Here is a 57,671-nt window from a genome sequence, read left to right as displayed (position 1 = left end):
TGATGAACCCACTTCCGCTAAAACCTGAAAATAGTCAGTATACAGATGGACAATGGCAAGCTATCTATGAAGCAGGGCACAACATATTGGTATCTGCTTCGGCTGGTTCAGGAAAAACAACGGTTCTTGTCCAACGTGTGATCGAAAAAATAAAAGCTGGTACAAATGTTGATGAAATGCTGATTGTGACCTATACAGAAGCTGCTGCTAAGGAAATGAAAGCTCGAATCCAAGTTGCGATCCAAGAAGCGGTCACTTCGGAAAGCGATCTAGCATTAAAACGACACCTTACTAGACAAGTAACGTTAATCAACCAAGCGTCTATCAGCACGCTGCACGCTTTTTGTCTTCAAGTCATTCGCCGCTATTATTATTTGATTGATTTAGACCCGATTTTTCGTTTATTGACGGATGAAACAGAGATTCTTTTATTGAAAGAAAATGTTTGGGAAGAAGTACGAGAAGTGTTGTATGGCGAAGAAGACAGCTTATTTAAAGCTCTGACAGCCTCTTATTCAAATGATCGAAGCGATGCAGGCTTAACAGATTTGATTTTCTCGTTATATGAATTTTCAAGAGCCAATCCTAGACCAGCTGTCTGGTTGGAACAGTTGTCTTATTTGTATCGTGTTGAAGACAACAACTTAACAAATGGCGTTTTGTTCAAAGAACTGTTAAGACCACAAATAGTATCCGTATTAGATAGTCTGGTCGAACTTTCTCAAGTTGCAGCTCAACTAGGAGAAGGCAGCGAGGAACTAAAGAATCAAACAGAATTAGTTCGTAGCGAATGGCTGGCTTTACAAGAGATCCAAACACATATCAAAGAAAATAATTATCAAGCAGCATACGATGGCTGCAAAGTATTTGAATTTGCGCGTTGGAAGTCGGTCAAAAAAGGTACTGAGGAAGCGCTAAAAGAAACAGCCGAAGAAATGAAACATTTAAGAGATGAGTACAAGAAGCGATTCAAAGAATTAGCCAACGATTATTTTTCTGCTTCACCGCAAGAACAAATCGATCTTATGTTGAATGCAGCACCGCTGGTAGATGAAATGGCACGGGTCACGCAACTGTTCACAGATGCCTACCGTCAACGTAAAGATGAACGTAATGTATTAGATTTTAATGATTTAGAACATTTGACACTGCAGATCTTAGCTCAGATCCAAAACGAAGAGTGGGTCCCAACTGAAGCGGCTATGCACTACCGCGCTAAATTTAACGAAGTCATGGTTGATGAATACCAAGATATCAATCAACTCCAAGAAAATATTTTACGCTGGCTAGCGCATGACCAAACCGATCAGGGGAATTTGTTTATGGTAGGAGATGTCAAACAATCGATTTATTCGTTTCGGTTAGCTGATCCGGGATTATTTTTAAAAAAATATGAACAATATGGACACCATCAATCGGGTGAGCGCATTATATTAGCTGAGAATTTCCGTTCTAGAGGAGAAGTCTTGCAGTTTACTAATTTGATTTTTGAACAACTGATGGACAAAGTTGTCGGACAAATGGATTATGATCAAGCAGCTCAATTAGTCCAAGGATTTACGGGTTTTCCAGACTTGCAAAAGCATCAGCCGGAACTGTTGATTTATGAAAAAGGCACAAACGATAGTGAGGATGAGGAAGAAGAGACCGAATCGATCAATTGGGATATGCGCATTGAAGATAAGACTGAAGGCGAATTATTGATGGTCGGGCAAAAAATAAAAGAACTTATTCAAACTCAATTTCCGATCTATGACAAACGTTCCAAAATGACTCGGCCCATCAGTTACAAAGACATTGTCTTATTGACACCGACAAAAAAGAATAACTTGGTTTTAATGGAAATGTTTAAACGATTGGCTATTCCTCTTCAGGTAAATGATACGCAAAATTATTTTCAAACGACTGAGATCACGATCATGATGTCATTATTAAAAATTATCGATAATCCTTATCAAGATATTCCTTTAGCTGCAGTCTTGCGCTCACCGCTTGTGGGTTTAGATGAAAACGAATTAGCCGCTATTAGGATCAGCCAAAAAACGGGCGATTACTACGAGGCCCTAAGAACATTTTATCAGACCTACCCAGGCGTAGAGAAAAGCAGTCGCTTTACTTCAAATTTATACGATAAAGTCACTGTTTTCATGATTCGGTTAAACAAATGGCGAGAAATCGCTCGTCGTGACCACTTAGTTGCGCTTATTTGGACAATTTATGATGATACAGGCTTTTTAGACTATGTTGGAGGTATGAGTTCAGGAAAACAACGCAAAGCTAATCTGCATGCTTTATATGAGCGTGCAGCTAGTTACGAAAAAACAAGTTTTAAAGGGTTGTTCCAATTTGTCCGCTTTATTGAAAAAATGCAAGAAAAAGATAAAGATTTAGCAGAACCTACAGCTATATCGGAAGATGAAGATGCTGTTCGGGTCATGACGATCCATGCTAGCAAAGGCTTAGAGTTTCCAGTTGTCTTTGTCCTCGATTTAACGAAGAAATTTAATTTGCAGGATATCAAGAAAAGTTATGTTTTTAATGAAACATATGGTGTAGGGACAGACTATAAAGATTTAGATCGGCGTATTCGTTACCCATCTTTGCCAGAAACAGCCTTAAAAGTAGAAAAGAAAACAAAATTATTATCGGAGGAAATGCGGAAGTTATATGTTGCATTGACCCGAGCAGAAGAAAAGTTGTTTTTAGTGGGGTCTTATAAGGATGAAGAGGCCGCTTGGAAAGAGTGGGGTGTAGTCAGTTCTCATTCGCCAACAGTTTTACCAGCTGATATCCGGTTCACAGCTGGTAGTTTAATGAAATGGATCGGATTATCTTTGATCCGCCACCCTTCAAGCGAAAATGATGTCACTTCTTTCATCGCTCGAAATGGCGAGATCACAAACCATCCAGCTCGATTTGCGATCCATTTTTATGATGAAAGTGCGATCCAAGAACGAATGGTTTCAAAAGACACTGATTTAGATGAAAACTGGCTAGAAAAGTTAGATCAGTTGCAAGAAAAGACAACAGCAGATGGAACAACAAAAGAAACAGTTGAAAAAGCTTTAGCATTGATGAATTATACCTATGAACATGAAGGGGCTTCTCATACAACGAGTTATCAATCCGTTTCCGAAATCAAACGCTTATTTGAGGAACCCGAAAGCGATCAAATGGTGAAAATTGATATCAATCAACCAAGAAATCGAAACCGTTACGTTGAAGAAACGTTGGACCGACCTTTATTTATGGCAGAATTGACCGTTCCTTCGAGTGCCGAGATAGGAACGGCAACTCACTCAGTCATGCAAGCCGTTGATTTAAAAACAACGCCTACTAAAGAATCGATTGAAGTTTTGATCGCGACACTGATCAAAGATGGGGTTCTAAAAGAAGAAGTTGCTTCAAAAATCAAAGTAGGACAGTTGGTTCAGTTTTTTAATACACCATTAGGAAAAATGATTTTAGCGGATGCAAAAGATGTTCATCGTGAAGAACCTTTCTCACTTTTATTGGAAGCTGAAAAAATCTTTACCGATATGAATGGCGATGCTGAGGATAAAATTTTGATTCACGGAATTATTGACGGCTACATCGAATTGGAAGATCATATTGTTTTATTTGATTACAAAACAGATAGAGTGGATCATTATGGATCACAAGCAGGCCAAAATATGCTAGAGAAGTACAAAGGTCAAATGAATCTATACCGATCTGCATTGGAATCTATTTTAGATAAAAAAGTAACTGAAACCTATCTTTGCTTGCTGGATACAGGTGAGATCGTATCTGTTCCATAAAAAAAGGGGAGACTGGGGCATAACTAGTTGAGAATAAGAAAAAAGATCTGCTTATCAGTAAACTGATGAGCAGATTTTTTTTGTTCTATAATTTATTGATTGTTTAATAAATAGTGGTGGTATTTCAAAAAGAAATTTCTTCTGGAATAACGGTTTTGCTTGTGGAGAGCCATGGGAACGCCTGAAGCCTAAAGAGAAAGTTGTCATGGTTGTTGCTGCTTTAGCAGCTTACAAACATGATACACTTGGGCATTATTTGCCCACAGTGCTTCATTTTAGGCTACAAGCCAATCCTATTCCGGCAGAAATTTCAGGTAACTGATCCCACGTGAAATTTTTGATAAAAAGATTTTAAAGGTAAGGCAGTCAATGGCAGTCTCGTTTGCTACTGATGAGACTGCTTTTTAAAAGTACCTTTAGAATCACTAGTTGGACAGGAAAAGAGACTAGGACATAAGTCCAAGTCTCTCCCTTTTTATTCCATATTGTAATTTACACCTTCTGTATAGGTGTTTGTAGCATCCCAAAGCAAGAATTCATTTACTCCAGCATCATGCAAAGCTCTTACTTGGTCTTCGACTTGCGCCGCACCATAGTTTTGGTAATTTCCTGCCCCTAAGTAAGAAGCGGTAAAATCTTGCAACCAAGGTCTGGATTTAGGAGGCGTTTCTAAACCTGAAAGTAAGTCATTTTCTACTTTTATATATTCAGAAACTAATTTATAAGGTTCTAAATCAGGCTTTTGAATTCCGAAGTAAGTGTTCCAATGACTCGGATAGATCATTGAAGAAATGACATCCACATTTTCAGAGATCTTAGCAAAGTTTTGTCCGATACCAGGCGCTTCTGGAACAGTAGCGGCATAGCCAAAAATATCTACTGAAATTTCAACACCATATGGGTCTAACTCTTCACGAGCGTATTTAACGAAACCAGTAACAGCTTCAACTCGTTGTTGGACATCATCTAAGTCGCTTGTTTCATGAGCGCCACGAGAGTATGTCAATGAATCACTCTTGTTTTCAAAGCCTTCAGGAAAGCGGACGTAATCAAATTGGATTTCTTTAAAGCCCATTTTAGCTGCTTGTTTAGCAACTTCGATATTGTAATCCCATACTTCTTTAGAAAAAGGGTTAACAAAAGCATGATTACCGTTATCTTTCCAAACAGTACCATCTACTTTTTTAAACGAAAGGTCAGGTCTAGCTTCAGCTAATACAGTGTCCCTAAATACCACGATACGTGCAATAGGGTAAATCTTATTTTCTTCTAAATGCTTCATCATACTCGTTGGGTCTGTTACAAGTGCTTCAGTGTTTTGTTGAATAATTTTATTTTCCGATTTAAGATCCATCGTCATTTTCCCAAAATCATCTTTTACATCGATCACCATAGCATTTAAACCACTAGAATGAGCAAAGTTCGTTAATTCTTTCATTTTATCTGTTCCACTAGCCGAGTTAGCTGTAACGTAAATACCTTTTACGCCATTTTCGGGATAGTCGATATCAATTCCGCTGTCATAAATAAATTTAGCAGGGAACTTGGCAGGTTTGCTTAGAATGGGTTCTGTGTTGATCTCTAGTAAAGTAGGTTCAGGGTTCTCTTCAGCAGAGACACTTAGTGGAGAAAATACGACCCCCGTTGTTGCTAATAAACCAAACCAGAATGATGCTTTATTTCTCATAATCATTTATTCCTCTCTCTCAGGTAATTCAATAAAGTTAGGATCAACTAAAGTATAGCCTTTTTCAATTAAGCCCTCAGCAATTGAAACAACCGCATCATTTGTCCATGAACGATCGTGCATCAATAAATTAGCGCCGTTATTTAAATAATCTGTATTCAGCATGATATCGGTTAAAGCTTCGCTATTTTGGTAATTAGCCTCCCAATCATACCCATATGTCCAATTCATCGAAACCATGCCTTCTTCAGCCATTATCGCAGCAGAAATTTCAGTTGTCACACCATGAGGAGCACGGAAGAAGTGCGGTTTTTCACCGATTACTTCATATATGGCTTCATTGGTTGCGATAATCTCTTCTCGCTGTTCCTCAGGACTGATGGTACTTAAATTTGGATGCGTTTGGGTATGATTACCGATGGCGAATCCCATATCGTAAAGTTGTTTCAACTTATCTTTGCCTTCGTCTGATGCTATGTACATACCGTTTACAAAGAAAATGGCGGGTGCGTTGATCATTTTTAACTGTTCAGCTATCTCTACGGCATGTTGATCAGGAGCGTCATCGAATGTTAACAGCGCAACTTTTGGATCAATAGTTTCATCGATCGGTTCAACAACTGAAGTAGCGGCGTTTATTCGATAGCGGTAAGCTTCTTTTTCAGCAGGCAGTTCTTCTGTAGAGTCTATTAAACTTTGAGCGGTACTGCTTGCTTCACTTGCTATTTTTTCATTTGGTTGATCAGATTGATTTTCACTTGCGTCAGAAACAAATGAGCTGCTTGCATCTTGATCAGCTGCGTCAGACGTCTGGCAACCGCTTAAGACAAAGGCACTCATAAGGGAAACTCCTAGCAAAATCAGTTTCATTTTTAAGACTCCTTTACAATTCGTTTAGTTTGAGGCTTCATTTAATTGGTCAAGTGATTTCATTGTAGTTTTATGTGAAGCTTGTACCTCGACTAGCTGCTGGTCTAACTGTAAAAGCCATTCTTTTGTTTTTGCGTCTTGTTCATTGATCGTTTCCATACCCGTTGTAAGTGTTTCGTAGGTGGCTTCTTTTTTACTTAGATCCGTAAAGTAGGTTGCTTGTTCTGCCAATACGGTCTCATAATGAGTGACATAATCATCTAAACTAGCCGTTAAGTGTTCGATACTTGTGGTCAATTTATCCAATTCTTCTTGTGGCAAATCATCACTCATTTTTTCATCTAAGAGTATTTGTTCCTCTTTCATAGCTGCAGTTGTTTCCTTTAATTCAGAAAGAGAAGCGGAACGCGCATCGACATTTTCAAAAACACTGGAGGTACCATCTCCAAATGTACTTAATGACTCGTCTTTTGAAAGAGTCGCTTCAAAAGTCTGTTGTAAATTTTTTTCTTGCTCAGTAATGGCATTTAAGTCATCCACGATTTGTTCTGTTTTCGTTTCAACTGATGTAGTTGATTCGATAGCTTCTGCAACATCATTCGTGCTGCAAGCAGTCAAGAACAACGAGACGGCAAATAAATTTGTAGCTAAATATCTTTTTTTCATCTTTTACAAAACTCCCTTTATTAGTTTAACCAAAATCGGCCCAAAGAAAAGAACGTCTAGGATACCGCATCACGTTCTATATTAAATGAGCAACTTCCTCCAGTATAACAAACGCTTCTTAATTTCTAAAGTGATATGACCAGTTATTTAATATCGGATAGTAAGCAATCAAAAATAAAAAACTATCTCTTAACTAGAGAATCATGTAAAATGGATTAGTAAGTGTAAAACAGAATGAAGTAAAGAGAGGGCTAATATGTTCGTATATTATATCTTAGCAGCCATCATAGTGGCCGCTGATCAGTTCACTAAACTTTTAACCGTGCAGAATATTGACTTATATGAAATAGTAGAAGTTATTCCAAACGTTTTATCTTGGATGTACATTCAAAACACCGGTGCAGCTTGGAGCATTTTAGAAGGACAGATGTGGTTTTTTTATCTTGTAACGATTGTAGTAGTAAGTGTAGTCATCTATTACTTGCAAAAATATGGCAAACAAAGTCGTTTGTTTTCAACCGCGTTAGCACTTATTCTAGCTGGTTCATTAGGGAATTTTATTGATCGCATTCGGTTTGAATACGTTATTGATATGGTTCGTTTAGAATTTATTGATTTTCCGATTTTTAATATAGCTGATATGTCTTTAAGTATTGGGGTTTTCCTAATGATTATTTTTGTTTTCATAGACGAAAGAAATGAAAAAAAGAAACACTAAACCATTCCTAGATTGCAAAGAGAAGGTTTAAAAAAAAGGAGATCGAGCATGTTACAAGAACATAATTTTATTATCAAAGAAGAAACAGGTCGCTTAGACAAAGTGTTGACTGAATTGCTGCCAAAGATCACCCGTTCACATATCCAACAATGGATCAAAGAAGGAAATGTATTGATAAATGGCGAACAATTAAAACCCAATTACAAAGTACAAGCAGGAGATGCTATTTCCGTTATTGAACCAGAGCTTGTCTCTTTAGAAGTGCTTGCAGAAAACATTCCTATCGAGATCGTTTATCAAGATGAAGATGTCGTAGTGGTGAATAAAGCACAAGGAATGGTCGTTCATCCTTCTGCTGGTCATCAAACAGGAACTTTAGTGCATGCGTTGATGTATCACATCAATGATTTGTCTGGCATCAATGGGACCATTCGTCCAGGGATCGTTCATCGAATCGATAAAGATACTTCAGGTTTGTTGATGGTTGCTAAAAATGATGTAGCGCATGAAAAATTAGCCGCTCAATTAAAAGATAAAACCTCTGTGAGAGAGTATATAGCACTCGTTCATGGTGTGATCCCTCATGAAAAAGGGACGATCGATGCTCCGCTTGGGCGCTCAAAAATAGACCGCAAAAAACAAGATATCATCGATGGTGGAAGAGAAGCTGTGACACATTTTACCGTTCTTGAACGGTTTAAAGATTTCACTTTGGTTTCATTGAAACTAGAAACTGGCAGAACGCACCAAATCAGAGTCCATATGAAATACATTGGTTATCCTCTTGCTGGAGATCCAATTTATGGCCCTAGAAAAACCTTAGAAGGCAAAGGACAATTTTTACATGCCCAAGTACTAGGATTCAAACATCCAACTACTGATGAATTTTTAACTTTTGAAGCGCCATTGCCACAGTTGTTTGAAGATACCTTAACAAAACTAAGAGATGAATAACTTTTTTGATTGACTTTTTAAAAGACGCTCTGTATAGTCAAAAGTGACAGAAATATAAAATATCCTTTAATCCTAGTCCTGTGAGACTAAGAAGGAGCATAGTAAGAAAAGGTGACTGTGCCTTCTCTTATATTACTCAACAGTAATATGCCCTCTTCGACCATTAAAGGTTAAGAGGGCATTTTCTATTGGCGGGTCCTATTAAAGCGATATTAAAAAATGGAGGGGAAAACATGTCGATCAAATCAGAAGTAGAAGTAGTTGATCAAGCTGCTGTGAAACGAGCTTTAACGCGTATCACCTATGAGATCATTGAAAGAAACAAAGGAATAGAGGACCTGATTTTAGTTGGCATCAAAACACGCGGCATTTATCTTGCACGAAGAATTGCTGAGCGGATGAAACAATTAGAAGGTGTGGATATTCCAGTCGGTGAATTAGATATCTCACTTTACCGAGATGATGTCCATTCAATTGATTCTGCTAATGAACCTCGCATAAATGGATCGAATATTCCTGTACCCATTGAAGGCAAACAAGTGATTTTAATTGATGATGTCTTGTATACCGGCAGAACGATTCGCGCAGCGCTAGATGCTTTAATGGATCTAGGTCGCCCAAGTAAAATTTCTGTAGCAGTACTTGTTGATAGAGGACACAGAGAATTGCCGATTCGTGCGGATTTCGTAGGTAAAAATATTCCGACATCCTTGGGAGAACAAATCAAAGTCGGGGTCGAAGAACTTGACGGAGAAGATCATGTTCTGATTCAAAAACTAACTAACTAACTAACTAACTAAATAACTAACTAAATAAAAATCAAGTGAAACTTTAAATTAGCCCTGTGAGACTAATAAGGTCATTGCGATAATACCACCCGGATCCTTTGCTGGAAATGCAAAGCCAGCTGCGGGGGGATTATTCTAGAACCTAAAGTTTTCAATAAACTTTAGGTTCTTTTTTTATACTGTTTGACTACTCTCACAAATAAAAACGGACCAGGAGGAAGAAGACAATGGAAAAAATTTATGCATCGATGGCTTTAGACCATTTTATTTCTGTAGAAGCTTTAACAAATGAAGAGGTCCTTACTTTAATCAAACGGGCATCACAATTAAAAAAAGGGATCCTTCCAACGCAGATAAAGGATCCTCTTTATGCCGTGAATTTGTTCTTTGAAAACAGTACGCGTACGCATAAAAGTTTTGAAATGGCTGAAAAAAAATTAGGCATTGAAATCATTGACTTTGAACCTTCCACAAGCAGTATCAAAAAAGGTGAGAGCCTTTATGACACCGTTTTGACTATGTCAGCGCTAGGAACGGACATTGCTGTCATCCGAGACAGTAAAGAAGCTTTTTATACAGAATTGATCACTAGTTCTTCCATTAAATGTGCCATCATCAACGGAGGCGATGGAACAGGTCAGCACCCAAGTCAATGTTTACTAGATTTAATGACGATCTATGAAGAATATGGCCATTTTGACGGTTTGAAAATAGCAATCGTCGGTGACTTGAAGCATTCAAGAGTCGCTAAGTCAAATATGACTATGCTGAAGCGGCTTGGAGCAGAGGTGTTCTTTTCTGGTCCTGATCAATGGATAGACGGATCATTTAGCGAGTATGGCAACTATTTAGCCATCGATGATTTGGTTTCTGAAGTAGATGTTGTGATGCTGTTGCGTGTGCAACACGAACGTCATGAAACGCACGAAACGGTCAGTATTGAAACTTACTTGGATAATTATGGTCTTAACGAAACACGTGAAAAGAAAATGAAGCCGGCAGCAATCATTATGCATCCTGCACCAGTCAATCGTGATGTGGAATTGGAAAGCTCGCTCGTCGAGTGTAGTCGATCAAGAATCGTGACTCAAATGTCGAATGGCGTGTATGCAAGGATGGCTATTTTAGAAGCGATCATAGCTGGACGAAATAAAACGGGCAAACAAGCTGATGATACTTTCACCTCAGGAGATGAATAGATGACGATCTGGATAAAAAATGCTATTATGTTGAATCAAAAAGAAGCATACAGGCCAATTGAACTTTTGATCAAACAAGAAACGATTCAAGCCATTGGAGAAGATCTCACCGAGCTAAGTTCAGCTACAGATGAAATTATTGATGCTCAAGGAGCATTAGTTACACCAGGTTTAATCGATGTCCATGTCCACTTAAGAGAACCGGGTTTTTCTTATAAGGAAACCATCAGGACAGGAACGATGGCAGCTGCGCGCGGCGGGTTCACAACTATTTGTGCCATGCCGAATGTACGACCAGAACCGGATACAGCTGAAAAAATGGCCGCCCTACAAGCGAAAATAGCACAAGATGCGGTAGTGAAAGTCAAACAGTATGCACCGATCACGATGGGCTTGCACAGTACTACACTAACAAATCAAACCGCATTATTAACAGCAGGAGCCTTTGCCTTTACGAATGACGGAGTAGGCGTTCAAACAGCTGGTACGATGTACTTAGCCATGAAAGAAGCCGCTAAAAAACAAACTGTTATCGTGGCACATACAGAAGATGATTCGCTATTATTTGGCGGTGTCATGCACGAAGGAACGCGTAACAAGGAATTGGGACTGCCAGGGATCCTCAGTGCAACCGAAGCGAGTCAAATCGCACGAGACGTTTTGCTGAGTGAGGCAACCGGAGCTCATTATCATGTTTGCCATGTTTCAACAAAAGAAAGCGTATGGGTCATTCGTGAGGCAAAACGTGCGGGTATAAACGTAACCGCTGAAGTGACTCCTCATCATTTATTATTAACAGAAAACGATATTCCGGCTGATTCCAGCATCTATAAAATGAATCCGCCATTGCGAGGCGCGGATGATCGGCAAGCGTTGATCGATGGGTTAGTGGACGGTACGATCGATCTGATCGCAACGGACCATGCTCCACATAGTAAAGCAGAAAAAACAGGTGGAATGGTAGGCTCGCCATTTGGGATCGTGGGCAGTGAAACAGCTTTTTCCCTGTTGTACACTCATTTAGTTGGGCCAGGGCTTGCAACACTTGCCCAACTTATCGACTGGATGTCGTATAAACCGGCAAAAGTATTTGGTTTAGAAGGTGGAACGATCGAGGTTGGTCAAAAAGCTGATTTAGCCTTCTTTGATCTAACGACTCCAAAAAAAATCCTAGCCGAAGAATTTCTTTCCTTAGCAACGAATACACCGTTTATCGGATGGGAAGTCAAAGGGACAACAACCATGACACTGGTCGATGGAATAGTCGTCTATAAGGAGGGATCGATAAGATGAAACGATTATTATTGCTTGAAGACGGAAGCATCTTCAAAGGAAGAGGTTTTGGCTCGACAAATGACGCTCTTGGAGAAGTCGTTTTCTCAACAGGGATGACAGGTTACCAAGAATCGATTACCGACCAGTCATACAATGGCCAAATGTTGGTTTTCACTTATCCTTTGGTCGGGAATACCGGGATCAACCGAGAGGATTACGAATCGATCGATCCAACAATGAAAGCCGTGATCGTAAAAGAATTTGCTCGCGTCCCCTCTCATTGGAGAAGTCAAATGAGTTTAGATGAATTCTTGAAAATCAAAAAAATACCTGGGATAGCCGGTGTCGATACAAGAAAACTCACACGACTCATTCGAGAACAGGGCACGATGCGCGGATTGATCATTGATGCTGAAGATGATATCAAGCATGCTTTCGATCAATTAAAAGCGACTGTTTTCCCGCCAAATCAAGTTGCTCAAGTGTCAACGACTCGTCCATACGTTAGTCCGGGTGAAGGGAAAAACGTGGTCGTTATTGATTTCGGATTAAAACAGAGTATCTTAAAAGAATTAAATAAAAGAGATTGTCACGTGACTGTCCTGCCATACAATACGACCGCCGAAACGATCCTAAGCTTAAATCCAGATGGGGTGCTGTTGACTAATGGTCCAGGAGATCCAACATCACTACCAAATGTCCTTACGGTAATTCAAACTATCCAAGAGAAATTGCCAATATTCGGAATCTGTTTAGGTCATCAATTGATTGCTTTAGCAAATGGAGCCAGCACGTTCAAAATGAAATTTGGGCACCGAGGATTTAACCATCCGGTAAAGGAAATCGCAACCGGGAGAATTGATTTCACTTCGCAGAATCATGGATACGCAGTTGACGCCAATTCGATCGATAAAGAAAAATTGTTTGTGACTCATATCGAATTGAATGACGGAACAGTAGAAGGCGTCAAGCACCGTCATCATCCCGTGTTCAGTGTTCAATATCATCCGGACGCTGCACCGGGACCACACGATGCCGCTCACCTGTTTGATCAGTTTATGGAATCAATGGATGCTTGGAAGGAGACAAAAAAGAATGCCTAAACGGACAGATCTAACAAAAATCATGGTCATCGGTTCAGGGCCGATCGTCATTGGCCAAGCAGCTGAATTCGATTACGCGGGTACTCAAGCGTGTCTGGCCTTAAGAGAAGAAGGTTACGAAGTCGTATTGGTCAACTCCAATCCCGCTACGATCATGACGGATAAAGAAATTGCGGATAAAGTTTACATCGAACCGATCACCTTAGAGTTTGTCTCTCGTATCTTACGAAAGGAACGTCCAGATGCTATCGTTCCGACCCTAGGCGGACAAACGGGACTCAACATGGCTATGGAATTAGCCAATTCTGGGATCCTTGAGGAATTAAGTATTGAATTGCTTGGAACCAAATTAAGCGCGATCGACCAAGCAGAAGACAGAGATTTATTCCGTAAATTGATGCATGAGTTAAACGAACCTGTACCAGAAAGTGATATTGTCCATACGGTTGCAGCCGCTTTGTTATTTGCTGAAAAAGTCGGCTTTCCAGTCATCGTCCGCCCAGCCTTTACACTAGGCGGAACAGGTGGGGGGATTTGTGATAACGAGGAAGAGTTGAAAGAGACCGTTACGAATGGATTAAAATTATCGCCTGTTAGTCAGTGTTTAGTCGAAATCAGTATAGCCGGGTATAAAGAAATCGAGTACGAAGTGATGCGAGACAAAAAGGATAATGCAATCGTTGTCTGTAACATGGAAAATTTCGATCCAGTTGGGATCCATACCGGAGATTCAATCGTTTTTGCTCCCACACAAACCTTAACGGACAGAGAGCATCAAATGCTGCGTGATGCATCCTTAAAAATTATTCGCGCTTTAGAGATTGAAGGAGGATGCAATGTTCAATTAGCTCTTGACCCAGCTAGTTCAAATTATTACATCATTGAAGTGAACCCGCGTGTCAGTCGCTCTTCAGCTTTAGCAAGTAAAGCAACGGGTTACCCAATCGCTAAATTAGCCGCAAAAATTGCAGTCGGCTTAACGCTTGATGAGATGAAGAACCCAGTGACCGGGACAACGTACGCTGAGTTTGAACCAGCGCTCGATTATGTCGTTGCGAAAATCCCCCGTTGGCCATTTGATAAATTTGAACACGGCGACCGCCAACTTGGGACACAGATGAAAGCTACGGGTGAAGTTATGGCGATTGGTCGGACACTAGAAGAAGCCTTATTAAAAGCGGTACGTTCGCTAGAGATAGGGGCATCTCATGTCTTATTAGAGGAAGCTTCCCAAGCCGAAGACGAAGCACTAATTGGAAAAATGATCAATGCCGAAGATGATCGCTTATTCTACTTAGTAGAAGGTATAAGGCGTGGCTATCCGATCGAAGACTTGGCAAACTTAACAAAAATCGATTTGTTTTTCTTAGATAAGTTACTGCATATCGTGGAATTAGAAGAGGAACTGAAACAAAGTGTTAAAGATATTGATGCCTTAACTACCGCAAAAGAATACGGCTTCTCAGATAAAGCGATCGCTCAGTTATGGGATACCTCTGAACGAGCCGTATCAGAATTGCGTTATAAGAATGATATTGTTCCAGTCTACAAGACAGTCGATACGTGTGCAGCAGAGTTTGAGTCCAACACGCCTTATTTTTATAGTACGTATGAAGAAGAGAATGAGAGCATTGTTTCAGCTAAGCAATCGGTTTTAGTTTTAGGATCCGGTCCCATACGAATCGGACAAGGGGTAGAATTTGATTACGCCACGGTCCACTCGGTTAAAGCCATTCAACAAGCAGGCTATGAAGCGATCATCATGAACAGCAATCCAGAAACCGTTTCAACTGACTTTTCTATTTCAGATAAACTGTATTTTGAACCTTTGACTTTAGAAGACGTGATGCATGTCATTCGGCTGGAGCAGCCAGTTGGGGTGATCGTTCAATTTGGAGGGCAAACAGCCATCAACTTGGCAGAACCGTTAACGGAAATGGGTGTGACCCTATTAGGAACCAGTGTAGAAGATTTGGATCGAGCTGAAAACCGGGATCTATTCGAACAAGCTTTGAATGAACTTAAAGTTCCTCAACCCTTAGGAGCGACAGCGACAACTGAACAAGAAGCAGTCGCTATTGCAGATCGAATCAGCTATCCCGTTTTAGTTCGTCCAAGTTATGTTTTAGGCGGGCGCGGGATGCAGATCGTAGACACACAACCGGATTTAGAAAATTATATGCGAAATGCGGTCAAAGCTTCACCTGAACACCCGGTCTTGATCGACCGGTATTTAGTCGGAAAAGAAGTTGAATTGGATGCAATCTGTGATGGTGAATCAGTCCTTATTCCGGGCATTATGGAGCACATTGAACGCTCGGGTGTCCATTCAGGAGATTCGATGGCCGTTTATCCGCCTCAATCCTTATCCAAAGAAATCCAAAATACGATCGTCGACTACACTACTCGCTTAGCTCTTGGCCTGAATTGTTTGGGCATGATGAATGTTCAGTTTGTGATCCATGACAACACCGTCTATGTTATCGAGGTTAACCCTCGTGCCAGTCGTACAGTTCCCTTTTTAAGTAAAGTGACCGGGATCCCAATGGCTCAAGTAGCAACTAAAGTGATTTTAGGCCAATCTTTAAAAGAACAAGGATATACCAACGGCTTGTATAAAGAGTCTGAACTCATTCATGTGAAAGCTCCTGTATTCTCCTTTACTAAATTGAACAAGGTAGACGCTTTATTAGGCCCTGAAATGAAATCAACAGGAGAAGTCATGGGAAGCGATACAACACTGGAGAAAGCTCTTTACAAAGCTTTTGAAGGAAGTTACATGCATTTGCAAGATCACGGAACGGTATTGTTTACGATCTCTGATGAAGACAAAGAAGAATCGCTAGCTTTAGCCAAACGCTTTTATAACATTGGCTACACGATCGTTACGACTGAGGGGACCGGACAGTACTTTGCAAAGAATCAGCTGCAGGTAAAAATAGCAGCGAAAATCCATCAAGAAGTTGATGAAACGGTATTGGATCTTATTCAAGGGAATGGTATTCAACTAGTTATCAATACGCTGACGACCGGAATGGGCGTAATAAATGATGGCAAAGTGATACGAAAAGCAGCTATTGAGCAAGGCATACCTTTACTGACGTCACTTGATACGGTCGCAGCTATTCTGAACGTGCTTGAATCGCGTAACCTCATGATAAGTCCGTTATAGCATGCGAAAAAGGTGCAAGAATCGATTTGATTAAAAGAAAACTAAATGGAGGTCAACAAATGAATCGTTTAGCAGTAAAACTACCAGGACTAGCTTTAAAAAATCCCATTATGCCTGCCAGTGGAACATTTGGCTTTGGTGAACTTCATCTGGACAAGTATGACTACGATCTATTAGGGGCCATTATCATTAAATCAACGACTATTGATGCACGAGCAGGAAATGCGAATCCACGCTACCATCATTTAGAAACGGGAGTTTTGAATGCGGTAGGCTTGAAAAATCCAGGTGTTGACGTGATCGTAGCCGAAAAGCTGCCTGCATTAGCTCGATTCAATACACCAGTGATCGCGAGCGTAGCCGGAACAACAATTGAGGATTACTGTGAAGTCACAAAAAAATTGTGCCGATCTTCAGTAGTCCGTGCACTTGAAATCAATGTTTCTTGTCCAAATGTGAAAGAAGGTGGGTTAACTTTTGGTTCCAGCCCTGAATCGGTTTATGAAATCACTAAAGCAGTAAAAGCGGTCGCGACGGTTCCAATTTATATTAAGTTGACCCCAAATGTAACCAACATAGTAGAAATAGCTCAGGCTGCTGAAAAAGGCGGAGCAGATGGGATCAGTATGATCAATACTGTAGTAGGAATGAGTATTGATTTAGCGACCAAAAAACCGATCTTAGCGAATAAGACAGGCGGACTTTCTGGTGCGGCAATCAAACCAATTGCTATCCGAATGGTTTATCAAGTCTCACGGGCAGTTTCAATTCCCATCATTGGAATGGGCGGACTTTCAACTGTTGACGATGTGCTCGAAATGCTGATGGCTGGAGCCAGTGCAGTCGCGGTCGGTACCGCGAATTATGCTAATCCACTGATTTGCAAAGAACTGATCGAAGCGTTACCTAAGCGAATGGATGAACTGGGCATCGAATCCATTGAGTCGTTGATAGAAGAAGTAAAGGCAGGTCAAAAAGATGACAAATAGACCCATTATTGCGTTAGATTTCGCAACGTTGCCTCAAGTAAAGCAGTTTTTAGCTCAGTTTAATGATGAATCGCTATTTGTTAAAGTAGGTATGGAATTGTTTTATCAAAATGGGCCAGAGATCGTAACAACACTTAAACAATTAGGTCATGATGTTTTTTTAGATTTAAAACTGCATGATATTCCAAATACGGTCCAACGTTCACTGAAAGGAATAGCTGCACTTGAGGTCGACATGATCACTGTTCATGCTGCGGGTGGACGAGAAATGATGGAAGCCGCGATGGAAGGCATCATTTCAGGGACATCGATTGGCAGAAAACGGCCTAAAGTGATCGCGGTCACGCAATTGACTTCGACCACACAAGAAACCATGCAACACGAACAGCTGATTCCAGTTTCTTTACTGGAGAGCGTGATCCATTATGCAAAACTAACGCAGTCAGCAGGTTTAGACGGTGTCGTTTGTTCTGCTTTAGAAGCACGTCAAATAAAAGAAAATACAGCAAAAGATTTTTTATGTGTTACTCCGGGAATACGTCTAGAAGGAATGGCTGTTGGAGATCAAAAACGAATCGCTACACCTTTTACAGCTAGAAAAGAAGGAGCTTCATACATTGTTGTCGGTCGGCCTATCATACAAGCTGAGGACCCTGTTGCTGCTTATTATGCTATCAAAGAGCAGTGGAATGGAGTGGATAAGAAAAATGAGCAATGAAAAAAGAATTGCTGAAAAATTATTAGCGATAGAAGCTGTAAGTTTAAACCCAACAGACCCGTTTACATGGGCCAGCGGAATGAAAAGTCCGATTTATTGTGATAATCGGATCACCATGAGTTACCCCGCAGTTCGCCGAGACATTGCAAAAAGCTTAGCAGAATTGATCAAAAAGCATTACCCAGAAGTAGAAGTCATTGCGGGCACAGCGACGGCCGGTATTCCTCATGCTGCATGGGTAGCGGAATTGCTGGACTTACCGATGGTTTACATCCGAAGTAAAGCGAAAGATCACGGCAAAGGAAATCAAATCGAAGGGCGGATAACGCATGATCAGAAAATGGTCGTGATCGAGGATTTGATTTCCACCGGTGGAAGTGTCATCGAAGCAGTGCAAGCAGCCTCCAATGAAGGTGCTCAAGTCTTAGGGGTCGCAGCAATCTTTACTTATGAGTTGCCACAAGGAATAGCAAATTTCTCGAAAAACAAGATCCAATTAAATACATTGACGAATTATTCTGCTTTGATTGAAGGAGCATTAGAAAAAGGGCTGATTGATGCATCCGAAATCACTCTTTTAAAAGAGTGGAAAAAAGATCCAATCAATTGGCTAAATAAATAAAAAGGCTGAATAATTTTTGGCGTGGATAAATAAATGAAAGAAATGACTCATCAAAAATTTATGAAGGAATAGGGTTGCTTGTAGCCGTGTATTGGATTCAATGAGAATTACAAAACGTTGGCGCTTTAGCGCGATTATGGTTTGTTTGAAGCTTGAAATGAAGCACTGTGGGCATAATGCCCAAGTATATCATGTTTGTAAGCTACTAAAGTAGCAACAACTATGACAACCACAGGCTTATAGACGGTGCCACGGCTCCACAAGCAAACCTGTATATTCCAGAATAAATTTTATTTTGAGTATCCACACCAGTTGACGAAGAGCCCATAAAAAAAGTAACGCACACCTCTTTTTAAAAGGTATGCGTTACTTTTAGTTCTTACTCTTTCAAGCGGTTGACCAAATCTTTATCCGGTGTTACGAATAAGGTGCGTTGTCCCTCATAGATGACGAAACCTGGTTTTGCACCATTTGGTTTTTTTATTTTTTTCACTTCAACATAATCTACTGGAACGGATGCAGATAACTGCGATTTTGAGAAGTAAGCAGCAATATTAGCAGCTTCTAAAAGCGTTTCTTCACTAGGATCAGCAGATTGAATGATAACATGTGACCCTGGAATATTCTTTGTGTGCAGCCAAATATCTGATTTCCGTGCTGTCTTAAGGGTCAATTGATCATTTTGCAGATTATTTTTCCCAACTAAAATCGTTGTCCCATCGGAAGAGCGGTACTGATCTGGCTTACTTAATTTAGCTTGTTTTTGTTTTTTCTTAGTCTTCTTTTTCTTCATGTACCCTTGTTGGATCAATTCTTCCTTAATATCCGCAATATCTTTTGGAGTAGCTAATTCCACTTGGGTCGAAACGGATTCTAGGTAATCGATTTCTTCTTGAGTTAAGCGCATTTGTTCGTTTACAAACGCGATTGCATTTTTTAATTTTTGATATTTCGAAAAATATTTTTGTGCATTTTGAGAAGGTGTTTTTCTTGGATCAAGAGGAATAGTCATTGGTTTTTCTTCATCATAAAAATTTGTTAAGGAAACTTCTTTTTGTCCTTTAGTCATTTTATAAAGATAAGCCGTCAACAATTCGCCTCGTACTCGGTAATCATCGGCTAGTTCGGTTTCATTTAACGTATTTTGCAATTTTTTCATCTTCTTCTTATTGCGTTGAAGTTCAGTTTGAATCAAATGGATCAGATCTGAGCCTTGTTGCTTAACGCGGTCTCTGTCTGCTTTACTTTCATAGTACTTATCTAATAATTCACTCAAAGTAGTGTAACCCACATGTTCTCCTTCAATACTTAAATAAGGAAGGGGAGTGAAAAATTCTTTTTTAGGACCAATTGTCAGCGTCGGTGAGATATTTCCTTTACGAATATTAGTCATAAACGAATCAAATAAAATCGGTAAATTTTGAATATTATTTTCACTGCGGTGCAATAGTTCTTTAGCCGTATCAGCACCGATCCCTTGATAGACATGCTGCAATCTTTTTTCATACGGTAAATCTTGATCTTCAAAAGAAGTCATCAATTCCGTGAGTTCAGAACTGCTTGTTTCAAAAGGATTCAATTTATCTTGGTGAGGTGGAGATTGATAGGTAGCACCGGGCATGATAAACCGATACGAGTTTTGGCTAGTCGGTACATGTTTGATCGTGTCTAAAATACGTTGTGTATCTTGTTCGATAAGTAAAATATTACTGTGACGGCCCATCAACTCTACGATCATGATAACATTTTGGACATCCCCGATTTCATCTCGGCTTTTAAATCTAAAATGGATGACACGATCATTTCCGACTTGTTGGATATCTTCTAAGATAGCTCCTTCAAGATGTTTTCGCATGATCATACAAAAATTTGGCGGCGAACTTGGATTTTCATATGGAATTTCGGTCAATTGAATACGTGCATAACTTGGATGAGCAGATAATAGCAGTTTATGATTTTTGCCATTTGCCCGCATAACAATAATTATTTCATTCGGGTAAGGCTGATGGATTTTTGATACTCGTCCATTTTTTAGTGCGTTGCTTAATTCATTTACCATCGCATGGGTAAAAATACCATCAAATGACATATATTCCCCTTCTTTCATGATCAATTATTTTAATCGATCCTATCTGACTAATCGAATTAGTAGTCCTATTAGTGCTGTATTTTTAATTATACCACTTTTTGTAAGAAAATTGTCATTAGAAAATCAGAGTGAAATAGTTGCAGCTTTATTGCTAAAAAAGTTATAATAAATTCTTGGAAACTTTAGGAGGGGAATTAAATGGAATGGAATTACCAAGGGGATAGAGGACCGGAAAATTGGAACACGATCTGTTCAGCTTTTCATCAAGCAGAATCAGAAAGCTTGCAATCACCGATCGCATTAGATGATGATCAAATAACGGCAACGATCTCACAGCAATCGCTGATATTTGACTACAATAAAACCTTGTTTGAATCATCTTTTTTTAATCACACCGTACATTTATCGCCAAAAACAAATGAGAAACTGAATACCGTTATATTTGATCACAAAAGATATTTTTTAGAAGATATGCATTTTCATTTACCGAGCGAGCATGAGATCAATCATGAATCCTTTCCTTTAGAATTTCATCTTGTCCATCGTTCTGTAAAAAATGAGCTTCTTGTCGTAGGCGTTACAGTACTGCCTTCTGAACGGCCAATGAATACGGTATTTGCTGCCGTAGATGAAAGAGCTCTGCATCCGCGTGTAGCAGGAAGAGGACTGACTGTTCCGATTGAATTAACAAGGCTTTTGCCGGAAAATAAACAATTCTATCATTACACAGGCTCATTGACTACACCTCCGACTTCAGGACCAGTCGAGTGGATCGTATTCAGCCAGCAAACATTTATGCGTCAAGGTTTGCTTCAAGCCTTTAAAAAGACTATCGGCAAAACAAATAGACCTTTGCAACCTATAATGAATAGACCTATTTACTTATCAAACAACTAAATTATAATTAAATTCTCATTTAAAGCTTGACACACAAACGAACAACTAGTAAGATCACTGTAATAGAAAAATAACAAAGGAGTTCTTATGATGCTAATTAACTTTTCTTATAATGTACAATTGAATAGCAGTTGGCAAAGCCAAGATAGATAGGTTGATCCATGAGAACGCTCATAGATGCAACCTTCAGTATACTGAATGTCTGTATCTATGTTGGTTTATTTGAAGACAAAATAGACTTCTGATCCACATAGAGAGAATATTTAATTCTATTTCTATGTGGATTTTGTTTTGCAAAAAACAGCTCCCACGTATCTTTTGTGGCAGCTGTTTTTTTATTGATCTAATTTAAGAGGTGAGGGAAATGGAAAAGAAGCGATGGCGATTTTGTTGAAAAAATCTAACAAAAATCAAGAATTACTGGGGGATAAAAAGAAATGAAAAAAATGATTGGGTTCATTATTGGTTTGACGGCAATTTTAATGGTTGCTTTTTTTACTTCTTCAAATGAAATAGAAACGATGAAAAAAGCTAAACCAATGGTTGGTATTTTACAACTCACTAGTCATCCAGCATTAGATCTTATTTATCAAGGAACGGTAGATGCATTAAATGACGCCGGATATATTGACGGAGAAACAATGACGTTAGATTTTCAAAATGCTCAAGGAGATCAAAGTAATCTAAACTCGATGAGTACTCGCTTCGTCAGCAGAGGGGCAGCTGTTATGGTTGGTATTGCTACTCCTTCCGCACAAGCACTAGCTAATAGCTCGCAAGAAATACCGATTGTGTTAGGCGCAGTCACTGACCCTGAAGGATCAGGATTAGTTGAAAACAATGAAGCCCCTGGGGGAAACATAACTGGTGTGAGTGATTTAACACCGATAAAAGAACAATTTTCATTGATCAAAGAGATTCTTCCAGAAGCTCAAACAATTGGTATTTTGTATTCATCTAGTGAAGATAATTCAATTGTTCAAGCGGATCAAGCTATTGAGATCGCGAAAGAAATGGGACTAGATATTGAAGTGATGACTATTTCATCTACAAATGATGTTTCACAAGTTGGAGCTACATTAGCTTCACAAGTAGATGCTATCTGGGTACCTACGGATAATACAGTAGCCAGCGCGATGACGACACTGGTTTCTGCTGCTGATTCAAACGGAATACCTATTTTTCCAGCTGTAGATACGATGGTTGAAGAAGGTGGATTAGCTACTGTTGGATTAGATCAATATGAATTAGGTCGGTTAACAGGAGAAATGGTTGCGGCTATTTTAAATGGCGAGTCAGATCCAGCAACGACACCTATTCGTTATTTAGATGAAGGGGAAATCATTATAAATCAAGAGAAAGCCAAACAACTTGGTATTACTATCCCGACACAACTATTAGAACAAGCGAAACAAGCAGAATAAACAAATCAATTAGCAAGAGTGGAGGAAGTCAAATGGATTTAATTGTTACCGCTACAGCACAAGGGTTATTGTGGGGAATGATGGCTTTAGGCATTTTTATTACTTATCGTATTTTAGATTTACCGGATATGACTGCAGAAGGTTCTTTTCCTTTAGGAGCTGCTGTATGTGCTCAACTCATTATTTCAGGGGTTCATCCTTTAACTGCAACAGCTATTGCTTTTGTAATAGGAGCTTTGGCTGGAGCAGTTACTGGATTCTTGATCACAAAAGCACATATTCCAGGTTTATTAGCTGGAATATTGACCATGACCGGACTGTATTCAATAAATTTAAGGGTCATGAGTCGAGCTAATTTAAGTTTACTCGGAGAAGCAAAGTTAACAGATTTTTTCACTCAATTTAACTTGCCAAGCCAATTCGATACCATTTTTATGGGAATCGTGCTTGTGTCTAGTCTGATTGTGTTACTTGTTTTATTCTTTAAAACCGAACTTGGTCAAGCTGTTATCGCTACTGGAGATAATGAAAAAATGGCACGTTCATTAGGAATCTCTACAAATCAAACAAAAATACTAGGTCTGATGCTTTCAAATGGTTTGATTTCTGCTGCGGGCGCTTTGATTGCTCAAGACAATGGTTATGCTGATATCAGTATGGGTATAGGTACGATCGTTATCGGCTTAGCATCAGTTATTATTGGAGAAGTTATTTTTGGAAACCTATCTTTTGTTAATCGACTTATATGTGTTATCTTAGGAGCCATCATATACCGGTTGATCATCATGTTTGTATTATTAATGGGATTACAACCGAATGACTTGAAACTTATCTCAGCTGTCATTTTAGCGGTATTTCTTGCATTACCTAGTATCCGTACTCGATTTAATTTGAATTTCTTCCAAAAAAAGGAGTTGTTGTAATATGAGTTCTACACCCGTTCTGATTTTAAAAGGAATCACTAAACAATTTAATAAAGGGACCGCCAATCAAAATACGGTCTTAAACCAGTTAAGCTTAGAAGTAGAAAAAGGGGACTTCCTTACTATTATTGGAGGTAATGGAGCTGGTAAGTCGACTTTACTGAATAGTATTGCAGGAAATTTCATGATCGATCAAGGAACTATCATGCTTGAAAATAGAGATTTGACTACCTTGAAAGAAGAAAAACGAGCCGGATTTATCGGACGCGTTTTTCAAGATCCAGTAATGGGAACAGCGCCTCGAATGACTGTAGGTGAAAACTTGGCTATTGCTTATCGCAGGGGGAAAAAACGTTCTCTACGAAAAGGGACGACCGATAAAGAACGTGAATATTTCAAAAATAGTTTACTTGAATTAGGCTTAGGATTAGAAAATCGCTTAGACAGTGAAATGGGATTGTTATCTGGTGGACAACGACAATCTATCGCTCTTTTAATGGCTACTATGAATAAACCAGAACTCTTATTGTTAGATGAGCATACCGCAGCCCTAGATCCTAAAACAGCTAAAATTGTTTTAGAAATCACTCAAAAACGAATCGAACAAGAAGAATTGACTGCTTTAATGATTACTCATAATATGAATGATGCATTAAAATACGGCAATCGATTGATCATGCTAGATGCCGGACAAGTTATTGTAGATATATCTGGCGAGGAGAAAAAGAACTTAACAGTTGCAGATGTATTGGTTCTTTTTCAAACAGCTACGGATGAAGAAAATGGAGCTGGCCAATTACCAGATGAACTTTTATTAAGTCGCTAAATAAGAAGTTTTACAAATCCAAAACCTAGGAGAAATCCTTGGTTTTTTTTGTTTAATAGACATTCCAGGGTAATAGTTGTATAATACATGTATATTGATTGCAATATACAACTATACTGATATAGGAGGGTTTCGATGGATAATCAAGTGGAAATGTCAATACACTCATTGATTCAGCGGTTTAGTGAATTTAATCATCATTTTTTGAAATTAGAAAAACAAATACTTGCTAAATATGGGATCACTAAATCAGGTTTTTCTATCATGTCATTTATTAACGATAAAAAAATAACGCTTAATGAATTGGCAAATGAGTCCGATTTAGATAAATCTACTTTAAGCAGACAAGTTAAACAATTGGAAAAAAAAGGCTTTATAACGAAGGAACCTGGAACGGATAAACGGTATATGTATCTTTCTCTAACTCCTGAATCACGACAGCTCATACTCGCTTTTTCATTTGAATTTGAAAAATCCTTTAGCTTGATTTTTAAAAGCTGGCCAGCAGATGAAAAACAACTTTTACTTGTACTAATGGGAAGAGTGAACAGGAGTATCCAATCCTTTCAATTGGTGAAGTAGCAAAATTTTACAATTAACTAAAAAGACCTTACAATCATAGTGAATTAAGTAAACAAAGGAGTTGATTAAATGGATCCCAAAACGCTTAATGATTTATCAAAAGAAGATTTAATAGAGCTCATCATTAGTCAGAGTGAAGAGTTAAAAGAACAAGACATTCAGTTAGAAGCTGAAGTAGAAGAAAATCGATTTATAAAAAGTCTTGGTTTTGTAGATGGTTATAAAAATTATCAGAATTACTTTATTCGTTTCTTTGAAGATGAGAGTGATGGAACAGCTAAAAAAGGCAGTATTTTTTTAGGGATTTTAGAGGATTTTATCACAGATTACGGCAGCGAACCGGTTCATGAGCTAATAGAAGAGTTTACTGAAGAGCACATTTAAGGTGCGCGATATTTGCGCTTCCTATGTAGAATTGATAAACTACATTTAGGAATAAACTGAAATTTTTAAGGAGGAATAGCTATGTCATTAGAAAATAAGAAAATTATTGCTTTAGTCAGTGATGATTTTGAAGATTTAGAACTATGGTATCCTGTTTTGCGCTTAAGAGAAGCTGGAGCGACTGTACATCTAGTAGCCGAAAAGAAAGACACTGTTTATCACGGGAAATACGGTGTACCTGTAACTTCTGATTACAGTTTTGAAGAAATAATTAAAGAAGATTATGATGGTATTGTAGTTCCTGGAGGTTGGTCACCTGACAAATTAAGACGCTTCCCTAAGGTTATTGAATTTGTTCAATATTTTGATCAACAGAAGAAGCCGATCGGACAAATCTGTCATGCCGGATGGGTATTGATTTCAGCAGGTATCCTTAACGGTGTAAACGTTACGAGTACTCCCGGGATAAAAGATGATATGACGAATGCAGGTGCAATTTGGCACGATGTTCCGGCTATAACAGACGGGCACATTATTTCTAGCCGCAGACCTCCTGATCTTCCTGAATATATGAAACAATACATTGCTTCATTTGAATAAATGAGTTGCTCATAACAGATTAAAAAGACTAGGAATTGTTCCTAGTCTTTTTTTTGCAGAAAAGCTTCATAAACATAGAGGATATTATGGACAAAATAAGCAATAAAAACAATATTGTTTTTATTAAAAAAGATTTAATAATTAAAAAACCTTGTTAGTACAATGTTTTGATTTTTTTTTTATCAGTAGAATTTTTCAAATCACTCTAGAATCTCACGTTTCATTGCTTCTATTTTTTTAAAAATCTATACTTGCATTTGTGTGAAAGAAGACGATTTTGCGAAGTCTTATGGTTTAGCAGATAGTAATCATTTCTTTTATCGTTTTCTATCTTAATGACCATAAAAAAAGCTTATAACGAGAGGATGGTGCCCTTAATTGATTGAACTAAAAAGTGTTTCCAAAAAATTCAATGGACAACACGGTGTATTAAAGGCTGTAGATGATATTAGTTTATCTATTGAAAAAAATGAATTGTTTGGGGTGATTGGGGAAAGCGGTGCAGGAAAATCAACCTTGTTACGCTTTATCAACGCTTTAGAAAAACCGGATGACGGGCAAGTACTAGTTGATGGTGTAGATGTTCAACAATTGACAAAAAAGGAATTGCGACTACATCAAAAAAAGATCAGCATGATTTTCCAACAATTTAATTTGATTAGCAACAAGACAGTTGAAGAAAATATCCATTTGCCTTTAGAAATGTATGATTACAAACATTTTCTGCCAATGGAAACTGTATTGGACTTTGTAGGTTTAAAAGATAAGCGGCACAGTTATCCTGCTGAATTATCTGGTGGGCAAAAGCAGCGTGTTGGTATTGCTCGTGCACTGATTACACGTCCAACTATTTTATTGTGTGATGAACCAACTTCAGCTTTAGATCAAAGCACTACAAAAGAAATCGTAGATGTTTTGAAAAAAGCTCATCAACAATTTGGGATGACCGTAGTGATCGTGACTCATGAGTTAGAAGTCATTAAAGAATTATGTACTCGTGCTGCAGTGATAGAAGAGGGGAAACTGATCGATACTATTCAAGTGAACCGTAAAAAGGAACAGAAAGAATTTCAATCGTATCACCAGCGAGCCTTGGAGGTGTTAGGAGATGTCTAATGCTCTAGAAATCTATCTTGAGAGCATCATTGATTATGCTCCAAGTTTGATTGAAAGTCTCTATGAGACGGGGATAATGATGGGTTTTGCAATGGTTGCAGCTATCCTACTTGGTCTGCCATTAGGAACCTTGCTTTTTTTAACAGCCAGAGGAAGGCCGATGGAAAATAAATTTCTGTACCGAACAGCAAATATCTTTGTTAACATCATTCGTTCTTTTCCTTTCTTGTTATTGGTGATAGCTATGCAGCCTGTTATTCGGTACTTTTATGGAAGAGCAACAGGTGATCCAATTGCTGCATCATTTCCAATGATGCTTATTGCAATTGTCTTGTATGCACGTTTTGTTGAGCAGTCGTTGCTTGACGTACCCAAAGGTGTGATAGAAACGGCTCATTCAATGGGAGCAACTATGCCTCAACTAGTATGGAAATTTTTATACGTCGAAGCGAGAAGTTCATTACTGATTGGATTTACAACGGCATTTGTCAGTTTCATTTCCTATTCAACAATTATGGGAGTGATCGGTGGTGGAGGGATTGGCGATTTTGCGATTCGCTATGGTTATCAGCGTTATGAAACAGCTATTATGTATACGGCAATTGTTATTATTATTATTTTTGTAGTCCTTATGCAGTGGTTAGGACTACAAATCGCTCGGAAACTAGATAAACGATAATAAATTTTATATTCTAAAGGAGAGAGTTAGTTATGTTGAAAAAAGGATTGGTTTTAAGTAGTTTAGCATTGCTGCTAGCAGCATGTGGTACAGGAAATTCAGATTCAGACAGTTCAGGTGAAGTCGCTACAAGTGAAGGATCAACCGAGCAAGAAGAAATTGTGATCAAAGTTGCTTCACATTTGCCGCCGATGACAGATATCGTTGAGATTGCTGGAGATGTTATTGAAGAACCGTATAAAGTAGAGTTGGTAGAAGTATCGGATAATATCCAATACAATGAGGCATTGTTGAATGATGAAGTAGATGCCAATTTTGCTCAGCATGAACCCTTCATGGAAAAATTCAACGAAGAACGTGATGGTAATTTAGTGGCACTTCAAACTATTTATAACCCGGTTGTTGGGTTTTATTCACCCGTTTATGACTCAATCGATGAAATTGAAGATGGTTCAGAAGTAGCTCTTCCAAGTGACTCTACTAATGAAGCGCGTGCTTTAGCAATACTAGAGCATTATGAATTACTTACGTTAGACCCTGAAGTGAACAAATATGAAGTAACTGTAGAAAATGTAACAGAAAATCCACATGATTTTACTTTTACGCACATCGACCTATTGAATTTGACAAGTGCTTATGAAGACGGAGTAGAATTAGTTTTTAACTATCCTACCTACATTGAAAGTATCGGATTGACAACAGAAGATGCATTGCTATTAGAAGACGAAGAAGATCTTACTTTTGCTTTGCAATTGATTGCACGCGAAGATAACCAAAAATCAGCTGAGATCCAGGCCCTACTTAAAGCTTTTACTTCACAAGAAGTACATGACTATCTAAATGAACTGTCAGAAAAGGGCCACTTAGAGCCAGCTTTTGACCCTGGTGAGTAAATTTTAGGATAGCGTACCTGACAATGTTGAAGTAATAAAATAAATAGAAAATTCTTAAGGTTGAACTTCAAAATTTTGAGTGAAATCTAATTTTTGAAGTTCGAAGCCTTGAGTCTTTTTCTTTTTTTATGTCTAAACAAGTTGGAGTATGGAGCGACTATTTTATTGGAATGATAAAAAACAGATATGATTCCAAAAATTGATAGGATATTCAATACTTAAAGGTACTAAAAAGCAAAGAAATTTATAATGATATTCTCAACAAAATAATGTAAAATAACAGTGAATACAAGAGAAGTGCATTTTTTTATAGAAAGAAGGGGTTACGGTGTACCAAAAAAATAGGAGTGCTTATAGAACCGCTATTTTAGGTATTCTTACGGCTATCATTATTATTCAAAATTTCGTTCCATTACTGGGATATATTCCAATCCCTCCTTTAAATCCTACGATCATTCATATTACAGTTATTGTAGTATCTATTACACTTGGAACAAAAGATGGTATGATCATTGGCTCTGTTTGGGGAATAACTCGAATGATAAAGGCCTTTACGATGCCTGCTTCGCCTTTTGATTATTTTTTATGGAGGAATCCAATTATTGCAATCATTCCTCGAATTCTGGTAGGTTTTGTGGCTGGATATGCGTATAACGTGTGTAAAAAAAGATTCTCTAAAGATTCAACAGCCATGATCGTCTCCTCGGTCTTAGCGTCATTAACAAATACAGTTATGGTTTTAAGCTTGATTTATGTAATATATGGTGAAGCTTATGCCTCACTTATAGAAGTTGATTATTCGAATCTTTTAGGAGTATTGGCAACCGTTGTTTTGACAAATGGAGTCGGTGAAGCAATAGCCGCTGCCATTATCGCGCCTATTATCGCACGCTCGTTGAAGAAATTCAGTACCAATAAATAAAAAAAAATTCTACATCAAATGGTGTGGCTGCTTCAAAAAATTTCTTCTGGAATGGACGGGTTTGCTTGTGGAGAGCTAAGGAAACGTCTGAAGCCTAAACCCAAAAGTTGTCATGTTTGTTGCTGCTTTAGCAGCTTGCAAACATGATACACTTGGGCCTTATTTGACCACAGTGCTTCATTTTAGGATACAAGCAGCCTTATTCCTCCAGAATTTGGGTAAGTAATGCAACTAGATTGAATTTATCAACACTAAAAATTATAGATCCTATAAAAATAAGACCCTTTAGAATAAACTCTTCTAAAGGGTCTTATTTTTATAGCAGTTCTTTTCTTAGTTGTTCAGGTGATTTATCTGACAAGTAGGACATAGGAACATCTAGTACGCTGAAAGCACCGGTTTTTCCTTCTTTTTTAAACTTAACTGCGGCTCTTACATAGGCAACTAAAACAGATGAGGTGAATTCAGGATTGCTTTCTAAATCAAGTTGGAATTCAGCTTTTTGTTTGCTTCCAGTTCCAGATTCACCGGTGCGGATAACAAATCCACCGTGAGGCATCTGCTGATGGTCTTTTTCAAATTGTTCTTCGTCAATAAAATGAACAACTGTCTCGTAAGGTTCAAAGTAATTTGGCATCGTTTTGATCGTTTGTTCAATTTTTGATTGATCTGCTCCTTCATCAGAAACAACGTAACAAATACGCATATGTTTCTCACGTGTAGAGAGGGAAGGGTTCAGTCCTTTACGAACTTTTTCTAAAGCTTGATCTAATGGGACGGTATATTGAACCCCTTTTTTGACACCAGTTATGTGATGAATCGCATCAGAATGACCTTGGCTTAAACCTTTACCCCAGAAAGTATAAGTCCGTCCAACGGGTAGAACGGCTTCAAATAATGCACGGTTGATTGAAAATAAACCTGGATCCCAACCGACAGAAATAATACTGACATTTTGCCCTTCTTTAGCAGAATTATCCATATCTTCAAAATAGGCAGGTATTTTTGCATGATTATCATAACTATCAATAGTTGAAAAATATTTTGCTAATTCTGGCCCTTGCTGTGGTAAGTCAGTAGCTGATCCACCACATAAAATCAATACATCGATATCATTTTTATAATTTAAAATATCATCGATTTTTATTGCAGGAAGTACGGAATGTACCTCTGCTGGATTCCGTCTCGTAAAGACAGCGATTCCTTCCATATCAGGAAATTGATTGATTGCTAGTTCAACCCCTCTGCCAATATTACCGTAGCCGACTAAGCCTATACGAATTTTTTGATTCATTTTTTTATCCCCAATCTGTATTTGAAATTATATCGTTCGCTTTTAGTATAATAGATAATGAAAAATAAACCAATAAGGTGAGTGAAAAAACGAACATTCGTTCTTTTTTACATCTGTTTATGGTACAATTTATAAAGTAGAAAAGTTTAAGACGGTGGCTAACTCTTTTAAAATAGGGTGATGCCGATGTTTTTTGTTTGGGCTTTCCCTAGAAAGGAAACTCCATGGGTGTTTATGAAACTCTGATGTTTGCATTAGCTTTTGCAACTCTTGTTTTAAAAATCTCATCAGACAAAAAAAGTAACCGTCTAAGCTTTAGCGAGTAGGACGATTACTTTTTGTATTATGTTCTATAGTAGCTGCCGTCTTTAACGGTTCTATCCTAAAGAGGGGTATGTTGACGCATATCTCTCTTTTCATTCGTATTCTAGCATTTATAGCGATCTTTTTCAAATAAAAACAATCTTTAAGGATTGTTTTTTGAGCGTAAATAACAGTTAGAAATAAAGTAACTTAAAAACGAAATAGAATGGTAATACTAGCTTAACGTATTTAATCCATTTCAATGGTATACTAAATCAGTAGTTTTTTGAAATACTGAAAACAGCGTAAAAATCACTTAAAAAGATTGGAGAATCAACATGAAGAATTCTAAGAATAATAAAAAGAGTACTCGTTCAAATAAATACGATAAAGAAAGAAAAACGGTAAAAATATTGACGTTTGCAGTAGTGATTGCAGCTTTGATCGTAATCATATTATTGATAATGTCTCTTTTCAGTGGAGGAGATAAGCCACAAGAAAGTACAACTGATAATTCTAGCATGATCATAAAAAATAGTGATGATTCAACCCAAAGTGATGGACAAAGCTCTAAGGATAGTTCTGAATCAGTAGAGAGCGAATCAGTAGAATCTGAAAGTAAAGAAAGTGAAAGTAAAGAAAGCGAAGAATCTGAAAGCGAGAAAGCTGAGTCTGTTGAGAAAAAAGAAGTTGAACCGACTGATGAAAATGTAGAAGAAGTTTATACTGAGGATTGGGAACCAGTAGAAACGGAGCAAGAGGGAGAACATAAAACTAATTTCAGCGATGGTTCTCAAGACCGTATCGAAATCAAAAAAGCTGCTGCAGTTGCAACAGGTTTGAGTGAAGCAAATATGATCGAATGGTGGGTTGAAAATAGTGGGGAAGGTCAGGTAGTAGCAACTGTCTCAGATAAGGACCAAACTAAAACGTATCGAGTCTATCTAAACTGGGTAGACGGTCAAGGATGGCAGCCAACGAAAGTAGAACAATTAGAAGAAAATGATAAACAATAAGAAATCAAAAAAAGAACCTAACTGTGAATCCATTTGCAGTTAGGTTTTTTGATCGATAACGATTGGTAGACGCGTATTCATTTCTTCAAGATAAAGATAATGGTAAAATAAGATATAAAGATATAGATATAGAAGACTACGTTAAACAGTTGGAAAATAAAAGGAGGGTCGCTATGAAAAATTTGGATAAGAATTTTAATATGGTTCAAGATATTTTAAACAAAACTGAAGAAGAACTAAAAAAAATGAACCCTGTCAATGTGCTGGTAATCGGTAAAACTGGCGTGGGAAAGAGTACGCTGATCAATAACGTCTTTAGAGAAAATCTAGCTTTAACAGGCATCGGCAGGCCCATAACAAAACATCTAAGACGGATTTCTAAAGATGGAGTCCCAATGGTTTTATATGATACTAGAGGATTGGAATTGAGTCTAGAAGTACAAAATGAAATTAAAAATGAAATTTTTGATACTATTAAAGAAAACAAGAAATTAGGCGTTAAGGAAGAGATCCATATTGCTTATTACTGTATCAATGCCAATTCTTCTCGTATAGAGCTTACAGAACTTGAACTGATCAGTGAATTGAGTGAGAAAGTTCCTGTTGTTATTGTTTTAACTCAGTCTATTGGTGAGCCTGCGACCATATTTAAAGAGTACATTGAAAATTTGAATTTGCCAATTTATGGTGTTGTATCTATTATGGCTGAAGATTTCAAAGTAACGGAAGATTATTCAGTTTTATCATTTGGCTTAAAAGAATTGCTTGAATTAAGTTTTGAGATCATACCGGAAGAGGCAAAAAAAGCTTTTAATAATGCCCAACAAGTGGATATAGCTCGAAAAGCTAATTCTGCACGCAGTTGGGCATTAAGATATATTGGGACATCCTTTGGGGTGGGCTTTTTGCCGATACCTTTTTCTGACGCATCCGTTCTGGTACCTATGCAAGTAACTTTATTGGCTCATATTACGGCTATTTTTGGTATCTCGATGGATAAAGCTACTATTGCAAGTCTCGTAGCAGCAATAGGTGGGACCGGGGGAGCAACTTTTGCAGGAAGGTACATCGTTTCTAATGTTATAAAATTGATACCTGGTGCGGGCACACTCGTTGGAGGATTCATCAGCGGCTCAACAGCTGCAATCATCACAACTGCTCTTTCTATGAGCTATATCGAGGTATTGGCAATTATAGCTGCAGGAGAAAAAGATGGAAAATACCCGGATCTTAAAAATATTGAAGTCTTAATGAGAGAAAAATTTCAAGAACGGTTAAAAAAGGGTTCTAAAATCGATAAAAAAATTGATATAACAACTGACTTACCAAAAGAAAAATTAGAATTAGACGATTCAAAAAAAGATTATTTTTTAGGTAAATTTAAAAGGTTGATCAAGCGAAAAAATTCTAAAAATGGTTCATAAATACAGTTTGTTCTAAATTAAAAAAATAGCAAAAAATACTTTAAAACCAAAATAATTATTTTGGTTTTTTCATTAATTATAATAATTCTGCAGTACATTTTAGTTAACCATAATTTATTTATGTTAACTACATAGAACGATTTAGCGCTAATGAATATTGTTCCCTTTAAAGATTCAGTCTTAGATGAATTTTATATAAAGATTCACTTTAAGGTGAATCTTATGGTACAATCAAAGAAAGAGGTGATCAGATGACCAGACAAACTGTAGGGACTCCATATGCAGCCATTATAGGGGATATTAAAGACTCTCGTAAAATTGCGGATCGAAAAGAAGTGCAAGAACAATTTTATTCTATTTTGAAAATAATAAATGAGAAATATGCAGAAGATATTGCTTCTAATTTCATTATTACTTTAGGAGACAGCTTCCAAGGATTACTAAAAAATAAACAAGTGATTTTAAGCATTATTTTTGAAATCGAATTGGCCATGGCTCCCATTGAATTACGATTTGGCATTGGCTTAGGCAGTATCAGTACACCGATCCAACGAGATAATTCTATGGAGATAGATGGCACAGCCTACCACCGCGCAAGGCAAATGATTGAAACTATTGAAGGAAATGAAAATAAATATACCACAAGCGAGACCAATATGATGATTTGTTCCGGAGAAGGCTACCAACGAACAGATCAGCTATTGAATACTATTCTGTCACTAGCCACAGCATTGAAATCAAAGTGGTCTGCTAGACAAAAAGAAGTTATGTATGCTTATTTCACGCATGGAGAAAATCAATATAAGACAGCTAAAAAATTAGGGATTGGCCAATCTAGCGTTAACAAAGCTCTGAATACAGCGAAATATTATACCTATAAAACAGCTTTGATAGACACTAGCCACTTTCTAATTCAGAATATTGAGGAGGATGAATAGTTGAATCAAGTCTTATGGATAGTATTATTTATCGGACATATATTGGGAGACTTTTATTTCCAATCGTCTGCGTTAGCGAGAGAAAAGGAAGTATCTGGTAAGAAATTAGTGCTCCATTGTTTTATTCATTTGATCACTATGGTAGGCGTGATTATTCCTATTTTTAGTTGGTCTTTATTAAAAGTGGTCATAGGGATTTCAGTGCTGCATTTCATGATAGATGGTCTAAAATTTTTGCTTACGAATCGCTTTTTCATTCGTAATGAGAAAGATACGGCTATCTTTCTAGTAGACCAAGGGTTACACATCCTTGTATTACTTGCGGCAGTTGTCTATATCACAGTATCTTATATAGAGATTGAATATATGCCAGGATTAGAAACCTTGTCAAGCAGTTTAGGTTTGGATATGAAAAATAGTTTGTCATGGATACTGATTCTATTGGTGATGATCCGGCCATGCAGTGTAACGATAAAAAAAGTATTGAATCACTATCGCCCAACCAATGAAAATCAAGTAGATGAGGGTATCCCAAGTGCTGGGGCGTTGATTGGTGTTTTTGAACGTTTCTTTATTTTGCTGATGCTGTATGCTAATCAATTTACTGCTATTGGATTTGTTCTGACAGCGAAGTCCATTGCTCGGTACAATAAAATTTCAGAAAATCCTCAGTTTGCAGAATACTATTTACTGGGAACCTTATTGAGCACTTTGTTGATTATCGTCAGTTACTTCTTTATTTTCTGATGATGCAGCTTTAAAGGAATCAATTGTTGAGATTCGCTTATTGTTGAATCATTGGTCTTTTGAATTGGTAGTTAAATAATCAAAGTAACATTTGTTCCCTTATGTATTATAAACTATAAGGACAAGGTATAGAATAAAGTCATTACGCATAAGAAAAAGGAGAATTATATGGTATTTAAGCAAATTGAGACACAAGAATTACCGGATATTCAATCCGTGGGAACCGTTTATGAACACGTTGAGACAGGAGCCAAGGTTCTTTATCTAGCAAATGACGATTCCAATAAGGCGTTTACGATTGGGTTTAAGACACCTCCGTATAACGATAACGGAATTGCTCATATCATAGAGCATTCAGTTTTAAATGGATCTGAAAAATACCCTTCAAAAGAACCCTTTGTTGAATTAGTCAAAGGGTCATTGAATACGTTCGTCAATGCAATGACTTTTTCAGATAAGACAATTTATCCAGTTGCTTCTACTAATAAAAAAGACTTTATGCATTTAATGAGTGTTTATTTAGATGCTGTGTTTAAGCCGAACTTTTACGGTAATGCACAAATATTAGCGCAAGAAGGTTGGCATCATCATTTAGAGTCATCAGAAGATGATCTGATTTATAAAGGCGTTGTTTACAATGAAATGAAAGGGGCGACAGCCTCTCCTGAAAGACAAGTTCAACAGCATTTGACTCATCAGTTGTACCCCAACAGTATTTACCGTCACGAATCTGGTGGAAATCCAAAAGCCATCCCTAGTTTAACGCAAGAAGAATTTGTTGCTTTCCATCAAACTTATTACCACCCAAGTAATTCTCTGACTGTCTTATATGGAAACATTGATAAAAAAGAAACTTTTGCTGCATTAGAGGACTATTTCAGTGGCGCAGGCAAACAGAGTGAAAAAGTCGACTTATCTTTTGAACCAGCTGTTCCTGATGATGCTGTATTTGAAGATACTTACTCAATAACTGCAGGAGATAACCCTGAAGGAAAAGATTATTTGGCTTTAGGGTGGCATGTATCTGAACCGAACGATGTACTGGATATGTATGGACTAGAAGTTTTGGAAGAGATTTTATTTGGCAATAATCAATCACCGCTTAAAAAAGCTTTATTGGATGCGGATATAGCTGGGGACATAATAGGTGGCGTTGCTGATTTTGGCTATCCAACGGGATTTATGATCACTGCTAAATATTCTGATGCTTCTAAGATGACTCGATTTAAAGAAGTTGTTCAAGAGACTTTAAAACAGTTAATGACTGAAGGGATCGACGAAGGGCTGATTGATTCAGCGTTGAATAAAATTACTTTTCAAACGAAAGAAGCGGCTATTTCGGAAGACAACCCACGTGGAGTCATTTATGCCATCAATGCTTATCAATCTTGGTTGTATGACAAGAGTCCTTATGTGAACTTGCAATTTTCGGGCTATTTGAAAGAACTAGGAGAATTGGCAGGTAGGGGGTATTTTGAGCAACTGATCAAAGAAAAACTATTAAACAATCCTTTGCGTACTGCAGTGATTTTAAAAGCTGAATCGGGTAAAAGCGATCAATTTGAAGCGAAATCTCATCAGCAATTGCAAGAATATAAAGCTAATCTATCAAAAGAAGAAATCGACAAAATGATAACTCAAACACAAGAGTTGATCAAGCGTCAAGAAGCGCCGGATAAACCGGAAGATCTAGCGAAGATTCCAACACTGACGAAAGAAGATTTAAGCACACAGGTAGAAGAGTATCCACTAACCGAAATTCCTTTTAATGAAGGAACTTATTTTTATCAGGCTGAACAATTCACTTCCGGCATTGACTACCTTAGTTTGTATATTGGTTTGAAAGATGTTACAGCTGAAGAATATCAGTGGTTGGGTTTATTGAGTCATCTTTTTGGTAAGCTAGCCACTGAGAAATATGATGTCGCAACTTTGCAGCGTCAAAAAGATCTGTACACAGGCGGTATTTACGGAAAGATTGATATTTATGAAGATAAAGCAGGACAGCTGCAGCCTTATTTTGTTTTACGCGGAAAATCTTTGGAATCTTCTTTTGAGGAACTGGTCTCATTAATGCAAGAAATCCTGTGTCACACCCAATTTGAAAATAAAGATGAGATTTTGAAAATCACTCAACAGCTGATTTCTAATTTCGAACGACGCATTAATTCCAGTTCCCATGTTCTAGCTGCAAACCGGGCCTTGAGTCAAGTGAAATCTTCAGCCAAATTAAATGAACTGATCAGTGGAATGGATCAATTCCTTTTTTTGAAAGACATTCGTGCTGATTTACAATCCGATAAGTCAAAAGAGGCAACAGAGCGTATCAAGCAGACAGTAAAGGGTTTGCTAAATAAAAATCGCTTGAACATTTTATACGTCGGTGAGAAAGATCGAGGAGTACTGGTCAAAGAAAAATTACAAGCAGCATTTTCTGAGTTGCCTAGTGTTGAATTAGGTGAACCAGCCGTCATTAATCCGGGTGCGAAGCAGCATGAAGCTTATGTCACTGCTCAAGACGTGAACTATGTAGCTGTTGCTTCAAATGCCAGTGATAAATTTGACTACACTGGCGCAGCGAAAGTATTGGCAACAACTATTCGTTACAGTTACTTGTGGAATGAGATCCGTGTCAAAGGTGGTGCTTATGGTTCGCTTTATAACCATCAACGAACTGGTGAATTTGCCTTGAGTTCTTATCGTGACCCCAATATCCGTAAAACACTAGAAACCTATAAAGGTTTGCCTAACTATGTAGCACAAATGGAGTTGTCTGACAGCGAATTATTAAAATACATTATTGGCACGATCAGTCCCATGGAACAGCCAAAATCAGCTTTCAGCAAAGGTTTAACCGCATTCAAGCGTCTAAAAACAGGCGTGACTCGTGAAGAGTTGGTTCATTTGAAGGAAGAGATTCTAGCGGTTGATTCAAATGCTTTACAGATGCTTAATAAGATCCTAGACAGTGTATTGGAAGAGAGCACGGTGGTCGTAATAGGGAATAAGGGCCAAATCGAAACCGAAAAAGACTTGTTTGATAAAGTATACGAACTGTATTAATAAAAGAGGTCATGAAGTCACGGCTTTAGTGCAATAAGCCTCAAAAGCGCATGAGAGTTGCTAGAAGATAACATTAACAAGCATAAAAGTTAGATAAAAGTAGGGGGAGAGAGGAGAAATAACCTTCTCTCCTCTCTTTTTATGTCGAATAGTAGGAGAGAGCATCGCAGGTGTAAAATAGTTCTCGAGAGGATATTATCTTTTTACTAGCAAAAATAAAGGAATCAAGCGATTTAATCGCTACAGAAGAATCCATTCAGCTTTATATGTATGAAGTATTTACGGAATTATTAGGAGATATATTTATATATCGCTGATTGTAAAATTAATGGATAAAAAAGCTCTATTAGAAGTGATTGAATATATTTTTGTTAAGTGAGCAACGATTAAAACCTTGTTAAGCAGCTAACAAAAATAAATAATATAACTCCTCAGCAGTTATATTATTTATACGGTTTAGAAAAAATATTTAATAAAATTAGTCATACCGAATACCAAAAGAGCTAAACACTATTAAATTAATTAAATGACTAGTCCCAAAATTCTGGCGGAATAGGGTTGCTTGTAGCCGTGCATGGGATTCAATGCGAATAACAAAACGTTAACGCTTCAGCGATTATGGACTGTTGAGGCTTGAAAACATTAAGACTGTGGTTTTCAGGCTTCAGGTGGTCCTCATGGCTTCAAAAGCAAACCCGTACATTCCAAAAGAAATTTTTATCTTTAAGCAGCTTTAACAGTTGATTTAGAGTCAAAATAGAAAATATATTAAATTGAAAATTGATTAAATTATTTGATAAAATTGATACATTTTGTAAAAATAAATTTTTCGGATAAAAATTAAGAAAATTAGTAGAAATAAATCTATAAGCATGTTGGCTTAGAAAACAAATTATATTAAAATGTAGTTTAACAGTATGTTGATAACTATATATATTACAAGCTGTGGCTTAAAAATATCAGTAATATTTATGCAAAGAACATTACAAAAAAATAAATATTAATCAAGTTATTGAGTTTGAATTGAGATCATAATTCAATTAGTAATAATAGTTAAATTAACAACTAAAGAGAAGGAGTAGTATGTGTTACAGATCTATGCCTTTTTCATCTTTTTCCTAGTTTACATAATATATATTATACAAAGTAGATGTAAAGTAGTGTTTTAGCGTTTTTGTTCATTTCGTGTCGATTTTGGACACTTTTAAGCTCATGTAGCATTTCTTTGTGGTTCATTGTCTGTTAATTGCTTTTAAATGATTTTTAGTTCTTATCTAATTCATTCAAATAGATTGTTAACGTTGTTTTTTTATTTCAGTACAAAAAAACCTAATTCGTGACTAGATCGTCATGAATTAGGTTTTGCTATCTTATTTTGTTAATGCTGCTGTTAATTGCGGTACAATTTGTTTCTTACGTGAAACAACACCTTTTAATAAAGCACGGTTATTTTCTAAAGTTATATTAAAAGCTTCTTCTACTGCATTGATTGGATCTCCTAATGCTAAGATCACTGAATCGCTATCTAAAATATTAGTAACGACCAATACGAACAAATCATAATTGCTAGAATGATTTTCATCTAACATCGCTTGTTCTAACTCAGACTGAATAGAAAGAACATCATCCACATCTACAACATTGATTTGTGCGATCCGAACATTTTTATCAGCCATTGGAAAACTTTTAGCATCCATGTCTAATAATTCAGCAGCTGACTTATTGCTTAAGTCTGTTCCGGCTTTTAACATTTCAAGACCATATGAATCAATATCAACTTCAGCAATTGCTGCAAGTTCTTTTGCGATTTTGATATCTTCATCTGTACAAGTTGGTGACTTAAATAATAATGTATCTGCGATAATTGCGGATACCATCAAGCCGGCAATTTCTTTCGGAATAGCTACTTCTTTTTCTTTAAATAATTTAGCGATGATCGTATTGGTACATCCTACAGGTTCTGCACGATAATACAATGGATTAGCTGTTTCGAAATTAGAAATACGGTGATGATCAACGACAGATAACACTTCAACATCTGCGATATCCGCTACACTCTGTTGGAATTCATTGTGGTCTACCAGCATCACTTTAGCTGTTTCGTTTGCTGCTGTTTCTATGACACGCGGTGCGTCAACTTTAAAGTGATTTAAAGCGTACTGTGTCTCCTCACCTACTTCGCCTAATGCAACGGCTTCTGCTTCAAAACCTAGTTGATTTTGAAGATAAGCAAATGAAATAGCAGATGTGATTGCATCTGTATCGGGATTTTTATGACCAAAAACTAATACTTTACTCATATTATTATCTCTCCTTTTAAACTATAGCTTTCCCTAAAATTTTAGCTTAAATAAGCCTGTTTAGCTAGTGTTATCTTCTTTTTTAAAGAAATTCAGTTAAAAAGAAGCAATAATCCGGAAAGGTATCTGTTTACCCCTCCAGCTTATCGCTTCTTTTTGAGTTAAATCGTTTGGTAACCTTTGTATTCTTTTACGCGTAATAGTTGATTAGCATTGTTGACTCGTTCAAGCGTAGGCGGTTCTATATCCTTTAATTTATAAGGAATATTTAGAGCTGCATACTTGTAGACACCTAATTTATGATAAGGCAATATTTCTACTTTATAAACATTTCCCAGTGATTGGATAAACTCACTCAAGCGCATCAAGTCATTATCGTCGTCAGAACGTTCAGGAACTAATACATGACGAATCCAAACAGGTTTATCGATTTTTGATAAATAAGTGGCCATATTTAAAATATTTTCATTGCCATGCATAGTTAATCGCTTATGTTTTTCATTATCAATGTGTTTGATATCAAACAAAAGCAGATCCGTATACGTCATGAGCTCTTCAAAGCGGCTAAAAAATGGTTCTTCGTAAGTAAAAGGTTGACCACAAGTATCCAAAGCTGTGTGTACGCCCTCTTCCTTTGCCTTTTTAAAGTACTCGATCAGAAAGTCGATATGCAATAGTGGCTCTCCTCCACTTACAGTGATCCCACCCTTACTTCCCCAATAATCTTGGTAAGATAAGGCTTCTTCAAGTAATTGATCCGCTGTATAAGGAGTTCCGCCACCCATATTCCACGTATCAGGATTATGGCAGAACTCGCAACGCATACGGCATCCTTGCATAAAAGTTACAAAACGAATACCTGGTCCATCTACTGATCCAAAACTTTCAGTGGAATGCACGTATCCAATTGCTGGTTCAGTCATATTAGCAACTCCTCTATGGTTTATTTAGTGGTTACATGCTTTCGTGCATGGTACGATTAATAACTTCTAACTGTTGTTCACGTGTTAATTTAATAAAGTTAACGGCATAACCAGATACACGAATGGTTAATTGAGGATAGTTTTCAGGATGATCCATTGCGTCAACTAACGTTTCACGATTAAAGACGTTAACATTTAAATGGTGACCACCTTTTTTTACATATCCGTCTAGCAAGCTAGACAAGTTTTCTTGTTGGATCTCATCTTCTTTACCTAAAGCTTTAGGTATGATAGAAAATGTATTTGATATTCCATCTAATGAATATTTATATGGAATTTTAGCTACTGAAGTCAAGCTAGCTAAAGCGCCATGAGTATCTCTGCCGTGCATTGGGTTAGCACCAGGTGCAAATGGTTCTCCAGAACGTCGTCCATCAGGAGTATTCCCTGTCTTTTTACCATACACTACGTTAGATGTGATTGTTAAAATTGAAGTAGTATGAATAGCGTTACGATAAGTTGGGTGTTTTTTAACTTTTGATATAAAGGTTTTTAGTAACCAAATTCCAATATCATCCGCACGATCATCGTTATTTCCAAATTTAGGGTAATCGCCTTCTATTTCATAATCGACAACTAATCCAGTTTCATCACGAATCGTTTTAACTTTTGCATATTTAATAGCAGATAATGAATCAATTGCTACTGAGAATCCAGCAATTCCAGTTGCCATTGTTCTAACAATTTCGCTATCATGTAGAGCCATTTCAACGCGTTCATAAGAATATTTATCGTGCATATAATGGATGATGTTTAATGTATTTAGATACATGCCAGCAACCCATTCCATCATGACATCATATTTTTCCATTACTTCATCATAATCCAAATACTCAGAAGTAATTGGTTGGTATTTTGGAGCAACTTGATCTTTTGTTTTTTCGTCAATACCGCCATTGATGGCGTATAGAAGCGTTTTAGCTAGGTTAGCTCGTGCACCGAAAAATTGCATTTGCTTACCTATTTGCATAGCTGAAACACAGCAAGCTATTCCATAGTCATCGCCCCACTCTAAGCGCATGATATCATCATTTTCATATTGAATTGCACTTGAAACGATAGAAACTTTTGCACAGAATTTCTTGAAGGCTTCTGGTAATCTGACTGACCACAATACCGTTAAGTTAGGCTCTGGAGCTGGTCCGAGATTTGATAATGTGTGTAAGAAACGATAGCTGTTTTTAGTGACCATGTGGCGGCCGTCATGCCCTACACCGGCAATAGCTTCCGTTACCCAAGTTGGGTCGCCTGAGAATAAATCATTGTATTCAGGTGTACGTGCAAATTTTACTAAACGTAATTTCATAATAAAGTGGTCCGTAATTTCTTGTGCTTCAACTTCAGTAAGGGCACCACTAGCTAGGTCACGTTCAATATAGATATCTAAAAAGGTAGATGTACGTCCTAATGACATTGCCGCTCCATTTTGTTCTTTAACAGCAGCTAGATAACCTAGATATAACCATTGGAAAGCTTCTTGAGTTGTTTGAGCTGGTTGTGAAATATCAAAGCCGTAAATTCGTCCTAATTCATTTAAATCATTTAGAGCTTGGATTTGCTCACTTATTTCTTCACGGTCACGAATGATTGTGTCACTCATAGTACCGTATCCTTTATCAGCTAAATCATGTTTCTTTTCTTGGATCAAACGATCTACACCATATAAAGCTACTCTTCTGTAATCTCCGATGATACGGCCACGACCATAAGCATCTGGCAAACCTGTGATGATCCCGCTACGTCTGGCAGACCGGATCTCAGGTGTATATGCATCAAAAACACCTTGATTATGGGTCTTACGGTAGTCTCTAAAAATATGAGAAACTTCAGCGTCAATTTCATAACCATAGGCTTCAGCAGCTAGTTCACTCATTCGAATTCCACCAAATGGTTGCAATCCGCGTTTGAAAGGTTTTTCCGTTTGGAAACCGGCAATGCGTTCTAATTCTTTGTTTAAGTAACCGGCTTTATGGGATACGATAGTTGATACTACTTTTGTATCCATGTCTAGTATTCCGCCAGCATCACGTTCTTTTGCATCTAAATCCATCACTTGTTCCCATAATGATTCAGTTGCTTCTGTGGGTCCTTCTAAAAATTCATCTGTTCCATCATAAGGTTTATAATTTTGTTGAATAAAGTCTCGAACATTAATTTCTTCTTGCCACGTTTTCCCTTTAAAGCCCTTCCATTCTTCCATAATCAAAATTCCTCCTTTTAGTTGTTCAGTTAATCTAACAGATTCTTCATGCTCATTATAACACGAAGTTAATAAAAATCAATTAGTTTGTAACAATAAAATAAGAAAAAAACTTTGTAAGTGTTGATTTAGATGCGTTTTTTATTTTCCAAGTGTTATTTTACTGTCTGCGTAACTTTTCACAAAAAAACTGTATCACTAAATGATTGAAACAGACAAAAAAAAGTGTAGCTGATGTACTACACTTTTTTTGTCTGTTAATTATTTTTAGTTATTAAATTTTTCTTCACTTCGATAGGTGCGCCATCGGCAACCTCATCTAAAATAAAGGATCCATTTGAATAGCGGTCACTTATTGAATATGAATGACTAGATAGTTTGATCTCTTTTCCCTTGGACGTTAGGATCGTATACAAGTCTTCCTTTGACGCCTCAAAAGCAAATGCTACACGATGAGGATTCTTCTTCAATTCTCTTAAGAGCAATAACCCTCTCTTAGCTCTTCCAAGCGATTCAAAATCAAGAATATTCATTTTCTTGACCGAACCACGTTGAGTTAAGATCATTAGCTCTGCTTTTGAAGCTTCAACATCGAGCAATACACCGTTCACGACATAGTCACCTTCTTTAAGATTGATCGATTTCACGCCTGCTGCTTTTGAACCAACAACGGGAACTTCATCTAAAGAATAGCGCAATCCAAAGCCTCTATTAGTGACTAAGAAAACGTCTTTTAACAATGGTTTCTCTGTATAGATAATATTTATCAGTTCATCAGCCTTTGTTTTAAGTTTTATTGCTGAAAAAGATTTATTTTTATAATTGCGTCCAATAACATATTCTGAAACGGCTGTCTGCTTAATATACCCTTCTTTTGTGATAAAGGTAAACGTTGCAGGAGGCATATTTTTTTCTAAGCCAAAAACTTTCACAACTGTTTCGTCTGCTTCGAAAGCAATATTTTGAGATAAGTGTTCCCCCATATCCTTCCATCTCAAATCAGAAATTTCATGAATTGGGCGGTAGATGATATTCCCTTTACTGGTAAATATCAAAAGGTGATTCAACGTATTCAGCTGTTGAATGTAGATTGGGTAATCTCCTTCTTTTATGCCTATTTCGTTCGGCTTTGAAGCCCCATATGAACGCAAACTTGTTCGTTTGATGTATCCTTCTTTAGTAACAGAAACCATAACTTCTTCAGAAGCGATCAGAACTTCTGTATCGATTTTCAATTCTTCGATCTCAGCCTCTATAACAGTCAGTCGCGGAGAAGCATACTTTTTCTTCACTTCGATCAATTCTTTTTTCATGACCTTATCTAATTCTTTAGGACTAGCTAAAATACGGTTGTAAGATGAGATGTCTTTATCTAAAGAAGCAGCTTCGTTTTCTAATGCTGTTATATCGGTGTTGGTTAATCGATACAGTTGCAACGAAACGATAGCTTCAGCTTGGATCTCAGTAAACGCAAAACGTTCGATCAAATTCTCTTTGGCATTTTTCTTATCTTTGCTGCTGCGGATAGCGTCAATGACTTGGTCTAAAATAGATAAAGCTTTGATCAACCCAGAAACAATGTGTTGTCTGCTTTCAGCTTTACGAAGATTATAGTTTGTTCTTCTAGTCAGCACTTCTCGTTTATGCTCTATATAAGCCTCGATCATTCTAACGATGCCTACTTGTTTAGGTCTCTTTTTATCAATAGCGACCATATTAAAATTATAAGCGACTTGTAGATCGGTATTTTTTAATAAATAGTTTAAGATACCACCTGCATTAGCCTCTTTTTTCAACTCAACAACAATTTGGAGGCCATTACGGTCAGACTCGTCACGGACTTCGGAAATGCCGTCGACCCGTTTATTTAAACGGATTTCATCCATTTTACGAACTAAAACAGCCTTGTTTACTTCATAAGGTATCTCGTTGATGACGATTTGTTCCTTACCTCCTCTTACTTCCTCGATTCTTGTCTTAGAGCGGACAACGATTTTGCCTTTTCCAGTTTCATACGCTTTTTTGATGCCATCTACTCCTTGTAAAATAGCGCCAGTTGGAAAATCAGGTCCTTTAATATAGTGCATTAAATCGTCCACAGACGCATCAGGAGCATCGATCAAATGAACGGTTGCATCAATGACCTCTCCTAAATTATGCGAAGGGATATCCGTTGCGTAACCCGCTGAGATCCCAGTTGCTCCATTTACCAGTAAGTTAGGATAACTAGCAGGAAAGACTGTCGGTTCTTCATCTGTATCATCAAAGTTCAAGATGAAATCAACCGTTTCTTTATCGATATCTCTTACCAGTTCGGCCGAAATTTTTGCTAAACGCGCTTCAGTATAACGCATAGCTGCGGGAGGATCTCCATCCATACTCCCGTTATTTCCATGCATCTCAATTAGGACTTCACGTTGCTTCCAATCTTGACTTAAGCGAACCATGGCTTCATAGACACTACTATCTCCATGTGGATGATAATTCCCGATAACGTTTCCGACTGTTTTAGCTGATTTTCTAAAGCCTTTATCTGACGTATTGCCTTCTACGTTCATTGCGTATAAGATTCGGCGTTGAACGGGTTTTAAACCATCCCGAATATCGGGTAATGCACGTTCTTGAATAATATATTTTGAATAGCGCCCAAAACGATCTCCCATGACTTCTTCCAGGGTTAATTCCTGAATTTCCGCTCTATTCTCCATCTTCGACACTTCCTTCATCTACTGATTCTATTTGATCCATGAGTTGGCTATTTTCTAAAAGACTGCCGCCTTCTTCAAAAGTAAATTCTACATGGGACTCGATCCATTTACGTCTAGGTTCTACTTTATCACCCATTAAGATAGATATTCGTTTTTCAGCTTGAGCCGCATCATCAATTTTCACGCGAATCAATGTACGCGTTTCTGGGTTCATCGTTGTATCCCATAGCTGGTCTGCATTCATTTCACCCAAACCTTTGTAGCGCTGTAAGATATAATTTTTGCCGAAGTCTTTTGTTACTTGGATCAACTCATCATCTGTCCAAGCATAGGCAATTTTTTCTTTCTTACTGGTTCCTTTCGATAATTTATATAATGGCGGCATTGCCAAATAAACTTTTCCTGCTTCAAAAAGAGGTTTCATGTACCGATAAAAAAAGGTTAGTAAGAGCGTTTGGATATGTGCACCATCGGTATCTGCATCGGTCATGATGATGATCTTATCATAATTGCAGTCTGCGATATCAAATTCAGGCCCGACACCTGCACCGATCGTATAGATCATTGTGCTGATTTCTTCATTTTTCATAACATCTTGTAATTTAGCTTTTTCGGTATTGATCACTTTTCCACGAAGTGGCAAGATAGCCTGAAACTTACGGTCTCGACCTTGTTTTGCAGAGCCACCAGCTGAATCTCCCTCAACCAAATACAATTCATTCCGTTTAGCATTTTTACTTTGAGCGGGAGTTAATTTTCCAGACAAAAGGGTGTCATTTTTTTTGCGTTTCTTACCATTACGGCTTTCTTCACGTGCTTTTCTTGCTGCATCACGCGCTTCACGTGCTTTTAGAGCTTTACGGATCAATTGCTGGCTTAAATCGCCATTTTCAATCAGATAATAACTCAATTGTTCACTGATTACAGTTTCTACAGCTGATCTGGCTTGAGGACTACCCAATTTACTTTTGGTTTGTCCTTCAAATTGCAACAGATTTTCAGGGATACGTATAGAAATGACGGCTGCTAAACCTTCTCTAAAGTCTGTACCTTCTAAATTTTTATCTTTTTCTTTTAATAAGTTCACTTTACGGGCATATTCATTGAATGTTTTCGTAATGGCCGTTTTCATCCCTGCTTCATGTGTACCGCCATCTTTGGTCCGCACGTTGTTAACAAAAGATAAAAGCGTTTCAGAGTAGCCATCATTGTATTGGAAAGAAAATTCAACCTCGATTTCGTTGTTTTCACCTTCAAAATAAGCTACGGGTGTTAAATGATCTTTATCTTCGTTTAAGTAGTTTACGAACTCCTTGATGCCTTCTTCATAATAAAAAACTTCTGATTGCTCATTTCGTTCATCGTTTAACGTTATACGTAGACCCTTTAATAGAAAAGCAGATTCTCTTAAACGCTCTGCTAACACATCATACGATAGATTGATTGTCGTAAAGATGGTCGTATCCGGTTTGAAGTGAACAATAGTCCCATTCTTTTCATTATTGGTCTTTATTTTCTTTAAAGATCCTTTGGCTTTACCGCCATTTACAAATTTTTGTTGGTAATGAACACCATCGCGAATGATCGTAACAGTGAGCCACTCGGAAAGTGCATTGACCACACTTGCTCCAACGCCGTGAAGTCCGCCTGAAGTCTTATATCCTCCCTGGCCAAACTTACCACCGGCATGCAGTACAGTAAAGATAACTTGTACAGTAGGGATACCGGATGAATGAATTCCGATTGGCATCCCACGTCCGTTATCTTTAACACTGATACTATTATCTTTATGCAAAGTCACATTGATTTCAGTTCCGAAACCAGACAAAGCTTCATCGACTGAATTATCTACTATTTCGTAGACTAAATGGTGTAAGCCGCGCGTATCGGTAGATCCAATATACATACCAGGTCTTTTTCGTACAGCTTCTAAACCTTCTAATACTTGGATCGATTCGTCATTATATTCCTTATTTAACTCTTTTGGCATACTAAAACTCCTTAAGGCTTTAAAATAAAGTGATCTATCCTTGGCTAGCTAAAAAATAATGACAGTCATTTGTTAGCTGAATATAAGAAAGTTCTTTCTTCATTTTTAAAGTTTTCCCTGGTCTCTTATTTTATTTGGCTACTCGGGTCAATCCCATGATAGCATCGATACATTGCTTCGTTCATTGAAACACATTTTTAATCATACTCTATATTTCAAATAATTTAAAGCATAAAACGGCAACTCATACTAGGAAGCCGAAAATACGTTCCCCTTTTCAGGTCAAAAATCCATTTTTACTAGGCCATTTATTTTTTTGAAGTGCAAGCCGGGAAGAAAATACCTCTTTTAACCGCCTTTAAACAACGTGACGAATGTGCTTTTTCTAGCCTTCCAATACGATAAGTGGTAAAATATTTAGATATGATAATTCATCTATGTATACTGTAACCCAAGGAGAGAAGTTTGTTGGCTAAAATCATATTAATGTTTATTATTGCTTATTTATTAGGTTCAATCCCCTCAGGAGTTTGGATTGGAACTAAATTTTACGGAAAAGATATTCGTCAGTTTGGCAGCGGCAATTCTGGAACAACTAACACGTTTAGAGTATTAGGGAAAACAGCAGGCATTTTTGTATTGCTGGCTGACGTATTAAAAGGAACACTAGCTGCAAGTTTACCATTGCTGTTCGATCTGCCTATTAATCCTATGGTTGTCGGTCTAGGGGCAGTACTTGGTCATACGTATCCTATTTTTGCTCAATTTAAGGGCGGTAAAGCAGTTGCTACAAGTGCAGGAGCTCTTTTAGCTTATAATCCTCCCTTTTTTATCTATTGCGTGGGTGTGTTCATAATATTATTATTTCTAACCAGGATGGTAAGTCTTTCGAGTATGATAGCATTGCCAATCATTGTTCTTTCTAGTTTATTCATAGGAGATTGGATCTTGACCCTTATTGCATCGATCTTAGCTCTTTTCATTCTCTACAGACATCGAGACAATATTAAACGTATCCGCAATGGTACCGAGAACAAAGTTCCGTTTGGACTAGGCTATAAAAAAGATACACTATAACAGAATGATCAACACAATAAAAGGATCTGAGGCAAATCTCAGATCCTTTTTCTATGCACTAATGCTGTTGGAGCAAATCAACTTAATGAGATAGTGTAGTTAGCAGAAAAAGCTTCTTTGCCTTTTAAATGTTGGATACCGAGCTTTTCATTTAATTCACCGGTAAAATCAGTTGTATCTGCTATCCCAAACCATGGTTCGATACAAACAAATGGGGCTTCTTTTTTAGGAGGAGACCAAATGCCCGTAAAAGGAAAATCTTCAAATGTTAACGAAACAGAATGAGTCGTTTTTTCCGAATGGATCGAAAAAGTATTTTTTCCTTTTGTTTCATAAATCAGAGCGTCATTGTTGAATAACGTTCTTTTTAAGGCGATTTCTGTATTGGTTTGACCCAATGTCTTATTCTCTAAATCTAAATATGAACCGTCTAAAGGAATTTGTCCACGAGTTCTTCTAGGTAAAAAGCTTAAATAATAATCTTCAAATGTAGTATCACTTGTCATCGGAACATTGAACCCAGGATGACCGCCAATTGAAAAATACAACTCTTCTGATGCATGGGTGTTCTTTACTAAGTAACTGACGTTAACGGTATTCGCTTCTAAGGTATAAATCAGAGTCAATTGAAAATCAAATGGATAGTATTTTTTTGTATCAGGAGTAGAATACGTCGTTAAGCGGACCATTGTTGCGGTTTGTTCTTCAACGTGAAATTCACTATCCCTTGCAAAACCATGTTGATTTAATGGATAGGTTTTCCCTTTATAGCGATATTGATCATTTTGTAAACGTCCTACGATTGGAAATAATACTGGTGCTTTTCTACCCCAAAAAGTGGGATCTCCTTGCCACAAATATTCTATCCCCTCAGTAGGATGTTTAATACTTTGAAGTTCAGCGCCTTTTGTAGAAATGGATACTGTCAATAAGCTGTTTTCGAGTGAAATCATTTTCATTGCCCCCTTATCTACGGTTGATCATGCTAACATTATTAAAAATGATCCTTTAATCAAAACAAACTAAAGGATCACTCTCTATGGCTGGACGATCATTAATAAATGGATTCTTTTTCTAGCGCCTCAATAAATTTTGTGTTCTGTACTTTGATATACGTTCCTTTCATCCCTAGCGATCTTGATTCAATAATACCGCCAGATTCTAACTTGCGTAATGCATTTACAATGACAGAACGAGTGATTCCCACTTTATCTGCTACATTAGAAGCTGTTATACGTCCTTCAGTACCATCTAATTCTTCAAAAATAGCCTTAATAGCCTTAAGTTCACTATAAGACAGCGTCTTGATAGCCATTTGAACAGTTGCTGTATTACGGGCTGATTCTGCGATTTGGGTAGACTTTTTATACAATATCTCGATCCCAACAACGGTAGCTGCATGTTCGCTTAAGATTAAATCAGTAGCATCAAAATTCGGTTGTAAACGTGCAAGTAAAAGCGTTCCTAATCGTTCCCCTGCAACAAAAACAGGGATTATGGTCGTTAAACCTCCAACAAACATATCCCGTGCTTCGATTGGGAACATGGTATAGTCACTTTCGATGCCTATATTCGATCTTGTTTCATAAATTTCTAACATACTGCGCGTATATTTTGCTGGAAATTTTCCATCAAGTAGTATCTGTTTGACACGCTCATTATTAATTTCATGTTTTTCATGATAACCCAATAGATTTCCGGCATCATCAATTAAATAAGTGTTTGCATCAAGAACATCACCTAATACAATAGCCATATCAGTAAAAGCTAATTCTCCGTCTGTCGAAGCATCCGATTTTACGACTCCGCCCTTTGTTTGCAATAGGTGGTTGATCTTACGCATTTTTTGCAGTAAATCATTCATGAGAAGCCTCCATCATTCTTTTATAAAATGTAGCGACTTAAATCTTTGTCTTCTACAATATGTTCAATTTTTTCATTCACGTAATTTTCAGTGATGGTAATATCGGCCATTTGCATATCGGGCGCTTCAAAAAGCAAGTCTTCTAAAAGTTTTTCTAAAATCGTATGCAACCTTCTAGCTCCAATATTATCGGTTTCTTGATTGACTTTATATGCAATCTCAGCTAAACGTTCAATAGACTCATACGTAAAAGTGATTTTAACATTTTCAGTTTCTAACATGGCGATATATTGTTTTAATAATGCATTATTCGGTTCAGTTAAGATCTTGACAAAATCTTCTTTGGTCAAGTCATCTAATTCTACACGGATCGGAAATCTTCCTTGTAATTCAGGGATCAAATCGCTTGGTTTAGAAACATGGAAGGCACCTGAAGCAATAAATAAGATATGATCGGTTTGGACAGGACCATATTTGGTGCTGACTTGTGAGCCTTCGACGATCGGTAGAATATCGCGTTGGACACCTTCTCTAGATACGGTACCACTATTTTGGTTTTTAGATGTGATTTTATCAAATTCATCGATGAAAATAATACCTGCATTTTGCGCTAAATCAACCGCCATTGAATGAATATCCTCTGAGTTGACCAATTTTGCCGATTCTTCTTGAATAAAAAGATCGATCGCTTTTTTTACGGTAACGGTCCGTTTAATTTTTGATTTGGGACGCAATGCCCCTAAAGTTTCATTTAAATCGATGCCCATTTGTTCTAAACCAGCACCCATAGGCGAATTCATCGCTTTTTTCTGACTTTCTACTTGTATGGTTATTTCTCTTTCATCTAAAACACCATTGCGAATCTGCTGTTTCATTTTTTCACGGTCTGTCGAAATCGCTTCCGTTACTTCTTCTTCTACTTCTTCATCTTGTGGAGCTAATTGATTAGGATCTACGCCCATATTCTTAAACATAGACTCAAAAGGGTTCGCAGTAGTACTTTGTTTTTTTTCTTTTTTGATACCCGGTATCAAAAGTTTAACGATCCGTTCAATGGCATTTCTTTCTGCCTGAGTATAAACATTTGAATATTGTTGTTTTTCTACAATTTGAATAGAAGCTTCTACTAAATCACGTACCATGGATTCAACATCTCGTCCAATATACCCAACTTCGGTAAATTTCGTTGCTTCAACTTTTATAAAAGGTGCTTGAACGATCGTTGCTAATCGGCGAGCAATTTCGGTTTTTCCAACTCCTGTTGCACCGATCATCAATAAATTTTTAGGTGTGATTTCTTTTTGCATATCTTCTGTTACTTTTAGACGTCTTTGACGATTACGCAAAGCTACAGCAACTGATTTTTTGGCCATCGTTTGACCAACAATGTATTTATCTAATTCAGCAACGATCTCTCTTGGAGTCATATCTTCTTTAGTCATCATTTTACTCACTCCTTATAATTCTTCAACGATAATATTGTGATTCGTAAAGACACAGATATCCGCAGCAGTATTTAAGCTTTCTTTTGCAATTTCGGCTGCTGTTAAATCTTTGCCAAGTTTTTTTAAGGCTCTACCCGCTGCGAGTGCAAAGTTACCGCCTGAACCAATAGCCAAAATTCCGTCATCTGGTTGGATCACTTCGCCTCCACCAGACACCATCAACATTTCTTCTTTATTCATGACGATCAGCAATGCTTCTAGTTTCTGCATCGCGCGATCCGAACGCCATTCTTGAGCCAATTCTACAGCTGCGCGTGTTAGATTCCCTTTATACTCGTGTAACTTAGCTTCAAACTTTTCTTCTAACGTAAAGGCATCAGCGACACTTCCGGCAAAACCAACCAGCACTTCATCATTATAGATTCGACGAACTTTTCGAGCTGTGCCTTTCATGATCACTTGTTCACCCATTGTTACTTGACCATCACCAGCCATTGCACTTTTTCCGTCGTGCTGAATAGCAAAGATCGTTGTTGCATGAAATTCTGTCATTGTTTTTTCCTCCAGTCAATTAGCCGATTCTTAGGCTCTTGGGTGAAATTGTCGGTAATTCTTTTGCAAATGCTCTTTAGTTACATGAGCGTATATTTGAGTCGAAGATAAACTGGCATGTCCCAGTAATTCTTGAACTGTCCGCATATCCGCCCCATTATTTAATAAATGTGTTGCAAATGAATGACGCAGCATATGCGGATGGATATCAGATGTTAAACTGCTTTTTTTGATTACTTGGTTCAATACATACTCGATTCCTGTTGCTGTAATAGGATCGCCATGATGGTTAACGAATAAAAATTCATGACTTTTTTTATATTTGGACATCAATGGAGTACGACTCTGCTCCATATACTCGCGCATAGCAACCGCAGCGTAGTGACCAAAAGGAACATACCGTTCTTTATTCCCCTTACCGTGGACCAATAAGACACTTAAATCAAAATCGATATCTTTCAACTTGATCCCACTGCATTCGCTTACTCGAGTACCTGTCCCATAAAGAACTTCAAGGATCGCTTCGTTTCTAAAATCTAACGGTCCATCTCCTTTGACAGCTTCAAAAAGAGCATCCATCTCTTTTTCATAAAAGAATTTAGGTAAACGAAGCGTTTTCTTTTTTAAATGAATGTAAGAAAACGGATTATCTTTAACTAATTGATTTTTTAACAGAAATTGGTAGAATGCTCGTAAACTTGAAATTTTTCTTGAAACGCTATTCCGACTTAAGCCTTTTTCATTTAACTCACCTAAATAGATTCGCACATCTTGAAGAGTCACACTGCTAAAATCTGTGTCACCTGTTTGATCTAAAAATAATTCAAAATGCGTGATATCTTCTTCATAAGCTTTTTTCGTCAGCTCAGAATAATGCCTTTCGGTAATCAAATACTGCAAAAAAGTCGCTTTAGCTGTTTGATTCACCAAAAATCATCCCTCCAATCTTACAACAAAATTACTTTATCACACAAATAATTGGATTACAATCGAATAAGATTTAAATTAATTGAATTTTAAAACAATTTAGTTATTTTTAGATAGTGGTTAACATATACGCGTCAATTCGAGTATAACGATTGATTTTTAACTAGAAAAAAAAGCTAAGTAAGAGCTGTTTCTCCTCATACTTAACTTTTTTGTTTTTTAGGTCAGTTTGATTTATTTTTGGACTTCTTCTTTGTAATCACAATGGCTGCATACAACTTGTTTGCTGCCTTTTGCTTTTTTCTCAACTAAATAATGATCACATTTCGGACAATTGCGTCCAACAGGTTTGTCCCATGAAACAAATTCGCATGTAGGGTAACGATCACACCCATAAAAAAGACGATTTTTCTTGGATTTTCGCTCGATTACATGACCTTCGCCACAGACTGGGCAAGAGACGCCTATTTCTTTGACAATTGGTTTTGTGTTGCGACAATCAGGGAAATTACTACAAGCATAAAATTTTCCATACCGTCCCAATTTGATCACCATCGGATGACCACACAGTTCGCAATCAAAGCCAGCCGGTTCATCTTTGATTTGAACTTTTTCCATATTTTCTTCTGCTTTCTCAACTTCGATAGCAAATGGTTTGTAGAATTGATCAATAACTTTTTCCCATTCTTTATTGCCTTCTTCCACCTCATCCAAATCTTTTTCCATATCTGCGGTAAAGTGGACATCCACAATATGAGGGAAAAATTCATTGATCAGGCCATTAACGATATCACCTAATTCGGTCACTTCAAATCGTTTATTTTGTAATTTAACGTAATACCTGCGTTGAATAGTTTCCAACGTTGGTGCATAAGTCGAAGGACGTCCTACACCATTTTCTTCTAAAATACGAATCAATGTTGATTCAGAGAAGCGAGCAGGAGGTTGCGTGAAATGTTGTTTTGGTTCAATATCGATCGACTTGACTTTGTCGCCTTGTTCCATAGCAGGTAAAAGATTCTCTTTCTCTTCTTTCCCTTCATCATTGCCTTCAATATACACTTTTTGGTAACCTGGAAATTTTATTTTAGAACCATTTGCTCTAAAATAAACTTCATTCTGAGCAATATCTACTTTCATGGTATCAAATACAGCTGGTGTCATTTGGCTGGCTACCAATCTTGACCAAATAAGATTATACAGTTTGTATTGATCTTTTGTCAGATACTTTTCAATGTCCTTAGGTGTCCGCAAGATGCTAGATGGTCGGATACCTTCATGAGCATCTTGATCGCTTTCAGCTTTTTTTCCTGTTCGCGGTTTAGAAGCCGCATATTCAGGTCCAAATTCTTTAATAATGTATTCTGCTACATCGTTTTTAGCCGAAAGAGCGATCCGAGTAGAATCTGTCCGCATATAAGTGATCAGACCGATAGCCCCGCCACGACCCATTGAGATTCCTTCATAAAGCTGCTGAGCGACCATCATTGTTTTACGTGTTCTAAAATTTAATTTTCTAGCGGCTTCTTGTTGTAGACTACTTGTCTTGAATGGAAGAGCGGGATTTCTTAACCGTTCTTTTTTCGTAACAGACATGACTTCGAATTGATCGCCATCTAGTTCTTTGATAATTTTTTGTACTTCTTCTGCATTGCTCAAGCTTTGTTTTTTACCTTTTAGTCCATAAAAATTCGCTTTGAATTTCTTTTTGTCTTTTTTAAAATTGGCTCCGATCGACCAATATTCTTCAGGCTTAAATTGATTGATCTCCTCTTCACGCTGACAAATCAATTTCAGTGCTACTGATTGGACTCTTCCTGCACTTAATCCTTTTTTTACTTTTTTCCATAAAATAGGACTGATAGTATATCCTACAAGGCGATCCAATATTCTTCGAGCTTGTTGTGAATTTACTAAGTCCATATTAATCGAACGTGGTTCTTTGAACGCATTTTTGACAGCCTCTTTGGTAATTTCATTAAAAACGACACGATTTTTATCTTCTACATCTAATCCTAGTAAAAAACTCAAATGCCAAGCAATAGCTTCCCCTTCTCTATCCGGGTCAGCTGCGAGAAAAACTTTTTCAGCTTTTTTTGCATGCTTTTTTAATTCCTTGATCAAAGGACCTTTTCCTCGAATAGAAATGTATTCAGGTTGGTAATTATTTTCAACATCAACAGCCATACGACTTTTAGGAAGATCGCGAATATGTCCAAGGCTGGCTACTACTTTATAATTTCGACCTAAATATTTTTCAATTGTCTTTGCCTTAGCTGGTGATTCAACAATCACTAGGTATTTATATGCCAATGAAATGCTCCTCTCAAATGAGCGTAATTTTTAATGATACAGTCGTTCTCTAATCTATAATTGAAATCGTTTATCATCTTATGCTATCTTTAGGCACTTTGTCAACCATCCTTATTTATTTTGGGATAGAAAAATAGCATATAAATAGAAGAAAAAAAACGAAATTCTCCCTTGGAACCCTTTACTTTCCCATTTTTTAGCTTTTTATAGTTTCATACGAAAAAAAACTTCAAAAGAACAGTTCGACTGTTTCCTCGAAGTTGCTTTTTTAAGCTTTTAACGATTCAATTCTTCTAAGATATGCTCAGCAGTCAAGACACTTTTTGCGCCATGTAAAATTAGATCATTCGTTCCTTCTGAATAAGGATTCGTAATATTTCCAGGTACTGCAAAAACTTCACGTCCTTCTTGAAGCGCTAGATTAGCTGTAATCAAACTGCCGCTGCGATACTTAGCCTCAATGACTAATGTGCCTAAGGAAAGACCTGCAATAATACGATTTCTCATAGGAAAATGCTGTTTTAACGGTTTGGTCCCTAGAGGGTATTCTGAAATAAGCAAATGATTCTTAGCAATATCTCTTTGCAGCTTTTCATTTTCAAAAGGATAAAACTGATCTAGTCCTGTCCCT

At 37.4% G+C, this 57,671-nt stretch carries 46 protein-coding genes (3 of these 46 running past the window's edge); 29 read left to right on the top strand and 17 right to left on the bottom strand.

Features of this window, described 5'->3' with window-relative positions:
• A protein-coding gene (locus tag J7E16_RS02190) for a PD-(D/E)XK nuclease family protein (protein WP_214888210.1) crosses the window boundary here: on the top strand, positions 1 to 3 show its 3' portion. 3,621 nt of this gene lie to the left of the window's left edge; the window shows 3 of its 3,624 coding nt (coding positions 3,622-3,624); its start codon lies beyond the left edge, outside the window; its stop codon occupies positions 1 to 3.
• Positions 1 to 3,800, top strand: the 3' portion of a protein-coding gene (addA, locus tag J7E16_RS02185) for a helicase-exonuclease AddAB subunit AddA (RefSeq protein ID WP_214888207.1). Its footprint begins 1 nt before the window's first position; the window shows 3,800 of its 3,801 coding nt (coding positions 2-3,801); the start codon is cut by the window's left edge — 2 of its three bases fall inside, at positions 1 to 2; its stop codon occupies positions 3,798 to 3,800. Before J7E16_RS02190 ends, addA begins: the two co-directional genes overlap by 4 nt.
• Before the next feature lie 475 nt (positions 3,801 to 4,275).
• On the opposite strand, the gene J7E16_RS02180 is transcribed toward addA, so the two are convergent.
• The 3 genes from J7E16_RS02180 to J7E16_RS02170 are packed head-to-tail and all read right to left on the bottom strand — an operon-like array spanning position 4,276 to position 7,023.
• On the bottom strand, positions 4,276 to 5,487 hold the full coding sequence (locus tag J7E16_RS02180; protein ID WP_214888205.1) for a putative glycoside hydrolase: 1,212 nt from the start codon (positions 5,485 to 5,487) through the stop codon (positions 4,276 to 4,278).
• Positions 5,488 to 5,493: 6 nt separating this feature from the next.
• The gene (locus J7E16_RS02175; RefSeq protein WP_214888202.1) at positions 5,494 to 6,357 is read right to left on the bottom strand and encodes a polysaccharide deacetylase family protein; all 864 of its coding nucleotides are present in this window, start codon (positions 6,355 to 6,357) and stop codon (positions 5,494 to 5,496) included.
• A 24-nt stretch (positions 6,358 to 6,381) separates the two neighbouring features.
• Positions 6,382 to 7,023 (bottom strand): YkyA family protein, encoded by a 642-nt coding sequence (locus J7E16_RS02170; protein WP_214888200.1) that lies wholly within the window; start codon positions 7,021 to 7,023, stop codon positions 6,382 to 6,384.
• A gap of 256 nt (positions 7,024 to 7,279) precedes the next feature.
• Between J7E16_RS02170 and lspA the strand changes: the two genes are divergently transcribed.
• The 10 genes from lspA (at position 7,280) to pyrE (ending at position 18,561) form a co-directional block, all read left to right on the top strand.
• Positions 7,280 to 7,741, top strand: a complete 462-nt coding sequence (lspA, locus tag J7E16_RS02165) for a signal peptidase II (protein WP_034548690.1) — start codon at positions 7,280 to 7,282, stop codon at positions 7,739 to 7,741.
• Between the two features lie 48 nt (positions 7,742 to 7,789).
• Positions 7,790 to 8,695, top strand: a complete 906-nt coding sequence (locus J7E16_RS02160; RefSeq protein WP_034548691.1) for an RluA family pseudouridine synthase — start codon at positions 7,790 to 7,792, stop codon at positions 8,693 to 8,695.
• Positions 8,696 to 8,928: 233 nt separating this feature from the next.
• Entirely contained in the window at positions 8,929 to 9,483 is a 555-nt protein-coding gene (gene pyrR, locus J7E16_RS02155; RefSeq protein ID WP_034549185.1) for a bifunctional pyr operon transcriptional regulator/uracil phosphoribosyltransferase PyrR, read from the top strand.
• Positions 9,484 to 9,710: 227 nt separating this feature from the next.
• Complete coding sequence (locus tag J7E16_RS02150; RefSeq protein ID WP_214888198.1) at positions 9,711 to 10,682, top strand: aspartate carbamoyltransferase catalytic subunit; 972 nt, start codon at positions 9,711 to 9,713, stop codon at positions 10,680 to 10,682.
• The gene (gene pyrC, locus J7E16_RS02145; RefSeq protein WP_214888196.1) at positions 10,683 to 11,975 is read left to right on the top strand and encodes a dihydroorotase; all 1,293 of its coding nucleotides are present in this window, start codon (positions 10,683 to 10,685) and stop codon (positions 11,973 to 11,975) included.
• Positions 11,972 to 13,060, top strand: a complete 1,089-nt coding sequence (locus tag J7E16_RS02140) for a carbamoyl phosphate synthase small subunit (RefSeq protein WP_214888194.1) — start codon at positions 11,972 to 11,974, stop codon at positions 13,058 to 13,060. The genes pyrC and J7E16_RS02140 overlap by 4 nt, the downstream gene beginning before the upstream one ends.
• On the top strand, positions 13,053 to 16,232 hold the full coding sequence (gene carB / locus J7E16_RS02135; protein ID WP_214888192.1) for a carbamoyl-phosphate synthase large subunit: 3,180 nt from the start codon (positions 13,053 to 13,055) through the stop codon (positions 16,230 to 16,232). The genes J7E16_RS02140 and carB overlap by 8 nt, the downstream gene beginning before the upstream one ends.
• 59 nt (positions 16,233 to 16,291) lie before the next feature.
• Positions 16,292 to 17,221, top strand: a complete 930-nt coding sequence (locus J7E16_RS02130; protein ID WP_214888190.1) for a dihydroorotate dehydrogenase — start codon at positions 16,292 to 16,294, stop codon at positions 17,219 to 17,221.
• Complete coding sequence (pyrF, locus tag J7E16_RS02125; RefSeq protein ID WP_214888187.1) at positions 17,211 to 17,939, top strand: orotidine-5'-phosphate decarboxylase; 729 nt, start codon at positions 17,211 to 17,213, stop codon at positions 17,937 to 17,939. Before J7E16_RS02130 ends, pyrF begins: the two co-directional genes overlap by 11 nt.
• Positions 17,929 to 18,561, top strand: a complete 633-nt coding sequence (gene pyrE, locus J7E16_RS02120; protein WP_214888184.1) for an orotate phosphoribosyltransferase — start codon at positions 17,929 to 17,931, stop codon at positions 18,559 to 18,561. The genes pyrF and pyrE overlap by 11 nt, the downstream gene beginning before the upstream one ends.
• Before the next feature lie 379 nt (positions 18,562 to 18,940).
• Here pyrE and J7E16_RS02115 read toward each other — a convergent pair whose 3' ends face one another.
• Complete coding sequence (locus tag J7E16_RS02115) at positions 18,941 to 20,650, bottom strand: NFACT RNA binding domain-containing protein (RefSeq protein ID WP_214888181.1); 1,710 nt, start codon at positions 20,648 to 20,650, stop codon at positions 18,941 to 18,943.
• Between the two features lie 198 nt (positions 20,651 to 20,848).
• On the opposite strand from J7E16_RS02115, the gene J7E16_RS02110 reads away from it, so the two are divergent.
• The 11 genes from J7E16_RS02110 to J7E16_RS02060 all read left to right on the top strand — a co-directional run bounded on the left by J7E16_RS02110 (position 20,849) and on the right by J7E16_RS02060 (position 29,896).
• Complete coding sequence (locus J7E16_RS02110) at positions 20,849 to 21,547, top strand: carbonic anhydrase family protein (RefSeq protein WP_214888178.1); 699 nt, start codon at positions 20,849 to 20,851, stop codon at positions 21,545 to 21,547.
• A 437-nt stretch (positions 21,548 to 21,984) separates the two neighbouring features.
• A complete protein-coding gene (trpX, locus tag J7E16_RS02105; RefSeq protein ID WP_214888175.1) occupies positions 21,985 to 22,971 on the top strand; it encodes a tryptophan ABC transporter substrate-binding protein in 987 nt (328 codons plus the stop codon).
• Positions 22,972 to 23,003: 32 nt separating this feature from the next.
• Positions 23,004 to 23,894, top strand: coding sequence for an ABC transporter permease (locus J7E16_RS02100; protein WP_214888172.1), 891 nt, complete (start codon positions 23,004 to 23,006; stop codon positions 23,892 to 23,894).
• A gap of 1 nt (position 23,895) precedes the next feature.
• Positions 23,896 to 24,720, top strand: coding sequence for an ABC transporter ATP-binding protein (locus tag J7E16_RS02095; protein WP_214888170.1), 825 nt, complete (start codon positions 23,896 to 23,898; stop codon positions 24,718 to 24,720).
• A gap of 135 nt (positions 24,721 to 24,855) precedes the next feature.
• The gene (locus tag J7E16_RS02090; RefSeq protein WP_214888168.1) at positions 24,856 to 25,302 is read left to right on the top strand and encodes a MarR family winged helix-turn-helix transcriptional regulator; all 447 of its coding nucleotides are present in this window, start codon (positions 24,856 to 24,858) and stop codon (positions 25,300 to 25,302) included.
• Positions 25,303 to 25,371: 69 nt separating this feature from the next.
• On the top strand, positions 25,372 to 25,686 hold the full coding sequence (locus J7E16_RS02085) for a hypothetical protein (protein ID WP_214888166.1): 315 nt from the start codon (positions 25,372 to 25,374) through the stop codon (positions 25,684 to 25,686).
• Between the two features lie 81 nt (positions 25,687 to 25,767).
• Entirely contained in the window at positions 25,768 to 26,286 is a 519-nt protein-coding gene (locus J7E16_RS02080; RefSeq protein WP_214888164.1) for a type 1 glutamine amidotransferase domain-containing protein, read from the top strand.
• A gap of 378 nt (positions 26,287 to 26,664) precedes the next feature.
• On the top strand, positions 26,665 to 27,402 hold the full coding sequence (locus tag J7E16_RS02075; protein WP_214888162.1) for a methionine ABC transporter ATP-binding protein: 738 nt from the start codon (positions 26,665 to 26,667) through the stop codon (positions 27,400 to 27,402).
• Positions 27,395 to 28,081 (top strand): methionine ABC transporter permease, encoded by a 687-nt coding sequence (locus J7E16_RS02070; protein ID WP_214888160.1) that lies wholly within the window; start codon positions 27,395 to 27,397, stop codon positions 28,079 to 28,081. The genes J7E16_RS02075 and J7E16_RS02070 overlap by 8 nt, the downstream gene beginning before the upstream one ends.
• Positions 28,082 to 28,113: 32 nt before the next feature.
• Positions 28,114 to 28,974 (top strand): MetQ/NlpA family ABC transporter substrate-binding protein, encoded by an 861-nt coding sequence (locus tag J7E16_RS02065; RefSeq protein ID WP_178377450.1) that lies wholly within the window; start codon positions 28,114 to 28,116, stop codon positions 28,972 to 28,974.
• A gap of 328 nt (positions 28,975 to 29,302) precedes the next feature.
• Positions 29,303 to 29,896 carry an ECF transporter S component gene (locus J7E16_RS02060; protein WP_214888158.1) on the top strand — a complete coding sequence of 198 codons (594 nt, stop codon included), beginning with the start codon at positions 29,303 to 29,305 and terminating at the stop codon, positions 29,894 to 29,896.
• A gap of 316 nt (positions 29,897 to 30,212) precedes the next feature.
• Here J7E16_RS02060 and J7E16_RS02055 read toward each other — a convergent pair whose 3' ends face one another.
• Positions 30,213 to 31,190 carry a diaminopimelate dehydrogenase gene (locus tag J7E16_RS02055; RefSeq protein WP_214888155.1) on the bottom strand — a complete coding sequence of 326 codons (978 nt, stop codon included), beginning with the start codon at positions 31,188 to 31,190 and terminating at the stop codon, positions 30,213 to 30,215.
• A 641-nt stretch (positions 31,191 to 31,831) separates the two neighbouring features.
• Here J7E16_RS02055 and J7E16_RS02050 point away from each other — a divergent pair.
• From J7E16_RS02050 to J7E16_RS02030, 5 genes are all read left to right on the top strand, one after another.
• The gene (locus J7E16_RS02050; RefSeq protein ID WP_214888153.1) at positions 31,832 to 32,509 is read left to right on the top strand and encodes a YrrS family protein; all 678 of its coding nucleotides are present in this window, start codon (positions 31,832 to 31,834) and stop codon (positions 32,507 to 32,509) included.
• 173 nt (positions 32,510 to 32,682) lie between these two features.
• Entirely contained in the window at positions 32,683 to 33,933 is a 1,251-nt protein-coding gene (locus J7E16_RS02045) for a GTPase (protein WP_214888151.1), read from the top strand.
• A 251-nt stretch (positions 33,934 to 34,184) separates the two neighbouring features.
• Positions 34,185 to 34,871 carry a SatD family protein gene (locus tag J7E16_RS02040; protein WP_214888148.1) on the top strand — a complete coding sequence of 229 codons (687 nt, stop codon included), beginning with the start codon at positions 34,185 to 34,187 and terminating at the stop codon, positions 34,869 to 34,871.
• Entirely contained in the window at positions 34,872 to 35,618 is a 747-nt protein-coding gene (locus J7E16_RS02035) for a DUF3307 domain-containing protein (protein WP_214888145.1), read from the top strand.
• A gap of 168 nt (positions 35,619 to 35,786) precedes the next feature.
• Positions 35,787 to 38,681: an insulinase family protein gene (locus tag J7E16_RS02030; protein ID WP_214888142.1), complete on the top strand. Its 2,895-nt coding sequence runs from the start codon at positions 35,787 to 35,789 to the stop codon at positions 38,679 to 38,681.
• Positions 38,682 to 40,051: 1,370 nt separating this feature from the next.
• Here J7E16_RS02030 and J7E16_RS02025 read toward each other — a convergent pair.
• From J7E16_RS02025 to parE, 5 genes are all read right to left on the bottom strand, one after another.
• On the bottom strand, positions 40,052 to 40,981 hold the full coding sequence (locus J7E16_RS02025; protein WP_214888139.1) for a manganese-dependent inorganic pyrophosphatase: 930 nt from the start codon (positions 40,979 to 40,981) through the stop codon (positions 40,052 to 40,054).
• A gap of 161 nt (positions 40,982 to 41,142) precedes the next feature.
• On the bottom strand, positions 41,143 to 41,904 hold the full coding sequence (gene pflA, locus J7E16_RS02020) for a pyruvate formate-lyase-activating protein (RefSeq protein WP_214888137.1): 762 nt from the start codon (positions 41,902 to 41,904) through the stop codon (positions 41,143 to 41,145).
• A gap of 31 nt (positions 41,905 to 41,935) precedes the next feature.
• Entirely contained in the window at positions 41,936 to 44,164 is a 2,229-nt protein-coding gene (pflB, locus tag J7E16_RS02015) for a formate C-acetyltransferase (RefSeq protein ID WP_214888134.1), read from the bottom strand.
• A gap of 257 nt (positions 44,165 to 44,421) precedes the next feature.
• Positions 44,422 to 46,872, bottom strand: coding sequence for a DNA topoisomerase IV subunit A (parC, locus tag J7E16_RS02010; RefSeq protein ID WP_214888131.1), 2,451 nt, complete (start codon positions 46,870 to 46,872; stop codon positions 44,422 to 44,424).
• A complete protein-coding gene (parE, locus tag J7E16_RS02005) occupies positions 46,862 to 48,862 on the bottom strand; it encodes a DNA topoisomerase IV subunit B (protein ID WP_214888129.1) in 2,001 nt (666 codons plus the stop codon). Before parE ends, parC begins: the two co-directional genes overlap by 11 nt.
• Before the next feature lie 486 nt (positions 48,863 to 49,348).
• Between parE and plsY the strand changes: the two genes are divergently transcribed.
• Positions 49,349 to 49,939 carry a glycerol-3-phosphate 1-O-acyltransferase PlsY gene (gene plsY / locus J7E16_RS02000; protein ID WP_034549191.1) on the top strand — a complete coding sequence of 197 codons (591 nt, stop codon included), beginning with the start codon at positions 49,349 to 49,351 and terminating at the stop codon, positions 49,937 to 49,939.
• A gap of 77 nt (positions 49,940 to 50,016) precedes the next feature.
• On the opposite strand, the gene J7E16_RS01995 is transcribed toward plsY, so the two are convergent.
• The 7 genes from J7E16_RS01995 to dprA form a co-directional block, all read right to left on the bottom strand.
• A complete protein-coding gene (locus tag J7E16_RS01995) occupies positions 50,017 to 50,892 on the bottom strand; it encodes an aldose 1-epimerase family protein (RefSeq protein ID WP_502756787.1) in 876 nt (291 codons plus the stop codon).
• Positions 50,893 to 50,993: 101 nt separating this feature from the next.
• Positions 50,994 to 51,803 carry a GTP-sensing pleiotropic transcriptional regulator CodY gene (codY, locus tag J7E16_RS01990; RefSeq protein WP_214888123.1) on the bottom strand — a complete coding sequence of 270 codons (810 nt, stop codon included), beginning with the start codon at positions 51,801 to 51,803 and terminating at the stop codon, positions 50,994 to 50,996.
• 20 nt (positions 51,804 to 51,823) lie between these two features.
• Positions 51,824 to 53,245 carry an ATP-dependent protease ATPase subunit HslU gene (hslU, locus tag J7E16_RS01985; protein WP_214888834.1) on the bottom strand — a complete coding sequence of 474 codons (1,422 nt, stop codon included), beginning with the start codon at positions 53,243 to 53,245 and terminating at the stop codon, positions 51,824 to 51,826.
• A 15-nt stretch (positions 53,246 to 53,260) separates the two neighbouring features.
• Positions 53,261 to 53,800: an ATP-dependent protease subunit HslV gene (hslV, locus tag J7E16_RS01980; protein ID WP_034548726.1), complete on the bottom strand. Its 540-nt coding sequence runs from the start codon at positions 53,798 to 53,800 to the stop codon at positions 53,261 to 53,263.
• A gap of 30 nt (positions 53,801 to 53,830) precedes the next feature.
• The gene (xerC, locus tag J7E16_RS01975) at positions 53,831 to 54,730 is read right to left on the bottom strand and encodes a tyrosine recombinase XerC (protein WP_214888120.1); all 900 of its coding nucleotides are present in this window, start codon (positions 54,728 to 54,730) and stop codon (positions 53,831 to 53,833) included.
• Between the two features lie 231 nt (positions 54,731 to 54,961).
• Complete coding sequence (gene topA / locus J7E16_RS01970) at positions 54,962 to 57,040, bottom strand: type I DNA topoisomerase (RefSeq protein WP_214888117.1); 2,079 nt, start codon at positions 57,038 to 57,040, stop codon at positions 54,962 to 54,964.
• A 276-nt stretch (positions 57,041 to 57,316) separates the two neighbouring features.
• Positions 57,317 to 57,671, bottom strand: the end of a protein-coding gene (gene dprA / locus J7E16_RS01965) for a DNA-processing protein DprA (RefSeq protein ID WP_214888114.1). 515 nt of this gene lie beyond the right edge of the window; the window shows 355 of its 870 coding nt (coding positions 516-870); its start codon lies off the right edge, out of view — the gene reads right to left on this strand; its stop codon occupies positions 57,317 to 57,319.

This window comes from Carnobacterium sp. ISL-102 (assembly GCF_018612935.1).
In the GTDB taxonomy this organism is placed as follows: domain Bacteria; phylum Bacillota; class Bacilli; order Lactobacillales; family Carnobacteriaceae; genus Carnobacterium_B; species Carnobacterium_B alterfunditum.
The sequence above is the reverse complement of the archived record's forward strand: the minus strand, read 5'-3'. Positions and strand labels throughout refer to the sequence as shown.

Bases quoted from the DNA above. Each gene is read 5' to 3' on its own strand.
- J7E16_RS02150 (WP_214888198.1), top strand. From the start codon at position 9,711: ATGGAAAAAATTTATGCATCGATGGCTTTAGACCATTTTATTTCTGTA.
- J7E16_RS02080 (WP_214888164.1), top strand. From the start codon at position 25,768: ATGTCATTAGAAAATAAGAAAATTATTGCTTTAGTCAGTGATGATTTT.
- J7E16_RS02045 (WP_214888151.1), top strand. From the start codon at position 32,683: ATGAAAAATTTGGATAAGAATTTTAATATGGTTCAAGATATTTTAAAC.
- pflB (WP_214888134.1), bottom strand. From the start codon at position 44,164: ATGGAAGAATGGAAGGGCTTTAAAGGGAAAACGTGGCAAGAAGAAATT.
- parC (WP_214888131.1), bottom strand. From the start codon at position 46,872: ATGGAGAATAGAGCGGAAATTCAGGAATTAACCCTGGAAGAAGTCATG.
- J7E16_RS02025 (WP_214888139.1), bottom strand. From the start codon at position 40,981: ATGAGTAAAGTATTAGTTTTTGGTCATAAAAATCCCGATACAGATGCA.
- lspA (WP_034548690.1), top strand. From the start codon at position 7,280: ATGTTCGTATATTATATCTTAGCAGCCATCATAGTGGCCGCTGATCAG.
- J7E16_RS02055 (WP_214888155.1), bottom strand. From the start codon at position 31,190: ATGAATCAAAAAATTCGTATAGGCTTAGTCGGCTACGGTAATATTGGC.
- pflA (WP_214888137.1), bottom strand. From the start codon at position 41,904: ATGACTGAACCAGCAATTGGATACGTGCATTCCACTGAAAGTTTTGGA.
- J7E16_RS02065 (WP_178377450.1), top strand. From the start codon at position 28,114: ATGTTGAAAAAAGGATTGGTTTTAAGTAGTTTAGCATTGCTGCTAGCA.
- J7E16_RS02140 (WP_214888194.1), top strand. From the start codon at position 11,972: ATGAAACGATTATTATTGCTTGAAGACGGAAGCATCTTCAAAGGAAGA.
- J7E16_RS02170 (WP_214888200.1), bottom strand. From the start codon at position 7,023: ATGAAAAAAAGATATTTAGCTACAAATTTATTTGCCGTCTCGTTGTTC.
- codY (WP_214888123.1), bottom strand. From the start codon at position 51,803: ATGAATGATTTACTGCAAAAAATGCGTAAGATCAACCACCTATTGCAA.
- J7E16_RS02095 (WP_214888170.1), top strand. From the start codon at position 23,896: ATGAGTTCTACACCCGTTCTGATTTTAAAAGGAATCACTAAACAATTT.
- trpX (WP_214888175.1), top strand. From the start codon at position 21,985: ATGAAAAAAATGATTGGGTTCATTATTGGTTTGACGGCAATTTTAATG.
- plsY (WP_034549191.1), top strand. From the start codon at position 49,349: ATGTTTATTATTGCTTATTTATTAGGTTCAATCCCCTCAGGAGTTTGG.
- J7E16_RS02085 (WP_214888166.1), top strand. From the start codon at position 25,372: ATGGATCCCAAAACGCTTAATGATTTATCAAAAGAAGATTTAATAGAG.
- hslV (WP_034548726.1), bottom strand. From the start codon at position 53,800: ATGACAGAATTTCATGCAACAACGATCTTTGCTATTCAGCACGACGGA.
- hslU (WP_214888834.1), bottom strand. From the start codon at position 53,245: ATGACTAAAGAAGATATGACTCCAAGAGAGATCGTTGCTGAATTAGAT.
- J7E16_RS02130 (WP_214888190.1), top strand. From the start codon at position 16,292: ATGAATCGTTTAGCAGTAAAACTACCAGGACTAGCTTTAAAAAATCCC.
- J7E16_RS02175 (WP_214888202.1), bottom strand. From the start codon at position 6,357: ATGAAACTGATTTTGCTAGGAGTTTCCCTTATGAGTGCCTTTGTCTTA.
- carB (WP_214888192.1), top strand. From the start codon at position 13,053: ATGCCTAAACGGACAGATCTAACAAAAATCATGGTCATCGGTTCAGGG.
- J7E16_RS02160 (WP_034548691.1), top strand. From the start codon at position 7,790: ATGTTACAAGAACATAATTTTATTATCAAAGAAGAAACAGGTCGCTTA.
- J7E16_RS02040 (WP_214888148.1), top strand. From the start codon at position 34,185: ATGACCAGACAAACTGTAGGGACTCCATATGCAGCCATTATAGGGGAT.
- J7E16_RS02090 (WP_214888168.1), top strand. From the start codon at position 24,856: ATGGATAATCAAGTGGAAATGTCAATACACTCATTGATTCAGCGGTTT.
- J7E16_RS02110 (WP_214888178.1), top strand. From the start codon at position 20,849: ATGGAATGGAATTACCAAGGGGATAGAGGACCGGAAAATTGGAACACG.
- J7E16_RS02050 (WP_214888153.1), top strand. From the start codon at position 31,832: ATGAAGAATTCTAAGAATAATAAAAAGAGTACTCGTTCAAATAAATAC.
- J7E16_RS02115 (WP_214888181.1), bottom strand. From the start codon at position 20,650: ATGTCATTTGATGGTATTTTTACCCATGCGATGGTAAATGAATTAAGC.
- parE (WP_214888129.1), bottom strand. From the start codon at position 48,862: ATGCCAAAAGAGTTAAATAAGGAATATAATGACGAATCGATCCAAGTA.
- pyrE (WP_214888184.1), top strand. From the start codon at position 17,929: ATGAGCAATGAAAAAAGAATTGCTGAAAAATTATTAGCGATAGAAGCT.
- J7E16_RS02030 (WP_214888142.1), top strand. From the start codon at position 35,787: ATGGTATTTAAGCAAATTGAGACACAAGAATTACCGGATATTCAATCC.
- pyrR (WP_034549185.1), top strand. From the start codon at position 8,929: ATGTCGATCAAATCAGAAGTAGAAGTAGTTGATCAAGCTGCTGTGAAA.
- J7E16_RS01995 (WP_502756787.1), bottom strand. From the start codon at position 50,892: ATGATTTCACTCGAAAACAGCTTATTGACAGTATCCATTTCTACAAAA.
- pyrF (WP_214888187.1), top strand. From the start codon at position 17,211: ATGACAAATAGACCCATTATTGCGTTAGATTTCGCAACGTTGCCTCAA.
- pyrC (WP_214888196.1), top strand. From the start codon at position 10,683: ATGACGATCTGGATAAAAAATGCTATTATGTTGAATCAAAAAGAAGCA.
- J7E16_RS02180 (WP_214888205.1), bottom strand. From the start codon at position 5,487: ATGAGAAATAAAGCATCATTCTGGTTTGGTTTATTAGCAACAACGGGG.
- J7E16_RS02100 (WP_214888172.1), top strand. From the start codon at position 23,004: ATGGATTTAATTGTTACCGCTACAGCACAAGGGTTATTGTGGGGAATG.
- J7E16_RS02070 (WP_214888160.1), top strand. From the start codon at position 27,395: ATGTCTAATGCTCTAGAAATCTATCTTGAGAGCATCATTGATTATGCT.